Source organism: Variovorax sp. UC122_21, assembly GCF_044056785.1.
Taxonomy (GTDB): Bacteria; Pseudomonadota; Gammaproteobacteria; order Burkholderiales; family Burkholderiaceae_C; genus Variovorax.
Genome location: NZ_CP172004.1, coordinates 3,264,253 through 3,317,464 on the forward strand (window position 1 = coordinate 3,264,253; position 53,212 = coordinate 3,317,464).

At 69.9% G+C, this 53,212-nt stretch carries 53 protein-coding genes and 9 pseudogenes (1 of these 62 cut by a window edge); 21 read left to right on the forward strand and 41 right to left on the reverse strand.

Going from position 1 to position 53,212, the window contains the following annotated elements; all coding sequences use genetic code 11:
- The first annotated feature begins 174 nt into the window (after window positions 1-174).
- Window positions 175-519, forward strand: a complete 345-nt coding sequence (locus ACHMXE_RS27655; RefSeq protein WP_395352608.1) for a hypothetical protein — start codon at window positions 175-177, stop codon at window positions 517-519.
- A 41-nt stretch (window positions 520-560) separates the two neighbouring features.
- On the opposite strand, the gene ACHMXE_RS27660 is transcribed toward ACHMXE_RS27655, so the two are convergent.
- The gene (locus ACHMXE_RS27660; RefSeq protein ID WP_395352610.1) at window positions 561-1,319 is read right to left on the reverse strand and encodes a carboxymuconolactone decarboxylase family protein; all 759 of its coding nucleotides are present in this window, start codon (window positions 1,317-1,319) and stop codon (window positions 561-563) included.
- Complete coding sequence (locus ACHMXE_RS27665) at window positions 1,297-1,791, reverse strand: cupin domain-containing protein (protein WP_395352612.1); 495 nt, start codon at window positions 1,789-1,791, stop codon at window positions 1,297-1,299. The genes ACHMXE_RS27660 and ACHMXE_RS27665 overlap by 23 nt, the downstream gene beginning before the upstream one ends.
- A gap of 108 nt (window positions 1,792-1,899) precedes the next feature.
- Here ACHMXE_RS27665 and ACHMXE_RS27670 point away from each other — a divergent pair, with 108 nt between their 5' ends.
- Entirely contained in the window at window positions 1,900-2,805 is a 906-nt protein-coding gene (locus tag ACHMXE_RS27670) for a LysR family transcriptional regulator (RefSeq protein ID WP_395352614.1), read from the forward strand.
- 15 nt (window positions 2,806-2,820) lie between these two features.
- Here the strand turns inward: ACHMXE_RS27670 and ACHMXE_RS27675 are convergent, their stop codons facing one another.
- The 5 genes from ACHMXE_RS27675 to ACHMXE_RS27695 all read right to left on the reverse strand — a co-directional run bounded on the left by ACHMXE_RS27675 (window position 2,821) and on the right by ACHMXE_RS27695 (window position 8,179).
- A complete protein-coding gene (locus ACHMXE_RS27675) occupies window positions 2,821-3,177 on the reverse strand; it encodes a hypothetical protein (RefSeq protein ID WP_395352841.1) in 357 nt (118 codons plus the stop codon).
- A gap of 5 nt (window positions 3,178-3,182) precedes the next feature.
- A complete protein-coding gene (locus ACHMXE_RS27680; protein WP_395352616.1) occupies window positions 3,183-4,655 on the reverse strand; it encodes a DUF1501 domain-containing protein in 1,473 nt (490 codons plus the stop codon).
- A 43-nt stretch (window positions 4,656-4,698) separates the two neighbouring features.
- Complete coding sequence (locus tag ACHMXE_RS27685) at window positions 4,699-6,540, reverse strand: DUF1800 family protein (protein ID WP_395352618.1); 1,842 nt, start codon at window positions 6,538-6,540, stop codon at window positions 4,699-4,701.
- Window positions 6,541-6,749: 209 nt separating this feature from the next.
- A complete protein-coding gene (locus ACHMXE_RS27690) occupies window positions 6,750-7,097 on the reverse strand; it encodes a hypothetical protein (protein ID WP_209541627.1) in 348 nt (115 codons plus the stop codon).
- A gap of 137 nt (window positions 7,098-7,234) precedes the next feature.
- Window positions 7,235-8,179 carry an adenylate/guanylate cyclase domain-containing protein gene (locus tag ACHMXE_RS27695; protein ID WP_203206009.1) on the reverse strand — a complete coding sequence of 315 codons (945 nt, stop codon included), beginning with the start codon at window positions 8,177-8,179 and terminating at the stop codon, window positions 7,235-7,237.
- Window positions 8,180-8,526: 347 nt separating this feature from the next.
- Between ACHMXE_RS27695 and ACHMXE_RS27700 the strand changes: the two genes are divergently transcribed.
- The gene (locus tag ACHMXE_RS27700; protein WP_203206008.1) at window positions 8,527-8,862 is read left to right on the forward strand and encodes a hypothetical protein; all 336 of its coding nucleotides are present in this window, start codon (window positions 8,527-8,529) and stop codon (window positions 8,860-8,862) included.
- 86 nt (window positions 8,863-8,948) lie between these two features.
- Here ACHMXE_RS27700 and ACHMXE_RS27705 read toward each other — a convergent pair whose 3' ends face one another.
- The 7 genes and pseudogenes from ACHMXE_RS27705 to ACHMXE_RS27735 all read right to left on the reverse strand — a co-directional run bounded on the left by ACHMXE_RS27705 (window position 8,949) and on the right by ACHMXE_RS27735 (window position 14,913).
- Complete coding sequence (locus ACHMXE_RS27705; RefSeq protein WP_395352621.1) at window positions 8,949-9,962, reverse strand: LD-carboxypeptidase; 1,014 nt, start codon at window positions 9,960-9,962, stop codon at window positions 8,949-8,951.
- Window positions 9,959-11,053, reverse strand: coding sequence for a tRNA adenosine(34) deaminase TadA (tadA, locus tag ACHMXE_RS27710; protein WP_395352623.1), 1,095 nt, complete (start codon window positions 11,051-11,053; stop codon window positions 9,959-9,961). The genes ACHMXE_RS27705 and tadA overlap by 4 nt, the downstream gene beginning before the upstream one ends.
- Window positions 11,043-11,261, reverse strand: coding sequence for a hypothetical protein (locus ACHMXE_RS27715; RefSeq protein ID WP_395352625.1), 219 nt, complete (start codon window positions 11,259-11,261; stop codon window positions 11,043-11,045). The genes tadA and ACHMXE_RS27715 overlap by 11 nt, the downstream gene beginning before the upstream one ends.
- A 206-nt stretch (window positions 11,262-11,467) precedes the next feature.
- A complete protein-coding gene (locus tag ACHMXE_RS27720) occupies window positions 11,468-12,172 on the reverse strand; it encodes an ankyrin repeat domain-containing protein (RefSeq protein WP_395352627.1) in 705 nt (234 codons plus the stop codon).
- Complete coding sequence (locus ACHMXE_RS27725) at window positions 12,169-12,687, reverse strand: heme-binding protein (RefSeq protein ID WP_261205797.1); 519 nt, start codon at window positions 12,685-12,687, stop codon at window positions 12,169-12,171. Before ACHMXE_RS27725 ends, ACHMXE_RS27720 begins: the two co-directional genes overlap by 4 nt.
- Before the next feature lie 108 nt (window positions 12,688-12,795).
- Window positions 12,796-13,432, reverse strand: a pseudogene (locus tag ACHMXE_RS27730) (response regulator transcription factor).
- Window positions 13,429-14,913, reverse strand: coding sequence for a sensor histidine kinase (locus ACHMXE_RS27735; protein WP_395352629.1), 1,485 nt, complete (start codon window positions 14,911-14,913; stop codon window positions 13,429-13,431). The pseudogene ACHMXE_RS27730 and the gene ACHMXE_RS27735 overlap by 4 nt, the downstream one beginning before the upstream one ends.
- Before the next feature lie 205 nt (window positions 14,914-15,118).
- Here ACHMXE_RS27735 and ACHMXE_RS27740 point away from each other — a divergent pair, with 205 nt between their 5' ends.
- Window positions 15,119-16,186, forward strand: coding sequence for a DUF72 domain-containing protein (locus tag ACHMXE_RS27740; protein ID WP_395352631.1), 1,068 nt, complete (start codon window positions 15,119-15,121; stop codon window positions 16,184-16,186).
- A 1-nt stretch (window position 16,187) separates the two neighbouring features.
- Here ACHMXE_RS27740 and ACHMXE_RS27745 read toward each other — a convergent pair whose 3' ends face one another.
- A complete protein-coding gene (locus ACHMXE_RS27745; protein ID WP_395352633.1) occupies window positions 16,188-16,670 on the reverse strand; it encodes a RidA family protein in 483 nt (160 codons plus the stop codon).
- A 186-nt stretch (window positions 16,671-16,856) separates the two neighbouring features.
- Here ACHMXE_RS27745 and ACHMXE_RS27750 point away from each other — a divergent pair, with 186 nt between their 5' ends.
- Window positions 16,857-17,474 carry a DUF2726 domain-containing protein gene (locus tag ACHMXE_RS27750; RefSeq protein WP_395352635.1) on the forward strand — a complete coding sequence of 206 codons (618 nt, stop codon included), beginning with the start codon at window positions 16,857-16,859 and terminating at the stop codon, window positions 17,472-17,474.
- Here ACHMXE_RS27750 and ACHMXE_RS27755 read toward each other — a convergent pair.
- From ACHMXE_RS27755 to ACHMXE_RS27780, 6 genes and pseudogenes are all read right to left on the reverse strand, one after another.
- Window positions 17,453-17,774: pseudogene (locus ACHMXE_RS27755) on the reverse strand (non-heme iron oxygenase ferredoxin subunit). The gene ACHMXE_RS27750 and the pseudogene ACHMXE_RS27755 overlap by 22 nt on opposite strands.
- Window positions 17,775-17,926: 152 nt before the next feature.
- On the reverse strand, window positions 17,927-18,886 hold the full coding sequence (locus tag ACHMXE_RS27760; RefSeq protein WP_395352636.1) for a Bug family tripartite tricarboxylate transporter substrate binding protein: 960 nt from the start codon (window positions 18,884-18,886) through the stop codon (window positions 17,927-17,929).
- Window positions 18,883-19,251 (reverse strand): chorismate mutase, encoded by a 369-nt coding sequence (locus ACHMXE_RS27765; protein ID WP_395352638.1) that lies wholly within the window; start codon window positions 19,249-19,251, stop codon window positions 18,883-18,885. Before ACHMXE_RS27765 ends, ACHMXE_RS27760 begins: the two co-directional genes overlap by 4 nt.
- A gap of 3 nt (window positions 19,252-19,254) precedes the next feature.
- Entirely contained in the window at window positions 19,255-19,737 is a 483-nt protein-coding gene (locus ACHMXE_RS27770) for an aromatic-ring-hydroxylating dioxygenase subunit beta (RefSeq protein WP_395352640.1), read from the reverse strand.
- The gene (locus ACHMXE_RS27775; protein ID WP_395352642.1) at window positions 19,734-20,993 is read right to left on the reverse strand and encodes an aromatic ring-hydroxylating dioxygenase subunit alpha; all 1,260 of its coding nucleotides are present in this window, start codon (window positions 20,991-20,993) and stop codon (window positions 19,734-19,736) included. Before ACHMXE_RS27775 ends, ACHMXE_RS27770 begins: the two co-directional genes overlap by 4 nt.
- A 30-nt stretch (window positions 20,994-21,023) precedes the next feature.
- A pseudogene (locus tag ACHMXE_RS27780) lies at window positions 21,024-22,015 on the reverse strand (2Fe-2S iron-sulfur cluster-binding protein).
- A gap of 128 nt (window positions 22,016-22,143) precedes the next feature.
- On the opposite strand from ACHMXE_RS27780, the pseudogene ACHMXE_RS27785 reads away from it, so the two are divergent.
- Together ACHMXE_RS27785 and ACHMXE_RS27790 are read left to right on the forward strand one after the other, a co-directional pair.
- Window positions 22,144-23,057 (forward strand): annotated as a pseudogene (locus ACHMXE_RS27785) (LysR family transcriptional regulator).
- 109 nt (window positions 23,058-23,166) lie between these two features.
- Window positions 23,167-23,928: pseudogene (locus ACHMXE_RS27790) on the forward strand (AraC family ligand binding domain-containing protein); the annotation flags it as partial.
- On the opposite strand, the pseudogene ACHMXE_RS27795 reads toward ACHMXE_RS27790, so the two are convergent.
- A pseudogene (locus tag ACHMXE_RS27795) lies at window positions 23,929-24,781 on the reverse strand (NAD(P)-dependent oxidoreductase).
- 260 nt (window positions 24,782-25,041) lie between these two features.
- Here ACHMXE_RS27795 and ACHMXE_RS27800 point away from each other — a divergent pair.
- On the forward strand, window positions 25,042-25,701 hold the full coding sequence (locus tag ACHMXE_RS27800; RefSeq protein ID WP_395352644.1) for an outer membrane beta-barrel protein: 660 nt from the start codon (window positions 25,042-25,044) through the stop codon (window positions 25,699-25,701).
- Between the two features lie 14 nt (window positions 25,702-25,715).
- Here the strand turns inward: ACHMXE_RS27800 and ACHMXE_RS27805 are convergent, their stop codons facing one another.
- From ACHMXE_RS27805 to ACHMXE_RS27840, 8 genes and pseudogenes are all read right to left on the reverse strand, one after another.
- Entirely contained in the window at window positions 25,716-25,907 is a 192-nt protein-coding gene (locus tag ACHMXE_RS27805; RefSeq protein ID WP_395352646.1) for a hypothetical protein, read from the reverse strand.
- Window positions 25,908-26,046: 139 nt separating this feature from the next.
- Window positions 26,047-26,484: pseudogene (locus ACHMXE_RS27810) on the reverse strand (2'-5' RNA ligase family protein); the annotation flags it as partial.
- A 63-nt stretch (window positions 26,485-26,547) separates the two neighbouring features.
- Complete coding sequence (locus ACHMXE_RS27815) at window positions 26,548-26,928, reverse strand: nitroreductase family protein (protein ID WP_395352648.1); 381 nt, start codon at window positions 26,926-26,928, stop codon at window positions 26,548-26,550.
- Between the two features lie 468 nt (window positions 26,929-27,396).
- On the reverse strand, window positions 27,397-27,756 hold the full coding sequence (locus ACHMXE_RS27820) for a hypothetical protein (RefSeq protein WP_203205987.1): 360 nt from the start codon (window positions 27,754-27,756) through the stop codon (window positions 27,397-27,399).
- 93 nt (window positions 27,757-27,849) lie between these two features.
- Entirely contained in the window at window positions 27,850-28,233 is a 384-nt protein-coding gene (locus tag ACHMXE_RS27825) for a roadblock/LC7 domain-containing protein (RefSeq protein ID WP_395352650.1), read from the reverse strand.
- Window positions 28,230-28,772: a GTP-binding protein gene (locus ACHMXE_RS27830; protein ID WP_395352652.1), complete on the reverse strand. Its 543-nt coding sequence runs from the start codon at window positions 28,770-28,772 to the stop codon at window positions 28,230-28,232. The genes ACHMXE_RS27825 and ACHMXE_RS27830 overlap by 4 nt, the downstream gene beginning before the upstream one ends.
- A 13-nt stretch (window positions 28,773-28,785) precedes the next feature.
- Complete coding sequence (locus tag ACHMXE_RS27835; RefSeq protein WP_395352654.1) at window positions 28,786-29,406, reverse strand: hypothetical protein; 621 nt, start codon at window positions 29,404-29,406, stop codon at window positions 28,786-28,788.
- Window positions 29,407-29,605: 199 nt separating this feature from the next.
- Entirely contained in the window at window positions 29,606-30,508 is a 903-nt protein-coding gene (locus tag ACHMXE_RS27840; protein ID WP_395352656.1) for a LysR family transcriptional regulator, read from the reverse strand.
- A 131-nt stretch (window positions 30,509-30,639) separates the two neighbouring features.
- Here ACHMXE_RS27840 and ACHMXE_RS27845 point away from each other — a divergent pair, with 131 nt between their 5' ends.
- Complete coding sequence (locus ACHMXE_RS27845) at window positions 30,640-31,506, forward strand: pirin family protein (protein ID WP_395352658.1); 867 nt, start codon at window positions 30,640-30,642, stop codon at window positions 31,504-31,506.
- A gap of 45 nt (window positions 31,507-31,551) precedes the next feature.
- On the opposite strand, the gene ACHMXE_RS27850 is transcribed toward ACHMXE_RS27845, so the two are convergent.
- Window positions 31,552-32,490, reverse strand: coding sequence for a LysR family transcriptional regulator (locus tag ACHMXE_RS27850; protein WP_395352660.1), 939 nt, complete (start codon window positions 32,488-32,490; stop codon window positions 31,552-31,554).
- A gap of 123 nt (window positions 32,491-32,613) precedes the next feature.
- Between ACHMXE_RS27850 and ACHMXE_RS27855 the strand changes: the two genes are divergently transcribed.
- From ACHMXE_RS27855 to ACHMXE_RS27890, 8 genes and pseudogenes are all read left to right on the forward strand, one after another.
- Window positions 32,614-34,095 carry a short-chain fatty acid transporter gene (locus tag ACHMXE_RS27855; RefSeq protein WP_395352662.1) on the forward strand — a complete coding sequence of 494 codons (1,482 nt, stop codon included), beginning with the start codon at window positions 32,614-32,616 and terminating at the stop codon, window positions 34,093-34,095.
- A gap of 105 nt (window positions 34,096-34,200) precedes the next feature.
- Window positions 34,201-34,695: pseudogene (locus ACHMXE_RS27860) on the forward strand (molybdopterin-dependent oxidoreductase); the annotation flags it as partial.
- A gap of 79 nt (window positions 34,696-34,774) precedes the next feature.
- Window positions 34,775-37,573: a molybdopterin dinucleotide binding domain-containing protein gene (locus tag ACHMXE_RS27865; protein WP_395352665.1), complete on the forward strand. Its 2,799-nt coding sequence runs from the start codon at window positions 34,775-34,777 to the stop codon at window positions 37,571-37,573.
- A gap of 31 nt (window positions 37,574-37,604) precedes the next feature.
- A complete protein-coding gene (locus ACHMXE_RS27870) occupies window positions 37,605-38,549 on the forward strand; it encodes an ornithine cyclodeaminase family protein (protein ID WP_395352667.1) in 945 nt (314 codons plus the stop codon).
- Between the two features lie 197 nt (window positions 38,550-38,746).
- Complete coding sequence (locus ACHMXE_RS27875; RefSeq protein WP_395352669.1) at window positions 38,747-39,337, forward strand: TetR/AcrR family transcriptional regulator; 591 nt, start codon at window positions 38,747-38,749, stop codon at window positions 39,335-39,337.
- Window positions 39,338-39,372: 35 nt separating this feature from the next.
- Window positions 39,373-40,410: an MBL fold metallo-hydrolase gene (locus ACHMXE_RS27880; protein ID WP_395352671.1), complete on the forward strand. Its 1,038-nt coding sequence runs from the start codon at window positions 39,373-39,375 to the stop codon at window positions 40,408-40,410.
- A gap of 54 nt (window positions 40,411-40,464) precedes the next feature.
- Window positions 40,465-40,767: an ArsR/SmtB family transcription factor gene (locus ACHMXE_RS27885; protein ID WP_395352673.1), complete on the forward strand. Its 303-nt coding sequence runs from the start codon at window positions 40,465-40,467 to the stop codon at window positions 40,765-40,767.
- Window positions 40,768-40,833: 66 nt separating this feature from the next.
- Complete coding sequence (locus ACHMXE_RS27890; protein ID WP_395352676.1) at window positions 40,834-41,805, forward strand: zinc-dependent alcohol dehydrogenase family protein; 972 nt, start codon at window positions 40,834-40,836, stop codon at window positions 41,803-41,805.
- Between the two features lie 49 nt (window positions 41,806-41,854).
- Here the strand turns inward: ACHMXE_RS27890 and guaA are convergent, their stop codons facing one another.
- The 4 genes from guaA to guaB all read right to left on the reverse strand — a co-directional run bounded on the left by guaA (window position 41,855) and on the right by guaB (window position 45,723).
- Window positions 41,855-43,474 (reverse strand): glutamine-hydrolyzing GMP synthase, encoded by a 1,620-nt coding sequence (guaA, locus tag ACHMXE_RS27895; RefSeq protein ID WP_209545026.1) that lies wholly within the window; start codon window positions 43,472-43,474, stop codon window positions 41,855-41,857.
- 10 nt (window positions 43,475-43,484) lie between these two features.
- Complete coding sequence (locus ACHMXE_RS27900) at window positions 43,485-43,919, reverse strand: type II toxin-antitoxin system VapC family toxin (RefSeq protein ID WP_057591696.1); 435 nt, start codon at window positions 43,917-43,919, stop codon at window positions 43,485-43,487.
- On the reverse strand, window positions 43,916-44,164 hold the full coding sequence (locus tag ACHMXE_RS27905) for a type II toxin-antitoxin system Phd/YefM family antitoxin (RefSeq protein WP_209545025.1): 249 nt from the start codon (window positions 44,162-44,164) through the stop codon (window positions 43,916-43,918). The genes ACHMXE_RS27900 and ACHMXE_RS27905 overlap by 4 nt, the downstream gene beginning before the upstream one ends.
- A gap of 89 nt (window positions 44,165-44,253) precedes the next feature.
- Entirely contained in the window at window positions 44,254-45,723 is a 1,470-nt protein-coding gene (gene guaB, locus ACHMXE_RS27910; RefSeq protein ID WP_203205972.1) for an IMP dehydrogenase, read from the reverse strand.
- Window positions 45,724-45,925: 202 nt separating this feature from the next.
- Here guaB and ACHMXE_RS27915 point away from each other — a divergent pair, with 202 nt between their 5' ends.
- On the forward strand, window positions 45,926-46,444 hold the full coding sequence (locus tag ACHMXE_RS27915) for a DUF4124 domain-containing protein (protein WP_395347480.1): 519 nt from the start codon (window positions 45,926-45,928) through the stop codon (window positions 46,442-46,444).
- A 15-nt stretch (window positions 46,445-46,459) separates the two neighbouring features.
- Here the strand turns inward: ACHMXE_RS27915 and ACHMXE_RS27920 are convergent, their stop codons facing one another.
- The 6 genes and pseudogenes from ACHMXE_RS27920 to ACHMXE_RS27945 form a co-directional block, all read right to left on the reverse strand.
- Window positions 46,460-46,795: an RnfH family protein gene (locus ACHMXE_RS27920; protein ID WP_395347481.1), complete on the reverse strand. Its 336-nt coding sequence runs from the start codon at window positions 46,793-46,795 to the stop codon at window positions 46,460-46,462.
- Window positions 46,796-46,802: 7 nt separating this feature from the next.
- Window positions 46,803-47,249, reverse strand: coding sequence for a type II toxin-antitoxin system RatA family toxin (locus ACHMXE_RS27925; protein WP_203205969.1), 447 nt, complete (start codon window positions 47,247-47,249; stop codon window positions 46,803-46,805).
- Between the two features lie 73 nt (window positions 47,250-47,322).
- On the reverse strand, window positions 47,323-48,561 hold the full coding sequence (locus tag ACHMXE_RS27930; RefSeq protein ID WP_395347483.1) for a dienelactone hydrolase family protein: 1,239 nt from the start codon (window positions 48,559-48,561) through the stop codon (window positions 47,323-47,325).
- 51 nt (window positions 48,562-48,612) lie between these two features.
- Window positions 48,613-49,155: a flavin reductase family protein gene (locus tag ACHMXE_RS27935; protein ID WP_395347484.1), complete on the reverse strand. Its 543-nt coding sequence runs from the start codon at window positions 49,153-49,155 to the stop codon at window positions 48,613-48,615.
- Between the two features lie 2 nt (window positions 49,156-49,157).
- Window positions 49,158-50,433 (reverse strand): annotated as a pseudogene (locus ACHMXE_RS27940) (styrene monooxygenase/indole monooxygenase family protein).
- A gap of 52 nt (window positions 50,434-50,485) precedes the next feature.
- Entirely contained in the window at window positions 50,486-51,274 is a 789-nt protein-coding gene (locus tag ACHMXE_RS27945; protein WP_395347485.1) for an SDR family oxidoreductase, read from the reverse strand.
- 132 nt (window positions 51,275-51,406) lie between these two features.
- Here ACHMXE_RS27945 and ACHMXE_RS27950 point away from each other — a divergent pair, with 132 nt between their 5' ends.
- The 3 genes from ACHMXE_RS27950 to ACHMXE_RS27960 form a co-directional block, all read left to right on the forward strand.
- Window positions 51,407-52,405 carry an AraC family transcriptional regulator gene (locus ACHMXE_RS27950; protein ID WP_395347486.1) on the forward strand — a complete coding sequence of 333 codons (999 nt, stop codon included), beginning with the start codon at window positions 51,407-51,409 and terminating at the stop codon, window positions 52,403-52,405.
- A gap of 85 nt (window positions 52,406-52,490) precedes the next feature.
- Window positions 52,491-52,967, forward strand: a complete 477-nt coding sequence (gene smpB / locus ACHMXE_RS27955) for an SsrA-binding protein SmpB (RefSeq protein ID WP_057591776.1) — start codon at window positions 52,491-52,493, stop codon at window positions 52,965-52,967.
- Between the two features lie 108 nt (window positions 52,968-53,075).
- Window positions 53,076-53,212: the 5' end (the start) of a hypothetical protein gene (locus tag ACHMXE_RS27960; RefSeq protein ID WP_093341776.1), read on the forward strand. Its footprint extends 247 nt past the window's final position; only the first 137 of its 384 coding nucleotides appear in the window; its start codon is at window positions 53,076-53,078; its stop codon lies off the right edge, out of view.

A 53,212-nucleotide genomic window follows, 5' to 3' on the forward strand; every position in this document is an offset into this window, starting at 1 on the left:
GGCGATGGGCGCGGCCGTCCGCCTCGCGGCCTGGATCGATGTTCGCGGCCTGAGGCTATTCGGCTGACATGACCGACCCATGACAGGCACCGCGCACCCGGGTTCGCGACATCGCGGCGACTTGTGGGCGGTCTAGTCTGGCGGGTTCATCTTCTCGGGAAAGCGGAGACCTCGATGCGCGCAGCCTGCTTCTGGATCGCGATGCTGGTCGGCTCAGGTGCCATGGCGCAGGAAGCCGCGCCGGCCAATCCGTGCGTCGAGGTCACGGTGAACGGCGAACGCGCGCCCTCCTACGACTGCCTGACGCAGAAGATGCGCCCGCCGGCGTCGGCGCCGCGCGACGCCGACGGCGTGCCGCAGCTGGCCTCGGAAGCGATCGCCAACCGGCCCTCGAACCAGCTCGGCCTGTTCAACCGCGCGGCCACCAGCACCCGCATGGGCAATACCTTCGGCACCTCGGTGTATCCGCAGCGGCCGCCGCCGGTGGCGCCGGTGTCGCCGTTGGTGCCGGGGCGTTGACGGAACGAGGCTGCGCGGTGGTGCCGACCGCCGCCGCGACTTCAATCGCCCGCACGCGCGGCGGCGAACTGGCGTTTCAAGGCTTCGCGGGCCCTGCGCGCCGCCTCGGCATCGACCTGTGCCTCGAGCACCTCGCACAGCGCTTCGAGCTGCGCCGCGCCGAGCCCGACATTCATCGCGATGCGCATGTGGGCCTGCAGCTGCGACTCGACGCCCGCGAGCGCCGCCAGCATGCCGACGGTGGCGAGCTCGCGGCTTTGCCAGTCGAGGTTGTCGCGCTCGAACAGATCGCCGAACAGGTGGGTCTTGAGGAACTCGTCGATCGCCGGGGCGAAGTCGAACAGCGGGCCCCGGACCGGCGCGCCCGAGAGCTTCGTCTGGTTGGCCGTGCCGGCCGCGAGCAAGGCGTCGCCCTGCGCAGCGGGCCGCGACGGCAGCGGCCCTTCGCGGTCCCGCACGCCGCGCTGCCGGCGCGCCTCGAGCACCTTCATCAACTCGCCCAGTGCATTGAGGCTGCGCGGAAAGCCCGCATAGGCGTAGACCTGCACCAGGATCTCCTTGAGCTCGTTGACGCTCAGGTCGGCATCGAGACCCCGCTGCAGCGCGGCATGAAGGCGCCCGATGTCGCCGCTCGCGGCGAAGGCCGCGATGGGAACGATCGCCTGCTGGCGCGCTGACAGGGATTCGGTTGCGACGGGCGCGGCGTTCGTGGGCGCGGCCTGGCAGGCGGCGGCGGCGAGGCCCAGCACGGACGCGAGTGCGGTCCTGCGGGACCGGTCAACGCTGGGGGTACTGCGCATCGGACACCTTCTCGAGCCATTCGACGTTCCTGCCGTCGACCGTGCCGGTGACGGCCAGATGCGTCATCGCGGTGCCCGGCGCCGCGCCGTGCCAGTGCTTGACGCCTGGCGGGCACCAGACGACGTCGCCGGGCCGGATCTCCTGCACCGGCTTGCCCCACTCCTGGGTCAGGCCGACACCCGAGGTCACGACCAGACGCTGCCCGGCCGGGTGCGTGTGCCAGGCCGAGCGCGCGCCGGGCTCGAAGGTGACGAGCCCGCCGGATGCGTTGAGGCTGTCGCTGGCCGGCCAGACCGGATCGATGCGCACGCGGCCGGTGAAGTACTCGGCGGGACCGGCGACCGAGGCCTGGCTGCCGGCGCGCGCGATCTGCTGAGCCTGGGCACCGGCCGGAGCGTTCTCGACGGCGCCGGCGCTCAGGCCGTGGAGTGCCGCCAGGCAGAAGGCGGCTCGGAGGGGACGATGACACATGGGGAGTTCCTGGAAATGGACCGATGCCCGAACTCTAGGAAGCGAGCCATTGGTTGAGAAGACTGCAAAATCGGGATGCACTTGTGAACTCAGCTCACCAATTCGTCCGTGACCATCGAGAACCTCAACGACCTCCAGGCCTTCGTCGTCGTCGCGCGCGAACGCAGCTTCACGCGCGCGGCCGCGCAGATGGGCGTCTCGCGCTCGGCGCTCAGCCATTCGATGCTGGCACTCGAGTCCCGGCTCGGCGTGCGCCTGCTGACGCGCACCACGCGCAGCGTCTCGGTGACCGATGCCGGCGCGCGGCTGCTGGACACGCTGGCGCCGCGGCTGCGGGAGATCGCGCAGGAACTCGATTCGCTGAGCGCGATGCGCGACAAGCCGGCCGGCACGGTGCGCATCACGGCGCACGACCATGCCATTGCCACGGCCCTGTGGCCGCGGCTGCTGCCGCTGCTCCAGGCGCATCCCGACATCGAGATCGAGTTCAGTGTGGACTACGCGATGACCGACATCGCGGCCCAGCGCTTCGATGCGGGCGTGCGCCTGGGCAGCAGCGTCGACAAGGACATGGTGGCCGTGGCGATCGCACCGCCGCTGCGCATGGCGGTGGCCGCCTCCCCCGGCTACCTGGCCGGGAAGTCGCTGCCGCTGGTGCCCGGCGACCTCACGGGGCACCGCTGCGTGAACCTGCGGCTGGCCACGCATGGCGGTCTGTACGCGTGGGATTTCGAGAAGGACGGCGAGGCGCTCAGCGTCCGGGTGCGCGGACAGGCGACCTTCAACAACACCTACTTGATGCTGCAGGCGGCGCTGGACGGCATGGGCTTCGCCTGCGTGCCCTTCGACCTCATGGCGCCCCACATCGCGCAGGGAACGCTGGTGCCGGTGCTGCAGGACTGGTGGCCGACCTTTCCCGGCTATCACCTCTACCACGCCAACCGCCGCCAGCTGTCGCCGGCGCTGGCACTGGTGATCGAAGCCCTGCGCTACCGGGCGCCGCGCGCGGACTGATGCCGCGCGAGCGCTTCAGCCCAGCCTGCGCCGGCCGCGCAGGCGCTCGTAGCGATAGACCCGAAAGCCCTCGTCCTGCACGAAGCCCACGGGCTCCCAGCCGCGCGTCAGCGCGCAGTCGGTGATCTGCGCCATCTGCACGCCGAGGTAGTCCTGCAGCGCGTCGTCGACCGCGAGCTCGAACTTGCGCAGCTCGCGGTCCAGCGCCTCGATGGCCGCGATCGCGGCCTCGACGCTGGCGAACGGGCGGCGCCGCGCCAGGCCGAGGCCGGGCATCGGCGGCGGTGCCTCGCGCCGCGGCTTGGGACCGAAGTCCACGCTGATGCCGCCCTCGACGCTGTCGAGGCTGCCCATCAGCGTCACGTGGCCCATGATGTTCACGCCATGAATCCCACGTCGCGCGGGTACGCGATGCCGTTGGCCGTGCGCCCGAAATTCTTGAGGTTCGGCAGGATCCCGTCGAGCTGGCTGTCGGGCACGCCGAACCAGCGCGCGAGCGTGGCGGCGTACTGGTCGACCGAGGTGGTGGGCAGCAGCCGGCCCTGGCCCACGTGCCACTGGTCGGCATCGGCCGTGCTGTCGCCGATGCTCACGGGCGGCGGGGTGCCGTAGATCGCCCTGCCCTTGACCGCGCCGCCGACCATGAAGTGGTGGCCGCCCCAGCCGTGGTCGGAGCCGTCGCTGTTGTACGAGAGCGTGCGGCCGAAGTCCGAGGCGGTGAAGGCCGTGACCTGGTTGGCCAGGCCCAGCGTCGCCATCTGCCGGTGGAAGGCGGTCATCGCGTCGGACAGCCGCTGCATCAGGCCGGGCTGGTTGGCGATCAGGCTGTCGTGCAGGTCGAAGCCGCCCATCGAGACGAAGAAGACCTGGCGCTTCACGCCCAGCGAGGCGCGGCCGCGGATCAGGCGCGCGACCATCCTGAGCTGGCTCGCGAGGCCGTTGTTGGCCGGGAAGGCGCCGGCCGGAAAGTCGCTCTGGATGGCGGTCGTGACCTGGCCCTCGGCCTTGACCGCGCGCCGGATCACCTTGCTGTATTCCTCCTCGAGCGTGTGGCCGCGCGACTGCTGCGCGAGCTGCTGCATCGCGGCCTTGACGGTGTCGGAGCCGAACAGGTTGCCGGTGTTGTTGCCCACGCTGTAGATGCGCACCGCGCCGCCGGTGCCGACCTGGTACTGCAGCGCCTGGTCGCCCGAGAGGAACACCGCGTTGCCCGCGACCGACATGCAGGTGAACAGCGAGCCGGTGTTGCCCGAGAGCACGAGGTCGCCGATGTTGCCGCCCCAGCCCACGGTCGAGCCCTCGGGCGAGGACGACTGCCAGACCGACTGCTGGTCGTTGTGCGAGAACAGCTTGGGCGGCACCGGCCAGGCCTTGCGGTTGCCGCTGTCGTACTGGGCGCGCGTGATCGGCGCGATCAGCGGGCCGACGTTGAGCTGCACCGCGACCTTGCCCTCGTTGTGGAACAGGTCGGCCAGGGCGGTCATCGACGGATGCAGCGCGTACTGGCGTCCGCCCGGCAATGCCTGCGTGGGCGCGAGCAAGGTGGGCAGCAGTTGGGCGCGCGCGATCGCGATGCCGCCGCCGGCGTCGCCGTTGCCGCCGCGGATCTGGCTGTACTTGCCGTAGCTGTCGGTGTCGTAGGTGACGACCGTGTTGGCGTAGTCGTTGCCGCCGTAGAGGAAGACGCAGACCAGCGCCTTGTAGTCGTCGCCGGGCGCGGCCTGGGCCGCGGCCTCGCCCATGGTCGCGAGGTTGAGCGCGAACGGCAGCGCGGTGCCGGCCATCGCGAGCTGGCCCGAGCGGCGCAGGAAGGCGCGCCGGGTGTGGCGCGCGGGATCGATCAGATGCATGGGCGCCGCTCCTGGCTGGTCTTCGTCATCGGGGTCGTGGATTTCATTTCTGCACCAGGTATTCGGGCGCGCCCATCACCAGCATCACGGCCGCGTAGACGCGGTTGAGCCGCGCGGCCTCGTTGCTGTTGGCGTTGAGCGCGGGCGTGGCGAGCGCGTTGACGATCAGGTTCACGGTGGCGCTCGAGAGCTGGTTGCCGGTCAAGAGCAGGTTGAGCCGCTTCACCAGCGCCGCGGGATCGAGCGCCAGCGCCTTCTCGGCCGTGTAGGCGGCACGCACGTCGCCGTTGTCGATGCCGTAGGGCAGCGCGTTCTGCAGGAAGTTGAGGTAGCCGCCCACGCTGGACTCGTTGACGATCTGGAACTCGGGCGCCACCAGCTTGCGCTCGGCGATGGCGGTGGCCGGCGGCACGTAGCCTGGCCGGAAGTAGTTGAAGACCGAGGGCGAGCGCAGCGGGCTCTGGCCCAGGCCGTAGCTGGCATTGCTCTGGTCGCCGATGCGCCAGGTGCCTTTAGTGGAACTCACGCCGAAGCTGCGGCCCCATTGCGCCAGCCGCAGCATCGGCTCGCGCAGGCGGCCGAAGTCGGGGTCGGCGAGGCCGGCCGGCGCGCGCGCCTCGTCGTCGATCAGCACGGCGGCGAACACCGCCTTCATGTCGCCGCGCACGCCCGCGCCGTTGTTGGCGAAGGCCGCGGCCACGCGCTTCACGTAGGCCGGGCTCGGGTTGCTCGTGACCAGCCGCTGGATCAGCTGCCGGCCGATGAAGGGGCCGACGTTGGGATGGTTGAACAGCGTGTCGAGCGCGATCTTGAGCGCGGCGGCGCCGGGCGTGTTGGCGGGCACGGAGGCGCCGAGGAACTTCGCCTCGAGCATCGAGTGGCGGCTCGCGATCAGCACCATCGGCCGCGTGGTCCAGTCCCGGGTCTCGACGGTGTAGCTGGCGCCGGGCGGGCGAAAGCCGTTCTCCTCGGCGGGCTTGATGTCGAGGTCGTAGCCGGTGAAGACGCGCGCGAGCTGGGTCACGTCGTTCTGCGTGTAGCTGTCGAGCGGCTGGCCGTCGGCACCGGTCTTCGGCGTGCCGTCGGCCTCGAGCTGCTGCAGGCCGATGCTCATGAGCTGCATGACCTCGCGCGCGTAGTTCTCGTCGGGCTGGCGGCCGCGGTTGTTCTCCTTCTGGTTGCCGCGCGTGTTGAGGTAGAAGCCCATCGCGGGATTGAGCGTCACGGCCTCGAGCAGCTGGCGGAAGTTGCCGGTGGCGCCGGCGGCCAGCGTGTCCCAGTACTGGGCCATCATGTGCGTCGGCCAGCTCGAGCCGATGTCGTTGGCCGAGACCACGAAGATCTCGCTGAGCGCGAGCGCCATGCGCTTGCGCACCGCGTCGCCCGACAGCATGAGCTGGCGCCAGACGGTGGCGTCGACGTCGGTGCCGTTGTAGGGCTGGCTCTCGACCCATTCCCAGGCAGTCTGCGTGCGCGGCGCGCTGAACTGCTGTTCGAGCCAGGGCAGGTAGCCGAGGCTGCGCACCGCGGCGATCTCGGGCTCGGAGGCCGAGAACTGCGCCTGCAGCAGGAAGCGCGCGGCTTCGGCGTCGCTCTTGGCCTGCAGGTAGTGGTAGGGGCCGGTGTCGGCCGGCGTGGCCGGATCGGGCTGCGGGTTGCCGCCGCCCGCGCCGGGGAAGATGCCGCCACCCGCGCCACCGCCGCCGCCTCCTCCGCCGCCGCCACAGGCCGCGATCAGCGCCGGCATGGCGAACAGCGCCAGGCCCTTCAGCGCCTTGGCCGATCCCTCGTGGGCGGGCGTGCCGCCGCTTTCCTTCGGCCGCGCCAGCGGCGCATCCATCTCATGAGCCGCTGCCTGCTGGGCGGCTTCTTCCGTATCGAACATGACCCTCGCTCCTGCGGCGCCCGCGCGCCGATGCGAGTCAGGAGGCAAGGGTCATGCCCTACTGTTTTCCGTGGAATGAAGGCCCGGGAACGACGGACTTTCGACTAGAACTGTGAACTTGTGTGACTTTTTCGTCGTCCAAGAAACACAATTTGACAATTCCTGTCGTGAATTGTCTTCAGTGCGCGACCCGGCGGACACCGAGCGCGTCAGTCGTCGTCGCCGTCGTCGTTCGGCGCGCGGTACGGGTAGCCCGGGCCGTAATAGGGCCGGCCCGGCGGCGGCGCGATCAGCGGTGCCGGCCGGTAGTACACGGGCGGCGGCGGGCGGTAATACACCGGCGGGGGCGGCGCGTAATAGATCGGTGCCGGCTCGTAGTAGACCGGCGGCGGCGCGTAGTAAGGCGGCGGATAGCCCGCGCCGGGCGTGCCGATCTCGATCGACCAGTGGCCGCGCGCGTTCGCGGCACCGGCGGCGAACAGCGAGCCGAACGCCACGGCGGCGAGCGCGGCGAGGTGCAGGCCGCGCGACGAGGAAGAAGAAGGCTTGAGGTTCACTGGGGGCTCCCGGTCCAGGCTGGCTGGCTGGCAACGACCGCGACGGCGGTCCGATGCACGAGCAACGCCCTGCCCCCGCGCGCCGTGCACGCCCGGCCACGGCTTCTGGTAGCCAAACGTGACGGCGCCGGCGCCGCTCAGCCGACCGCGCGGCGCGACAGCAGCACGTCGCCGCCCATGGTGTTGAAGGCGATGGTCGGCGCGCTGAAATCGCTGAGCGGCGCACCGAGCCCGATCTCGCCGCTGCCGTGCAGTACGCATTCCTCGCGCCGCAGCGCGATCTCGCTGCTGGGCCCGGCATTGCCGTGGAAGCGCACCCAGGTGCCGTAGGTGCTGAGGTCGATCAGCACGCAGCTGCCGTGCCGCAGCTCGATGCGCGCATGCAGGCGCGACACACGCGGGTCGTTGACCACAAACTGCGCGTCGTCGACGCGGCCCAGGTGGATCGGCAACTGCTCGGTGCGGAACATCGAGCGCACGTCGAGCCAGCTCAGCTCGATCTGGCCGAAGTTCGAATCGGCATGGCGCCCCGCCATCAGCGCGGCCGGCACGGTCAGCGAGGCACTGAGGTCTTCCTGCCAGTCGATGCGGTGCACCACCGAGAGCTCGCTGCGGCCGCGGATGTTGATCGGGCCGAGGTCGCGGTGATGGACCGCGCCCTCGCGCAACTGGACGATCACCGACTCGGTGGCCCAGATCTGGCTCGGCCCCGCGAGGTCGCTGAGCCGCGACGCCAGGTTGACCGCGTCGCCGAAGCAGTCGCCGTCGACCTCGAGCACCTCGCCGCTGGCCACGCCGATCTGCAGTTCCATGCGCAGCGGCGCGGGCCACGCCAGCAGGCGCTTCTGGTGCTGGCGCTGCAGCTCGATCACCGACTGGATCGCGCCCGCGCCCTCGGCGAACAGCGCGAACACGCCATCGCCCAGCGACTTGACCACCCGCCCGCCATGCTTCTCGCAGACCGCCCCGATCCATTGGGTCAGGCGCGTCACCGTCTCGGTGGCCCGGGCATTGCCCATGGCCTCGAAGACCCGGGTACTGCCGGTCAGGTCCGCGAACACCACCGTGGAGTTGACAACCATGTTCTGAATCCGGCCTCACCGCCGTTGTTTTGTGTTTCTCTATCTCTGCCCGGACACGGAGAACGCCGAAATCCAGTCATCCCTGGACGGGTTTGTACCGTCAAATCCTTCACCCAGTCGCACTATTCTGAAGAGGAAGCGTAAGGCGTCGGACAAATACTGTGAGCTCTGTAGGAATAATCCTGCATTTGAATTAATACTTAAGAAAAACACTCTTCAGTTTTTGCTCGAACTGCGACGTAAAGTGTGTTGTTTTCGAACAAGAAACACTGTTCCACAACTTGTGTCTTGCTCAGCGCCCGATTAAGGTAACCGTCAATCCTGTTCTCGGTGTTACGTAACTCGCCATGACGATCATCCGCCGCCTGCTTCGTCTGCTGCACCTGTCGGGTGCCGGCAACGCACGCACCAAGGATCAGCAGCTCGGCCGCATCCGCAGCGCGATGCTGTCGCTGCTGCCCTCGCAAGGTGGCCACTCGGTGCAGCGCGTGAGCCAGCGCGTGCGCTTCGCGGCCGATGTCGAAACCCTCTGGTACCTGCGTCAGGACGTGATGACCGCGCTGAGCGCGATCGACGGCGAGACCGCCGCGCGCCGCAAGATGAAGGGCATCAACAGCATGTTCGAAGGCGGACTGCCGGGATCGATGGGACCGCGCGCGCACCAGCGCATTCCCCACCACTGATGTAACGGACGGCAGGCGGTCGCGAGCTGCCTGGCGTTCGCTTCGAGGCGGCCTCCGGGCCGCCTTTTTTTTGGCGCGCGCGGCGCCTAGTGCGCGTGGCCGTGGTGCGAGTGAGCGCCGTGCGCGTCGCCGTGATCGTGATCGTGGCCCTGCGCGTGCGGCCTGGCGCCGCCGTGCGGGTGATGGCCCCACACCATGAACACGTCGCGCCCGTCGGCCGCGAGTTCGACCTTCGCGCCCACCGGCAGCAGCACCTTGGTCGGCACGTGGCCGAACGGCAGGCCCGCGATCACCTGCACCTTGCGCAGCTGCGCGCGCAGCCGGTCGATCACGGTGTCGAGGCCGAAGCCGCGGTCGTAGCCCGGCACCTTGCGCATGCCGGTGAACTGGCCGAAGACGATGGCGCGCTGGCGGCCGAGCACGCCGGCCATGCGCAGCTGCTCGAGCATGCGCTCGATGCGGTACGGGTGCTCGTTGGTGTCCTCGATGAACAGCACGCCCTGGTCGACCGCCGGGAAGTACGGCGTGCCGAGCAGGCTGGTCAGCACGCAGAGGTTGCCGCCCCACAGCACGGCGTCGTGCACGGGCTTGAACTTGAGCGCCGCGTCGCGCACCGGCATGCGCCAGCCCGTGCCCTCGCCCTGCCCGCTCGCGAGGTCGTCGAAGCAGGCTTCCATGATGTCGTCGGGCCCGGCCTCGGCGCCGAAGTCCTCGCCCACCGCGGGGCCGGCCCAGGTCACGGCGCCGGTCTTCGCGAGCAGCGCGTTCTGCAGCGCGGTGAAGTCGCTGAGGCCGACGAATTCGGTGCCGCGCTCGATGGCCTTGGCCAACTTCTTGAACGGCACGCCGTCGAGGATGCGCGTGAGCCCGTAGCCGCCGCGCGCGATCAGCGCGATGTCGGCCCCGCTCGCGGCCGCGCGGCCGATGGCCGCGAGGCGGGTCGCGTCGTCGCCGGCGAAGCGCTGGTGGAAGGACAGCGCGGCCTCGTCGACCTCGACCTCGTGGCCCAGGGCCTTGAGGCGCGCCACGCCGCGCCGGAACGCGGCCTTGTCGCGCACCGCGCTGGAGGGGGAATAGATGTAGATGTGCTTGTTGCTCACGGCGTCGAGTATCCCATCGCGGCCCGCGCCGCCTCGGCCAATGCCAGCGCCTGCGCGCGGTCCGGGCCCGAGGACCGGGCCAACGGGCCGAGCGCGCGCAGCGCGGCTTCGAAGCCGCGGTCGGGGAACGGCGCGCGCCAGGCCTCGCGCACGCGCTCGCCGCCTTCGGGCGCGGCCAGCAGCGCCGCGAAGCGGCCCGTGGGCGCGGCCGCATGCAGCGCCGCCGCCAGGTCCGCGCCGGCCTGCGAATGCACGAGCACCATCGGCGCGGGCGGCAACCGGTCCAGCCATTCGAGCAGCAGGTCGCGATGCCATTCGAGGCTGTGCGCGGCCTCGCGCTTGGGCTTGTCGCTCTTGCCGAAGCCGATCAGGTCGGGAATCAGCACGCGCAGCCCGGGCAGGCCCGCGAGATGGCGCAAGGCATAGCCCCATTCGCCAGGACCGTGCAGGCACAGGCAGGCCACGCCGTCGGCCGGCCCTTCGTCGACGTAGTGCAGCCGCCAGCCGCGCTGCGACGACAGGTCCTGCACGTGGTGCGGCGCGAAGGCGTAGTCGGCCAGCGCGGCGAAGCGCTCGGGCGGCGTGCGCAGCGCATCGTCGCGCAGCGGCTGCGCCTGCTCGCGCGCGGCCGTGCGCCGGCGCTGGAAGAAGTCCTGCAGCAGCGCCGCGCAATCGGCCGCCAGCACGCCGCCCTGCACCTGCGTGCGGTGGTTGAGCTGGGGCAGCGCGAACAGGTCGAGCACCGAGCCGGCCGCGCCGGTCTTGGGATCGGCGGCGCCATAGACCACGCGCGCGAGCCGCGCATGCAGCATCGCGCCCGCGCACATCGCGCAGGGCTCGAGCGTGACGAACAGCTCGCAGCCCTCGAGCCGGTAGTTGCGCAGCGCCTCGGCGCCGGCACGCAGCGCGTTGATCTCGGCATGGCCGCTGGGGTCGTGCCCGCCCACGGGCGTGTTGCGGCCGGTGGCGATCACGCGGCCGTCCTTCACCAGCACCGCGCCCACGGGCACCTCGCCGGCCTCGGCCGCGCGCCGCGCCTCGGCCAGCGCGAGCGCCATGAAGCCGTCGTCGGTCAAGGGCTCACTCGTCATCGGGCATCTTGCGTTGCGACTGCTGCATCGCGGCGTCGAGGGCCTGCTTGTACTGGTCCTGCACCTGGCGCGCCTGGTCGCGCACGGGGGCCGACGCCGTCGATCCGTCGGCGGAGACGGGCACCGCCGTGCCGGTGAACTGCTTCTTCGCGACCAGCGCGACGATCGCGAGCGCGATCACGAGGCCGATCAGTCCGAGGCCGCGCATCTCAGCGGCCTTTCGCGCGGGCGGTGGTGTCGACGGAAAGCGGCATGGGCGGAGTCTCGGACGTCAAAAGCCCGATTCTCCCTCGCAACCAGAGCCTGCCCCTCAGCGTTGCGCTCCTAGCGTGTGCGGACGCACACGCGTCGTCGCGCGCCTTTATGGGCAGGCTCTGGCGAGCTTCGCGACCCCTTGAATAGGGTGAACAGGCCCTACCGCGCGCCCGCCGCCTTCAATTGATCGGCCATCGCCGTGTAGCCGCGCGCCACCGCGAGCTGCAGCGGCGTACGCCCCTGCCGGTCGGCCAGCGAGAGATTGGCGCCCGCGCCGATCAGCGCGGCCAGCGTGCGCTGGTGCCGTTCGCCGCCGTCGCCCAGCACCACGGCCTCGATGGTGGCGGTCCAGTGCAGGTTGTTGACGTGGTCGAGCGGCGCGCCGGCGGCGATCAGCTGCCGCACCACCTCGTCGTGGCCCAGGTGCGCGGCCGCGATCAGCGCGGTGCCGTCGTAGCGGCTCGTGACCTGCTTCGCGCTCGCGCCCAGCGACAGCAGCAGCACCAGCGTGGCCGGGTCGTCGGCCACCGCGGCGATGGTCACGGCGTCGTAGCGGTCGTCCTCGAGCACATCGAGCGAGGCGCCGGCCTGCGCCAGCAGGCGGATCGCCTCGCGCTGGCGCGCATGCGTGGCCACCTGCAACGCCGTGCGCCCGCGCGCATCGCGCGCGTCGAGCCGCGCACCGCCCGCGACCAGCGTGCGCAGCCTCGGCAGGTCGCCCTGCCAGGCCGCGCGGTGCAGGCCCTCGTAGGCCTTGGCCTCGGCCACGCTGGGCGCGACCTGGGCCAGGGCCGCGCCCGGCACGCCCGCGGCCAGCGCGAGCGCCAGGCCGGCGGCGAGCCGAAGCGCGCGCGGCGTTCTCATCCCAGCAGGCCCTTGACCTTCTCGAGCGCGGCGTTCGCGCACTGTTCGTCGAGGTGGCCGCCGGGCGCGCCACCCACGCCCACGGCGCCGATCACCTCGTTGCCCGACTTCACTGGCACGCCGCCGCCCAGCAGCAGGAAGCCCGGCAGGTAGACCAGGTTCGCGGCGCCGGGGTTCTTCTGCGCGTTCTCCATCATGGCCTGCGTGGGGCTCTTGGCCGAGGCCGAGGTCCAGGCCTTGCGCTCGCTCGAGGCCAGCGTGTGCGGGCCGGCATTGTCGGCGCGCTGCACGGCGCGCACGGTGCCGGCGCGGTCGACCACGGTGGCGGCCACGTTGTAGCCGTTGGCGGCGCAGGCGGCGACGGCCTCGGCGGCGATCTGGTTGGCCAGCGCGAGCGAGATGTTGCGCTCGGTGCGCACCGCGGCGGGCGCGGCGGTCTGGGCCTGGGCCAGGGTGGAAGCGGCCAGGCCGACGACGGCGGCGGCGAGGGTGGCGAGGCGAAGCGACGAATGCATGAAGGGGTCTCCAGTGAGTGGCGCCGGCCCGTTGCCGGCGGCTGCGCCACTGTAGGAAAGCCGCGCCGGCGCGGCCATTCGTACGGCTGCGGGCCGCGCTCCGTAGTTCTACGGAGCGCTGCTATCGACCAGCAGCGCGTAGCGCCGGATCAGCTGCGCCAGCGAATCGCTCTCGAGCTTGGCGAACAGGTTCGCGCGGTGCGTCTCCACCGTGCGTGGCGACAGCGCGAGCTCGCGCGCGATCTCCTTGTTGGTGAGGCCCGCGACGATGAAGGCCAGCACTTCGCGCTCGCGCTCCGACAGCTGCGCCACCCGCTCGCGCGCGGCCTGGTCGGCCTGCGAACGCTCGCGCGAGCGCACGTGCTGGCGCACCGCCTGCTGCAGCGCCTCGAGCAGTTGCTCGTCGTCGACCGGCTTCTCGAGGAACTCGGCCGCGCCGGCCTTGAAGGCGCGGCGGCACATCTCGACCGTGCCATGGCCGGTCAGCATGATCACGGGCTGGTCCACGCCCTGCGCCACCAGCCGGTCGAGCACCGTGAGCCCGCCGATGCCGGGCATGCGCACGTCGAGCACGATCGCGCCGATGCCGCTGCGGTCGAAGCCCGCGAGGAAGGCCTGCGGATCGGCCCAGGTCTGCACGCGCAGACCCGACGGTGCCGATCAGCAGCGCGAGGCTCTCGCGCACCGCCTGGTCGTCGTCGATCAGGTGCACCAGCGGGGATTGGGGCTGTACGTTCGTCGTCATGGGTTCTGCGCCAGCCGCAGCCGCAAGGTGAAGCGCGCGCCGCGCGGCAATGCATGCGCGGCCTCGAGGCTGCCGCCCATGCCGCTGGCCAGCGTCTCGCTGAGGCTCAGGCCCAGTCCCAGACCGCCTTCGCGCGTGCTGAAGAAGGGTTCGAACAGGCGCTGCAGGGCCTCGGGCGCGATGCCGCGTCCGCTGTCGACGATGGCCAGCATGCCCTCCTCGCCTTGGCGCGCAAGCTCGACCTCGATGCGCCGTTCGCCCGCGGGCACGCCTTCGAGCGCCTGCAGCGCGTTCATCAGCAGGTTGTGCACGATCTGCTCGAGCGCCACCGGCTCGCCGAGCACGCGCAGCGGCGGCTGGGCCGCGGCATCGAAGCGCACCGCGACGCCGCGCTGCTCGAACTCGGGCGCCAGCAGGTGCATCGCATCGCGCACCACCTCGTGCAGCGCCAGCGGGCGCAACTCCCCGCCGGCCTCGGGCCGCTCGATCACGCGCCGCAGCCGCCCCACCACGCCGGCCGCGCGCCGCGCCTGTTCGACTGCCTGGCCCATGGCGCCGCGCGCGGTGGCGATGTCGGGCGGCTCCTCGTCGAGCAGCCGGCGCGCGGCCTGCGCATTCGCGAGCACGGCCGTCAGCGGCTGGTTGAGTTCGTGCGCGAGGCCGGCCGACAGCTCGCCGAGCGCATTGAGCCGCGCGACCTGGCCGAGCCGCAGCAGTTCTTCCGCGCGGCGGCGCGCCACGCGCTGGCGCCGCGCGGTCCACAGGCCCGCGACCAGCAGCGCCATCGCCAGCGTCCACAGCGCGATCGCGCGCCAGGGCAGTTCGGACCAGCCCACCTGGCGCTGCGCGACGAGGTCGAAGGGCTGGCTCGGCGAGGCCAGCACCTTGGTGAAGTCGAAGCGCCAGCCGCCCTCGCCGATGCGCCCCGGCTGCAGCACCAGCTGCTGGCCATCGCGCTGCAGGCTCAGCCGCACCGGACTTTGCTGCGGGTTCATCGGCCAGTCGCGCCAGGGCACGGTGCCCGCGAGGTCGATGGCCAGCGCATAGCTGACCGGGTCGGCGCCGATCGCCAGCAGGTAGCGCCCGTGCGGCAGGTCGAGCGCCGCGTATTCGGCGCGGCGCAGCTCGCGCGAACGCGCCTCGGCCCGCGCCAGCGCCTCGGCCTGCGGCCCCGGCGGCCAGGCCTCGCCGCGCGCGCGCCGCTGCACGCCGAGGATCGACGAATACACCGCGGGGAGCCGCTGCTCGGGCCGGTCGGCCGCGCCGCCGCCACCCGCGGGTTCGAGCAGCGCAAGCGTGGCCAGCACCGCGTCGTACTGCACCACCTGCTGGCTCATCAGGCGGTGCGCGATGCGCGCGTCGGTGTCGAAGGCCTGGTGCAGTCGCTCGATCTCGGCGCGCGCGAGCCAGACCGCGCCCAGGGCCGACAGCGCCAGCCAGGCCAGCCACCATCCGCCGCGGGTGCGCAACCACTGTTTCATGGCGCGGATTGTGCCGGGGAGCGGGAGCGGACAGCCGAACGCAGAGGGCGCGAAGGTTTCGCGAAGGTCGCAGAAGGGACATCCCAAAGAATGGAAATCCTTCTGCGACCTCTGCGCGCTTTTGTATTTCTTCTGCGTTCGGATGTCCGTGTTCGACAGCCTCTCCTGGGCCCGGGCGAGAATGCGCGCCCGAGGCCCCAGTGCAATGCAGGACACCCTTTTCCCCCACCTCCCCGGATCTCCCCCTTCGGCGCCTGCCCCTTCCGCGCCTCCCGCGGCCGATGCTCCGACCCCGAAGAAATCGCGCGGTGGCACCGTGCTGCCGGCGCCGGCCGATCCGGCGCTGGTCGACCTCGCGCTGCAGCTGCCGCCGCAGTTGCGCTTCGGCGGCTCGTCGTGGAACTACCCGGGCTGGGCCGGCCTCGTGTGGGACGGCGAATACGCCGAGGCCGTGCTGTCGAAGAACGGGCTCGCGGCCTATGGCCAGCATCCGCTGTTCCGCAGCGTGAGCCTGGACCGCAACTTCTATCGCGCGCTCACCGCGAGCCAGTACGCGCGCTACGCGGCGATGGTGCCCGACGACTTCCGCTTCGTGGTGAAGGCGCCGAGCGTGGTGACCGATGCCACGGTGCGCGACGAGAGCGGCCGCGGCACGCAGATCAATCCGGCCTTCCTCAGCGCCGACCTCGCGGTGCGCGAGTTCGCCGAGCCCGCGCTGCAGGGCCTGGGCCATCGCATCGGCGCGCTGGTGTTCCAGATGAGCCCGCTGCCGCGGCCGGTGCTGGCCGATGTGCCGCTGCTGCTCGAGCGCATCGCCGCGATGATCGCCGCGCTGCCGGCGCTCGCACCGACCGCGCCCGACGCGGTGGTCGCGGTCGAGGTGCGGGATCCGCAGCTCATGACGCCCGAGTTCGCCGCCATGCTGCGCAGCGTGGGCGCCACCTGGTGCCTGGGGCTGCACGCGAAGATGCCGCCGATCGAGGAGCAGTTGCCGATGCTGCGCGCGCTCTGGCCGCGCCCGCTGGTGTGCCGCTGGAACCTGCACCGGCGCCACGGCCGCTACGGCTACGAGGACGCCGAGAAGCTCTACGGCCCGTTCGACAAGATCGTCGATCCCGATCCCGAGACGCGCCAGGCGCTGGCGCGCGTGATCGCGGGCACCGTGAAGGCCGGGCAGAACGCCTTCGTCACCGTGAGCAACAACGCCGAGGGCTGCGCGCCGCGCACGGTGGCGACGCTGGCGCAGGAAGTGGCCGACCTGCTGCTGCGCTGAATCAGTCGACCGCGACGGTCATCTCGACCTCGACCGTCGCGTTCTTCGGCAGCGCATAGACGCCGACCGCCGTGCGCACATGCACGCCCGCGTCGCCGAACACCTCGTGCAGCAGGTCCGAGGCCGCGTCGGCCACCTCGCTGTGCTGCGTGAAGTCGGCGCTGCACTGCACGAACACGCCCACGCGCAGCACCTGGCGCACCGCGTCGAGCGAGCCGAGCTCGCGGCGCAGGATCGCGAGCGCGCGCAGTGCGCAGATCCGCGCGCCCTCGCGCGCCTGCTCGAGCGACACCGTGTCGCCCGCGCGGCCCGTGACCATCACCGTGGTGCCCACGCGCGGCACCTGGCCGCTGATGTAGAGGGTATGGCCGTCGCGCACGGCCGACGCGTAGTGGCCGCCGACGCGGATCTCGCCCTCGAAGCTGTGGCCGAGCTCGGCGGCGATGCGGTCGGCGGTCTGTTGGCGAAGGGCGGAGGCGGTCATGGGCGGAATTCCAGCGGAGAGAAAAGGCGTCATCTTCGCCGCACCGGCGCGCGGCGAACAGATACAGAGCGCGCGAAAAGAAGCCGCAACAGAGGCCGCGCGCAGGCCCCGGTCCCGGGCCTCGAGGGGCTTGTCGAAGCGCTCGCTTTCACTCGTGCGAGACTCGCCGCTGAAGGAGAGTTACAGATGAATACATTTATATTCGTGATCGTCCTGGCGACCCTCGCCCTGCTCCTGGTCGTGCTGATCGCGCAGAAACGCAACGACAGCCGCAGCGGCTTCGTCGAACGCCCGCGTCCGCGCGCGCCGCTCAACGAACGCCAGCAGGCCATGTACCACCGCCTGGTGCAGACGCTGCCCGACCTCGTGGTGCTGCCGCAGGTGAGCTTCGGCGCCCTGCTCACCGCGCGCACCCGCGCCGCGCGCAGTGGCTTCGGCCGCAAGATCGCCGACTTCGTCATCTGCGACCGCAACTTCGAGGTGGTGGCCGTGGTCGGCCTCGACGAGAAGGCCGGCCGCAAGGAGCGCGCGCTGCGCGAGGCCCACGACGCACTGCTCGTCGATGCCGGCTACCGCGTGCTGCGCTATGCGCGCGTGCCCGACGTGGGCCGCGTCGAGGCCGACTTCGATCCCTCGCTGGCCACGCCACGGCTGCAGATCGGCCCGCGCTTCCTCGAGGCGATGGCGCTCGAGCGGCCGGCCTTCAAGGCCTCGACGCACCAGTGGCATCCGTCGAAGGCCAAGCGCCGGCGCCGCGAGCGAGCGCGCGAGCTGCCCGCCGATCAGCTCTCGAACGCGAGGTAGACCCGGCCGTCCTCGATCTTCACCGGGTAGCTGCGCAGGTCCTCGGTGAGCGGCGCGCACATCGCCTTGCCGCTGCGCACGTCGAAGCGGCCCTGGTGCAGCGGGCACTCGATCTCGTGGCCCTCGAGGAAGCCGTCGCACAGCCGCGCATGGCCGTGGGTGCAGATGTTGTCGGTGGCATGGATGCCGTCCTCGGTGCCGTAGAGCGCGATGTCGCGGCCCTGCACGTCGATGCCGATCACGTCGTCGGCGGGGGACGTCGTCCACCGCCGCGGCGTCGATCCAGGTGATCGTGGTCATGTCGTTCTTCTTTTCTGTCCTGAATGGGTGGTGAGCCCCATCCGTTCGGGCCTAGCTTGGCCTGTCCTGAGCTTGTCGAAGGGCGAAGCCTTGCGCGCCGCTTCGACAAGCTCAGCGCGAACGGTTGGGGGTTTCGCGGCGGGCCTTCCGCGTCAGTCGGGCTTGAGGCCCGTGCGCTCGATCACCGGCTTCCAGCGCCGCAGTTCCTCGCCCATGAACTTCGCCAGCGCCTCGGGCGTGCTGCCCACGGGATCGAAGTAGGCGGTCTGCAGGCGCTTCTGCACCTCGGGGTCCTTGAGCACCGCGGCGATCTCGCGGCTCATGCGCTGCACGATCGCATCGGGCGTGCCCTTGGGCGCCATGTAGGCGAACCACGGCACGGCCTGGATGTCGGGCAGGCCCGATTCGCGCAGGGTCGGCAGCTCGGGCAGCAGCGCAGAGCGCTCGGCCGAGGTCACGGCGATGGCCTTGAGCCGGCCAGCCTTGGCCTGCGGCATCACCGACACCGGCGGCAGGCAGGCGAACTGCACGTCGCCCTGGATGATCGCGGTGACGGCCTGGCCCGACGACGCATAAGGGATATGGACCGCGAAGGACCGGGTCTTGAGCTTGACCAGCTCCACGCCCAGGTGCGAGATCGAGCCGTTGCCGGTCGAGGCGAAGTTGAACTGGCCGGGGTTGCGCTTCAGCGCGTCGAGCCAGCCCTTGACCGCGTCGACGTTCATGCCGTTGGACACCGCGCACACATTGGGCGTGGTGGCCGCGAGCGACACCGGCACCAGGTCCTTGAACGGGTCGTACGGCAGGTTCCTGTAGAGGATGGTGTTGTAGACCAGCGGCGCGTTGACCGAGAGCAGGAAGGTGTAGCCGTCGGGCGCGGCCTTCGAGGCCTGGTCGGTGCCGCTGTTGCCACCCGCGCCGGGCTTGTTCTCCACGATCAGCGGCTGGCCGATGCGCGCGGCGAGCTTGTCGTTGACGATGCGCGCGAGGATGTCGGGCGAGGCGCCCGCGGCGAAGGGCACGATCACGCGCACGGGGCGCTGCGGCCAGTCCTGGGCCTGGGCCGTCATGGCGATGGCGGCCGTGGCCGCGAGCACGAACAGCGTCTTCATGGCCGCGCCTCCACGTCCACCATGCCCAGGTGGTCCTGCTGCTCGCGCGCGATGAAGCCCGCGATCAATGCGCGGTAGGCGGCTTCCACCACCTCGGGATAGGCGCCCTCCTGCTCGGCCAGCGCCCTCACCTTGTCGATCACCTCCTGCTGGCGCCGCGGCGCCGAGACCTGGAAGGCATCGCGCTTGAAGCGCGCCGCGTCCTTCACGTAGCGGCCGCGCTCGGCCAGCAGCGTGACGATCCGGCGGTCGAGCGCGTCGATGTTCTCGCGCACCTCGGCGAGGTTGGCGCACAGCGGCCGGTAGGCCGGGTCGGTGAAGCGGCGCAGCGGCGCGCCGTGGGTCTCGGGTTCTTTGTCCTGCATGGCTCAGATCGGATAGATGATGGAATTCGGGATCATTTCGCTGTCGAACACGCACAGGCGCGACGCGAACTTCAGGCCTTCGGGCGTGGACACCACGCGGTCGATGTAGCGGCCCACGTTGAACACGGTCGAGGGCCCGTCGAGCTTGGTGCGGAACACCGCGTAGTTGGCCTCGCTGCGGATGGCGCCGTCGTCGTCGACACCGTGCACCACCGGCAAGCCGACCACGTGGCGCTGGTAGTACGGGTCGTGGAACAGCGTCTCCTGGATGCCGTAGACGCGGTCTTCCAGCATGCCGCGGCTCTCGAAGGACAGCGTGGCCAGCGGCAGGCCGCGCTCGTGGTTCTCGCGCGGCTGCAGCCGGTAGCTGCACTGCTCGGTGAAGAAGGCCGGCCACAGGCTCCACTGGCCCGAATCGACCGCGTGGGCGTAGGCCGCGTAGAGCCGCGCCAGCTCGAGGTAGGCGGCGGGGTCGAGCTGCTTCATGCGGCCTCCATCACTTCGCGCCAGTAGCGGTACATGCCGCGGATCAGCGTCTCGGTCACCATGTGGTCGGTGTTCTCGACCTCGCGCCCACCGAGCTCGGCCAGCGTGCGGTGGTAGGGCTTCTGCTCGAAGCCCTGCTGCGAGAACTCGATCACCTCGCCGTCGTCGGCCGACACGAAGCCCGCCGGCCCGAACAGGTTGGCCTGCCGCAGGCGGCGCTGCGTCATCTCGGCGCTGTCGTCCTCGAAGCCGAAATGGGTCCAGACGAAATCGAAGGCATCGTGGCCCACGGGCTGGATGTGGCGCGTCGACACGCTGTTGACCTGCTGCTGCAGGATCAGGCTCGGGAACAGCGTCATCATCACCGCGGTCGGCCCGCCCCACCAGGGCTCGGGCACGATGTCGAGGAAGCGCGGGTCCTTGAGCTGCATGCTCTCCTTGAAGCTGGAGACCTGCGTCACCTGCGCGGCCTTGCCCGCGCTGCCGCGCGTGGAGATCATCGCGGCGTGGCGCCCGCGCGCATCCATCTTGAGCTCCGACTTGTTGTCGGCGCGCCAGAGTCCGAAGGTCACGAACCAGGTGTGCAGCAGGCCCGGGTGGTACGGGTCCTTGATGTTCTCCTGCATCAGCTTCCAGTTGCCCGGGATGCGCTGGCGGCTGTAGCCGAGGATGGTGAGCTTGCGGCCGTCGAACAGCCGGTCGAAGTAGCGCAGGATCTCGGGGCCGAGAAAGTCCTCGAAGGATTCGATGTCGTGGTCGAAGGCGGCGAACACCACGCCGCCGCGCCGCGCCACCTTGAGCTTGTTGAGGCCGTTCTCCTCGAGCTTGAAATCCCCCGGCATGCCGCCGTTGACCTTGCCGTCCTGCTTCACGCCGCGGCGGAACGGCACGCCCTGCAGGTCGCCCTTGAGCGAGTAGTTCCATTGGTGGTAGGGGCAGACGAAGTCCTTGCGGTTGCCCTGGCGCTCGCGGCAGAACTGCATGCCGCGGTGCGCGCAGACGTTCTCCACCACGTGGATCTCGCCTTCCATGTCGCGCACCAGGATCACCGAGCGCTCGCCGACGGCGGTGCGCTTGAAGTCGCCGGGGTTCGGGATCTCGGCCTCGAGGCCGACATAGCACCAGTGCTTCTCGTAGAAGAAGCGCTGCAGCTCCTTCCGGTGCAGTTCCTCGTCGGTGTAGGCCTTGAACGGGATGCGGCTGGTCTGCTCGTTCTCCCAGCGCAGCTCGATGGGGAACACGGCTTGCGTTGTCATCGCGGGTCTCCTTGTCTTTCCGGCAATTCTTCAGGTGCCTTGCAGGTAGAAGGCATCGGCATGGATCTGCTCGGGCGCGAGGCCGCGGCCGCGCACCAGTTGCGTCACGGCCTCGACCATCGGCGGCGAGCCGCAGAGGTAGGCGCGCCAGCCCTCGAGGCTGCCGGGCCAGTCGGCGCGGATCGCGTCGGTGATCAGGCCCAGGCGCTGGCCGGCCTCGACCGGGCCGGCGACCACCACCACCTGCACCGTCAGCGCGGATGCAGCGCCTGCAGTTCGCGCAGCTCGGCGAGGCCGTAGACGTCGGCGCCCGAGCGCACGCCGAGATAGAGGTGGATCGACTGCTGCGTGAGCCCGGCCTCGATGGCGCCGCGCACGATCGACAGGATCGGCGCCAGCCCGGTGCCGCCGGCCGCGCAGAGCATCGGCCCGCGGTGCTTCGTGCGCAGGTAGGCGGTGCCCAGCGGCCCGCTGACGCGCACCGCGTCGCCCACGCGCAGCTGCTCGAACACATGCGCGGTGACGCGCCCACCGGGCACGCGGCGCACGTGGAACTCGAGTTCGTCGTCGCGGCCGAGGCCCGCCATCGAGTACGGCCGCGCGAGTCCCGGCGCGAACTGCAGTTGCGCGTACTGGCCCGGCGAGAACTCGAGCGGCTTGTTGGGTTTCAGGCGCAGGCGGCGGATGTCGTGGGTCAGCGTCTCGATGCCGGTGACCGTGGCCTTGAGCACCCGCGCCGGATGCACCACCACCTCGTCGGGCTCGGGGATCTCGATCGCGCAGCTCTCGGTCAGCGTGGCCTGGCAGGCCAGCACGTAGCGCTCGCCCTGGCCGTCGGGGCGGATGGCATCCTGGCCCGCGTCGAGCACCTGGCCCGACACCAGCTTGCAGCGGCAGGTGCCGCAGCGCCCGGCCATGCAGCTGTACGACACCGGCACATGGTGCTCGCGCAGCACCTCGAGCAGGTTCGCGCCGGGGCGGACCTCGAGCGTGCGGGCCAGGGGGTGGATGTGCAGGTCCATCGGATGTTCTTCTCGTGGGCGGGCGCGCTGCGCCGGTTGTCTCGGGGACCGATGATGCGCGGCCGTCGCCGATTGACCAATAGAATTCCGTGAATCCTCTTCATCACCGAAATGAATAAAGGTCCGGCATGCAGCTCAAGGACATCGACCTCAACCTGTTGCTGGTGTTCGACCGCATGCTGGCCGAGAAACGCGTGTCGGCCGTGGCCGCGTCGCTGGGCCTGTCGCAGCCCGCGATCAGCAACGCGCTCGCGCGGCTGCGCAAGCTGCTGGGCGACGAGCTGTTCCTGCGCACCGCGCGCGGCATGGAGCCCACGCCCTTCGCGCTGCAACTGGCCGAGCCGGTGGCCTATGCGATGGGCGCGCTGCATACCGCGCTCAACCAGCAGGTGGTGTTCGACCCGGCCACCAGCACGCGCGCCTTCGCGCTCGCGATGACCGACATCGGCGAGATCTACTTCACGCCGAAGCTGATGGCCGCGCTGTCGGCGGTTGCGCCGGGCGTGACCATCAGCACCGTGCGCAACAACACCGCGACCAACCTGCGCGAGGAGCTCGAGGCCGGCCATGTCGACCTGGCGATCGGGCTGCTGCCGCAGCTCAAGTCGGGCGTGTTCCAGCGCCGGCTGTTCCGCCAGCGCTATGTGTGCCTGTTCGCCGGCAGCCATCCGCTCGCGAAGAAGCGCAGCGTGTCGCTCAAGGATTTCGTCGCGGCCGACCACGTGCTGGTGCAGGCCGCGGGCACCGGCCACGGCAAGGCCGACGACGTGATGGCCGCGCAGGGCATCCAGCGGCGCATCCGGCTGCGCGTGCCGCACTTCGTGGCCATCGGCCACATCCTGCGTTCGGGCGACATATCGCCACCGTGCCCGAGCGGCTCGCGCAGAGCATCGCCGAGCCCTTCGGGCTGGTGTGGCGCGCGCACCCGGTGGCGCTGCCGCAGATCGCGATCAACCTGTTCTGGCATGCCAAGCTGCACCGCGATCCGGGCAACCAGTGGCTGCGCGGCCTGCTGTTCGACCAGTTCGCCGATGGCGACTGAGCACGGTCTTCGGGTTCGGCGTACAAACACGGCCGTCCCTCCTTTCCGCATCACGATGGCGCCCTCCCCCCGCATCCGGATCGCTCCCGGCACCGAAGGCATCGAACGCCTCGAGGCCCACCTGCACGGCCAGGCCTTCTCGCCGCACCGCCACGACACCTATGCGATCGGCATCACGCTCGCGGGCGTGCAGCGCTTTCGCTACCGCGGCACGCAGCAGCAATGCCTGCCGGGCCAGTGCCACGTGCTGCATCCCGACGAGCTGCACGACGGCGGCGCGGGCACCGACGATGGCTTCGGCTACCGCATCCTCTACGTCGATCCGGCGCTGGTGCAGTGCGCGCTGCAGGGACGGCCGCTGCCCTTCGTGACGCAGCCGGTGCTCGATGCGGCGCGGCTGCGGGCCCTCGGCACGGGCCTCGCCACCGCGCGCGAGCTCTGGGACTTCGACGCCGCGATCGACGACGAGGTGCTGCGCACCGAGTTCGCGGTCGCGGTGGCGCAACTGCTGGCCAACGCGGCCACGGGGCGCGCGGCCGCGACCGGCCCGCTCGAGCTCGCGGGCCTCGCGCGCGTGCGCGAGCACATCGCGGCCACGCCGACCGAGCGCCCGAGATGGCCACGCTCGAGCGCCTGGCCGGCCTCGACCGATGGTCGCTCGCGCGCCAGTTCCGCGCGGCCTTCGGCACCAGCCCGAGCCGCTTCCCGCACCTTGCGCCAGCTCGACGCGGTGCGCCGGCTGCTGCGGCGCGGCAGTTCGCTGGCCGATGCGGCCGACGCGGCCGGCTTCGCCGACCAGAGCCACATGTCGCGCCAGTTCAAGCAGGCCTACGGCCTCACGCCCGCGCGCTGGAGCGCGGCGCTGGGCTGATCAGCGCACGCCGGTATCGGTGCGCACCTCGATCGCGCGCACCACGGCCGCCATGTCGAGCGCGCCCAGGCCCAGCGCCTGCGTCTCGCCATAGAGCGCGTGGCAGGCATCGAGCAGCGGCGAGGCCACGCCGGCCGCGCGCGCCGCCTCGGCCACCAGCCGGTTGTTCTTGAGCACGTCGGTGATCGAGGCCTGCACCTCGAAGTCCTGCGCGAGCAGCTTCTGCGCCTTCATGCGCGACACGGCGCTGGCCATCGGCCCGGCCTCGAGCACCGACACCAGCTTGCGCGTGTCGAGCCCGTGGCGGTCGGCGAAATGGAAGGCCTCCGCGAGGCCCGTGACCATGGTGATCAGGAACAGGTTGACCGACAGCTTCATCAGCAGCGCCTGCGGCACCGGGCCGCAGACCACGGTCTCGTGGCACATGGGCTTGAGCAGCGGCCGCAGCGCATCCACCGCGTCGGCGTCGCCGGCGAGCATCGCCACCAGTTGCCCGGCCTCGGCCGGCTTGCGCGAGCCCGAGACCGGCGCCTCGACATAGCGCCCGCCCGCGGCGCGGACCGCGTCGGCCAGCGCTTGCGAATACGCGGCCGAGGTCGTGCCCATGTGGACGATGGTGCGCCCCGCGACGTTGTCCGCGAAGGCCGGCGTGCCGCGGCCCAGCGCCTCGTCGATCGCCTCGCCGTGGGCCAGCATCAGGATCGCGATGCGCGTGCGGCGCAGCACCTGCGCGGGTGTGTCCGCAACCTGCGCACCGGCTTCGCGCAAGGGCTCGGCGCCGCGCGGGCGAGCGGTTCCATACGACCAGCGGCGTGCCAGCGCGCGCCAGATTGAGCGCCATGGGCTGGCCCATGACGCCGAGGCCGATGAATCCGAGGGGTTCGATGTCAGTCAACCGTGTCTCCGTGAATGAATGAGGAAGGGATGGCGCGGCACCTTAGCCCTCGGCGAAGGCCATGTCTTGAAGCTTTGTGCGGCGGCCCGCTTCACGAAGCCTTCAGGGGAGGCGCAGCCTTTCTTCAGGCTCGCTTTCGAGAATGAATGCAACCACCGACGCACCACGCGGCGCCTGTGGCTCCCTTCCCTTTCATCTCATCTTTCCCCAAGCATTCCATGCCTTCCCACCAAGCCTCGCTGCCCAAGACTTCGCCGCTGCGCACTGCGCTCCTTCTGTCCGCCCTGCTGCTGGCCGCCGCCGCGTCCATGCGTGCCAGCGCGGCCGACCACGGCAAGGACACCACGCGCCTGTACGTCGGCGGCGCCATCGGCCGCTCGAGCTACAGCCTGCCCTCGTCCTCGCGCGTGCCCGTGCCCTGGGGCGGCGAGAAGAACAGCAAGAGCGGCACCGCGTTCAAGGTCTATGGCGGCTACCGCTTCACCGACACCTTCGGCGTGGAAGGCGGCTATGCGCGGCTGGGCCGCGTGAAGCAGTGGAACACCAGCTACAGCGGATTCGGCGCGCACTCGGTGCTCGAGAACGGCACCGGCCAGGTGTTCTACGCGGCCGCCACCGCGCGGCTGCCGCTGGGCGAGTCGTTCGCGCTCAACGGCCGGCTCGGCGTGGCGCATGGCCGGGTCTCGGCCGGCAACAACCACCGCCTGTTCGGCGGCGACAGCATCGGCGGCAACGGCACGGGCCTCATGGCCGGCTTCGGCGCGGAATACGCCGTGACGCGCAATCTCTCGATCACCGCCGACTACGACTACTTCGGCAAGGTCTCGAAGCACGCCAAGACCGGCCTGCTGACCGTGGGCGTGCGCGCGAACTTCTGACGGCCCCGGGGCCTTCAGCCCGGCAGCGCCCAGCGGCCCAGCACCTCGTGCACGCCCTCGGCGCGCCGGCTGTCGATCAGCGCGAAGCTCGCGGCGGTCCAGCGCACCGGCTCGACCGTGGCGGGCTCCATCGCGCCGCGCATGTACGACAGCGTGAGGTGGGGCGTGAAGACGCGCCTGGGCGCGAAGCCCGCATCGGCCAGCACCTCGCCCAGGCGCTGCCGGAAGGCCGCGAGCGCGGCCAGCTTCGCCGTGGTCGCCGCCGAGCAGCACGCAGGCGCCCTTGGCGAAGCGCGCCACGCCGTCGAATGCCACCTCGAAGCGCGGCAGGTGCAGCCGCGAGGCGGCCGCGATCGCGAGCTCGACCTTGTCGCGCGGCAACTCTTCGTGCTCGCCCAGCTCATGCAGCGTGACGTGCAACCGGTCGGGCTCGACGTGCATGGCCCGCAGGTCCCGTTCCGCATGCCATTGCGCGCTCCAGGCCGCGATGCGCGCGGCATCTTCCTCGCCGGGATGGATCGCGAAGAACAACACATGCGCCGGCGGTGGCTTGCGCGGCGCGCGTTCGCCGGGCGTGGCGCGCGCACGGGTGCGCAGCGGTGGCGGCGGTGCGTCGATGCCGGGCAGCAGCAGTTGTTCGGGCGCGGGGGCGGTGCGGCGGGACTTCATGCGCGTCGGCCCTCGTGCGGGGACGGGGGCGCGCGGCGGCGGGTGTGGCGGATGGCGGCAGTCAAGCGTGGGGGCGCGTGCGGTGGCGGTCGAGGACCGCACGGCGGAAGGCATTCGTTGGGGGGCTGAATGGTGCAGGATGCCCGGCGCGATCCGGGACCGCCGCGCGAAGAAATTTCAGCGCGCCGCGCCGGACCATTCGCGCACGAAGGACTCGGGTGCGCGACGCTCGGGCGCGCGAGTCGCCTCCTTCGGCGTGCCGACGTAGAGGAAGCCCAGCAGCCGGTCCGCTTCGCCCAGGCCCAGCGCGCGCTGCACCCGCGGGTCGTAGCTGTTGAGCCCCGTGGCCCAGAAGCCGCCGTAGCCCAGCAGGTGCAGCGCGTTGAGCATGTTCATCGCGGCGGCGCCGACCGCCAGCACCTGTTCGGACTCGGGGATCTTGTGCGGCGCCAGCACGCGCGCGCAGATGGCGATCAGCAGCGGCGCGGCCATCGCCTTGTTGCGGAAGCGCTCGCCGTCTTCCTCGGGATCACGCTGGCGCGCGGCCTGCGCGAACACCTCGCCGAGCGCGAGGCGGGCCTCGCCGCGGATGATGATGAAGCGCCAGGTTGGAGCTGGCCGTGGTCGGGGGCGCGCAGCGAGGCCTGGAAGACGAGGTCGAGGTCCTGCGCCGAGGGTGCGGGGTCGGTCAGTGGCCAGGGGGAATGGCGTTGCAGCAGCAGGTCGAGCGCTTCGCGCCGGACGGAACGGGAGATGGAGGTGTCGGCGTGCATGTCGGCGTCCTTCGAAACGAAACGAGGAAGCCGCCCCGCGGGAATGACAGGTGCTGCAAGGGTTCAGTGGCGGGCTGTCCCGCCGCGTCGGGCGAGATGGCTGGCATCCGGGTCCTCGTCCGCGACGAAGACAGCGGTCACCAATGTTCGACGGGGCGGCGAACGAAAGGGCGTCGTATTCGGCGCCGCATTGCCCATGCACCGGGTGCGTCTAAGGCACCCGGTGCGTCTAAGGCACCCGGTGCGCGGACGCTCAGAAGTTCATGTCCTTCTCGACCTCCTGCAGCTTGCGCCGCGCCAGCGCCAGGTTCGACTTCGACTTGTCGAGCACGAAGTAGATGAACACCCCCTCCTTCTGCGCCATCGGGCGCAGCAGGTGGTACTGCTTGCCGAGCGTGATCAGGATGTCCTCGATGCTGTCGTTGAGACCAAGGGCGCGCATCGTCTTGAGCTTGGCGCGCATCACTTCGGTATTGCCGGCGGCCGCCACCTCGAGGTCGACGCCAGAGCCGATGGCGCCCAGCATCATGCCGCTGGTGGAGTCGACCACGGCGGCGCACAGTGCGCCGTCGGCGGTCAGGAGGTTGTCGAGGCTGTTCTGGATCGAGGCCATGTGTTCTTTTCCCTGTGAATGATCATGCGAATGAAAGGATGAAGCGGAGGCGTCGCATGCACCCCGTCTCCGCCGGCAATGGCGATCAGCGCGTCACGGCGCCTCGAGCGCCCGCACGCATGCGGCGGTCCGGTACCTCGCCTGCGCGAGCACCGCGTCGGCATTGGCGATGACGTTCACCACCAGTTCCGTCTCGCCGTTGCGCACCGGGCTGACGAGCGCGAAGCCCTTGTCGGTGGCCACGGTGATGCAGGTGCAACGACCGAGGCGCGCCTCCTGCGAGGCCACGGCGCCGATGGCGGCCATCGAACTGGCCATCGCGGCGATGCGCGAGGGGTCGAAGTCGCGCAGGCTGGCATGAGCGATCTCGAAGCCGTCGGGCGTGGCGACCACCACGGAGACGACGCCGCTCGTTTCGTCGAGCACGCCGCGGGCCTCGGCCGCGGCGCGCAGCTCGAGCGCGTGGGGAATCTTCATGGTGCGATCTCCTCGTCGATCACCTCGATCTGCATGAGCAGCGTTTCGATCAGGGCAACGACGTCGTCCTTGCGACGCGGGTCCATGGCGAGCACCGGCAGCACCAGGCCGCGGGCCGCGAGCGCGCCGGCGTAATCGTCGAGCGTGGGCGAAGGATGCGTGGGCAGCCGCGTGATGCCGAGCGCGCAAGGCATCTTCTCGAGCGCACCCGCGAAGCCATCGAGATAGGCCGCGAGGTCCGCCAGCGGATCGGGCCGGCTGTTGTCGATCAGGATCGCGAGGCCGAGCGCATCGCGCACCAGGATCTTCCACATGAAGTCGAAGCGGGCCTGTCCCGGCGTGCCGTACAGGCGCAGCCGGTCGCCGTTGTCCAGCGTCAGCTGGCCGAAATCGAGTCCCACCGTCGTGGTGGCCTTGGCCACCGAGCTGTCGGCATTGGCGACCTCGGTCCCGATGGGCTTGATGTCGCTGATGGCGGCGATGGCCGTGGTCTTGCCCACGCCCATCGGGCCCGTGAAGACGAGCTTGAAATCCCTCATGGCGCGCCGTCGCTCAGGACAGGCCCAGACGCCGGCGGATGCGCGAAAGCAGCCCCCGCTTCCGCTGCCGCGCATCGGCGGTCGTGGCCGCGCGAGGCACGCCGGGCAGTTCCGTGGCCCAGGCCAGGGCCCCTTCTTCCGCCAGCAGACGCAGGAAGGCGCGACATACCTCGACATCGACCTGGCCCAATGCGCCGAGGCTCTCGGCCGACTGCGCGCTCCTGGAGAGCGCCGCCGCCAGCCTGACATGGGCCGGGTGCCGCTGCAGCGTCGCCTGCGACGGCCAGCGGATCAGCGAGGCGCGCGCGCCGGCCTGCGTCGCGTCGTCGGGCAAGGCGTTGGGCGCGACCCGGTTGAGCAGTTCCACCACTTCTTCGGCATAGATGGGGCGCGCGAGCGAAGGGCTGGCCGGCACGGCGGCATCGCCGCGGCGAGCCACCATCGGCACCACGAAACGTGCCGGTGGCGCCTGCCGCTCGGCGGCAGGCCCGTCGCCATCGATCAGCAGCAGATCACAGGATTGCGATTCACTGACCGTCCAGCGCGAACGGAGATTGGAGCTGAGGCGGACGATGATTCTCAGGAGCTCGACCTCAACCGGAGGGAGCCCCATCACGCCCAGAACGAGTGGCATACCTTCTTCCCTGACTGTTTTTTTTGAATGGTTGCATATTGTTGTAGCCGTTAACCAAATGATGTACGTGTGTACAAATGATTCCGGAGATTCGGGCGAACACCGCGAATAAATCCACAACATTTGTTGCCGACGGGGCGACTTCAATGAGCGATCAGGAGAAACGTCACGGACCGCGCACGGCGAATGGAACGCGAATTCAGTCCTCGTCCAGCGCCCCAAAACGCTCCGCCAGAAAGTCCACCAGCGCCCGCACTGCCGGCAGCAGCCCGCGCCGCGAAGCGAACACCGCGTGGATGATCTCGCGCCGCGGCGCCCAGCCCTGGATCACGTGGATCAGCTCGCCGCGCGCGATCTGCTCGCGCACCATCATCGACGGCAGTTGCACCACACCCACGCCCGCCAGGGCCGCGGCGCGCAGCGCGAGCATGCCGCGGGTGACGAGGCGCGGCTGGTGGCGGATGGCCGCCTGCGCGCCGTCGGGGCCGATCAGGGTCCACACATGCTCGTGCTGCGGCAGGCCCAGGTCCATGCTCGGCAGGCCCGCGAGGTCGGCGGGCACGCGCGGGATGCCGCCCGACAGCAGTTGCGGATGCGCCACCAGGCACTGCCCGCGCTCGGCGAGCACGCGCATCACGAGTTCGCTGTCCTCGATCGGCGGCGGCCGCACGCGAATGGCGACGTCGACGCCCTCGCCCACCACGTCCACGCGGCGGTTGGTTTCCTCGAGATGGATCTGCACGCGCGGGTGCGCGACCATGAAGGCCGCCACCATGTCGCCGACATGCGTGTCGAGCAGCGCCACCGGACAGGTCATGCGCACCACGCCGCGCGGCTCGGCCTGGGTCAGCGCGATGGCCTCGTCGGCCGCGTCGGCCTCGACCAGCATCGCCTTGCAGTGGCCGTAGTAGGTCTGGCCCGGCTCGGTGACGGCGAAGCGCCGCGTCGAGCGCTGGATCAGGCGCGTGCCCAGGCGCTCCTCGAGCAGCGCGATGCGCCGGCTGAGCTTGGACTTGGGCATGCCCAGCGCGCGGCCCGCGGGCGCGAAACCGCCGTGGTCCACCACCTGCACGTAGTAGTAGAGGTCGTTCAGGTCCTTCATCGCTTGCACCCCTCATCGTTCACCGAATAGAACGCTGATGGCAAATATTGCCATCTACTGCATCCATCGTTCAACTCATATTCTCTATCTATCGGCCAGGACCCTCGTCCTGGCGACGCAAGGAGATGAAGATGAAGAAGGTTCTCGGTGTCTACAGCGCCCCTCGCACGCACTGGGTGGGCGACGGTTTTCCGGTGCGCTCGCTGTTCGGCTACGACGGCCTGGGCAAGCACCTGAGCCCGTTCCTGCTGCTCGACCATGCGGCGCCGACGTCCTTCGAACCGGCCGTCCGCCCGCGCGGCGTGGGCCAGCATCCGCACCGCGGTTTCGAGACCGTGACCATCGTCTACCAGGGCGAGGTCGAGCATCGCGACTCCACCGGCGCGGGCGGCCTGATCGGCCCGGGCGACGTGCAATGGATGACCGCCGGCGGCGGCATCCTGCACGAGGAGTTCCACTCGCGCGGCTTCACAGAGCGCGGCGGCACGATGGAGATGGTGCAGCTCTGGGTCAACCTGCCCGCGAAGGACAAGATGGCCGAGCCCGGCTACCAGACCCTGCTCGACGCGCAGATCCCGTCGGTGGACCTGCCCGAGGGCGCGGGCCGGTTGCGCGTGATCGCCGGCGAGTTCGACGGCCAGCGCGGCCCGGCACGGACCTTCACGCCGATGGACGTGTGGGACCTTCGCATCGCGCAGGGCCGCACCGGGCGCTTCGAGGCGAAGGAAGGCCACACGCTGGCGCTGGTGGTGCTGCGCGGCACGGTGCTGGTCAACGGCGAGACGATCGCGCGTGAAGGGCAACTGGTGCACCTGGACACCGCCGGCAGCGGCGTGGAGATCGAGGCCAACAGCGACGCGACGGTGCTGTGGCTGTCGGGCGAACCGATCGACGAGCCCGTGGTGGGCTACGGTCCGTTCGTGATGAACAGCGAGGCCGAGATCCGCCAGGCCATGGCCGACTTCAACGGCGGCCGCTTCGGGCGCATGCCGGCCTGAGCGATCGAGCCCCCGCGTTTCGAGAAGACGCGGGGGCTTTTCCATTCAGGGGCCGTCGCCGGCCCGCAGGTCCGATTCGCGCGTCACCGTCTTGGCCAGCAGCCGCAAGGTGCCCGCGCAGGCGGCGACCGCTTCGGACAGCACGCCGCTGCGCCGGTAGGCCAGCCCCAGGTCCATCGACGGCACCGCGCCCGCCATCGCCGTGCGGCGAATGCGGCCGCCGTCGTGCGACCACGGGCGGAACACCAGGTCCGACAGGATCGTGACGCCGACGTTCTGCGCGACCAGGCTGCGCACCGCCTCGATCGATTTGGTCCGGAACACGACCTTGGGCTCGAGCTTCGCCGCGCCCCAGTAGCGGCCCACGGTCTCCACGTGCTCGTCCATGTCGAGCAGCACGAACGGAAGCTCCGCAATCTCCTTCAATGACACCGACTGCCCGGTCGCCAACGGATGGTCGAGCGAGGTCCACAGGCGGCGCTGCGACTTCAGCAGGTTCTCGCGCCGGATGTCGGGCGCCTGCGAGAGGTTCGAGACCAGCACCACGGCGAGGTCGAACTCGCCGCTGCGCAGGCCCGCCTCGATTTCCTCGCGGTTGCGCTCGACCGGTTCGAACTCGATCAGCGGAAGTTGCCGGCGCATGGCGCCGATGATCTTCGGCAGCATGTATTCGGACACCGTGTCCGTGATGGCGATGCGCACGCGCCCTTCGACCGAGGACGCCGAGCCGTGGGTCTCTTCCACCGCCACTTCGAGCGTGCGCAGGATGTGCTGCGCATGGCGCAGGAAGCCTTCGCCATGCACCGTGAGCCGCAGCCCGTCGGAATGCCGCGTGAAGAGCTGGACCTTCAGCGCGGTCTCGAGATTGCGCAGCGAGGTCGTCAACGAGGGCTGGCTCACATAGCAGCGCTGCGCCGCGCGCGAGACCTGGCCGGTGTGGGCCGTGGCGACGAAGTGCTGCAGCTGCTTGATCGTGATCGACATAGAGCGATCCTATATCACTCTATTGATATTCAATATTTGAATTGACGCTGGCATTCGCCCATAGTCGCCCCGCACGACATTCCGGGCGCGAACGACGCCCCAGGCCCCGCCACTGGAGACACCATGCCCTCGACACCAAGAACAGCCCCCGGGCAAGACGCCCTGCTCCCTTCCGCCGCGCAACCGGGCCATGCGGGTCCCGGCCTGCTGAGCCGACTGGGCCTGCGCTTCACCGCCTGGGCCGAGCGCTGGTTCCCCGATGCCTACGTGTTCGCGGCCATCGCGGCGGCGGTGGTGGCGGTCGCGGCGCTGCTCAATGGATCGAGCCCGCTGGTCGTGGCCAAGTCCTTCGGCGACGGCTTCTGGAGCCTGATCGTCTTCACGATGCAGATGGCGCTGGTCGCGATCGGCGGCTACGTGGTCGCGACCTCGCCGCCGGCCGCGCGCTTCATCGGCCGCCTGGCCGCGGTGCCCGTGTCGGGGCGCCAGGCCATCGCCTACGTGGCGGCGATCAGCATGATCCTGTCGCTGTTCAACTGGGGCATCTCGCTGATCTTCAGCGCGCTCTACGTACGCGCCCTGGCGCGCCGGACCGAACTGCGCATGGACTACCGCGCCGCCGGCGCGGCCGCCTATCTCGGGCTGGGCGCGACCTGGGCGCTCGGCCTCAGTTCCTCGGCCGCGCAACTGCAGGCGAACGCCGCCAGCCTGCCCAAGAGCATCCTCGACATCACTGGCGTGATCCCGTTCAGCCAGACCATCTTCCTGTGGCAGTCGATGGTGATGGCGCTGGTGCTGATCACCGTCTCGGTCGCGATCGCGCTGTGGTCCGCGCCCACGGTCGAGAGCGCGGTCACGGCGCAGGACCTGGGCATCGACCTGACCGAGGCCAAGCCGGCAACGGACGCGACCGCCGCGCGGCGCCCCGGCGAATGGCTCGAGCGCAGCCCGTTGCTCACGCTGCTGCTGTGCGCGCTCGGCTTCGGCTGGCTCGCGCAGGAGTTCATGGCCAAGAGCCCGCTGATCGCGATCGCGGGGCTCAACACCTACAACCTGCTGTTCCTGATGATCGGCATGCTGCTGCACTGGCGCCCGCGCAGCTTTCTCGACGCCGTGTCGCGCTCGGTGCCCTCGACCGCGGGCGTGATCATCCAGTTTCCGCTCTACGGCGCCATCGCGGCCATGCTGACCGCCGCCAAGGGCGACGGCGGCCACACGCTGTCGGACCGCATCGCGCACCTGTTCGTGAGCATCTCCAGCGTCGACAGCTTCGCGGTGGTGATGGGCGCCTATTCCGCCATCCTGGGCTTCTTCATTCCCTCGGGCGGCGGCAAGTGGATCATCGAGGCGCCCTACGTCATGCAGGCGGCCAACGAGCTCAAGGTCCACCTCGGATGGGCGGTGCAGGTCTACAACGCGGCCGAGGCGCTGCCCAACCTGATCAACCCCTTCTGGATGCTGCCGCTGCTGGGCGTGCTCTCGCTGAAGGCGCGCGACATCGTCGGCTTCACCTTCCTGCAGCTGCTGGTGCATGCGCCGCTGGTGCTCTTCATGCTGTGGTTCCTGGGTCGCACGCTGAGCTACGTGGCACCCGTGATGCCTTGAACGCAGCGGGCACTCGAATGGACGCGGCCACGACGCAAACCAAGCCCCGGCTACTGCACGCTCTGCCGCTCGCGCTGCGGCACGCTCAACGAGGTGCGCGGCGACATGCTGGTGTCGGTGCGGCCCGACACGACACACCCGACCGGCCAGGCGATGTGCATGAAGGGCAAGGCCGCGCCCGAGCTCGTGCACAGTCCGCATCGCGTGCTGCATCCCATGCGCCGCACGCGGCCCAAGGGCGATCCGGATCCGGGCTGGGTGCGCATCGGCTGGGAAGAGGCGCTGGCCGAGACCGCCCAACGCCTGGGCGCCATCAAGGCCGAGAGCGGCGCCGAATCGGTGGTATTCGCGGTCACCACGCCGAGCGGCACGCCCCTGAGCGACAGCATCGACTGGATCGAGCGCTTCGTGCGCCTCTTCGGCAGCCCCAACATCTGCTACGCGACCGAGGTCTGCAACTGGCACAAGGACTTCGCCCATGCCTTCACCTTCGGCGGCGGCATGCCACCGGCCGACTATGCGCAGGCCGAGCTGATCGTGCTGTGGGGCCACAACCCCACCAACACCTGGCTGGCGCAGGCCAATGCCATCGCGAAGGGCCGAGCGAAAGGCGCGCGGATGATCGTGGTCGATCCGCGTCCCACGGCGCTGGCGCGCCAGGCCGACGTGCTGGCTGCCGGTGCGGCCCGGCACCGACGCGGCGCTCGCGCTCGGGCTGATCCGCCTGTTGATCGAGGACGAGCGCTTCGACGCAGACTTCGTGCGCGACTGGACCAATGCGCCGCTGCTGGTGCGCGACGACGACGGGCATCTGCTGCGCGAGCGCGACCTGCGGCCCGATGCCGAGGGCGACCGCTTCATGGTCTGGAGCGATGCGGACCAGGGGGCCGTGCCCTACGACACCGCTCGGGCCGCACGAGCTCGAGGCTCGGCCCACTTCCGCCTGCGCGGTGCTGTCACGCTGACGGCGAAGAACGGCCAGCGCATCGCGTGTCGCCCGGCCTTCGATCTGCTGGCGCAGGCCTGCGCCGCCTGGACACCGCAGGAGGTGGAACGCATCACCGGCGTGCCCGAAGCCCCGCTGCGCGCCGCGGCCGAACTGTTCGGCGGCGGGCACCGCACGGCCTATCACGCCTGGACCGGCATCGGCCAGCACACCAACGCGACCCAGTCGGAACGCGCGGTCGCCACCCTGTACGCGCTGTGCGGCAGCTTCGATCGCATCGGCGGCAACCGCGTGCGCACCGGTCCGCGCGTCAACACGGTCAATGCGCTCTCGCTGCTGCCCGATGCGCAGCGCGCCAAAGCGCTCGGCCTGAAGGAACGGCCGATCGGCCCGCCCGCCCATGGCTGGGTGACCGCGCGCGACACCTATCGCGCGATCGTCGAGGGCGAGCCCTACAAGGTGCGCGCGATGATGGCCTTCGGCACCAACCTGCCGGTCTCGCAGGCCGACACCGCGCTCGCGCAGCAGGCGCTGTCGCAGCTCGAGTTCCACGTGCACTGCGACCTGTTCGAGACGCCGGCCGCGCGCCATGCCGACATCCTGCTGCCGATCGACACGCCCTGGGAGCGCGAGGGCCTGCGCATCGGCTTCGAGATCGACGACCGCGCGGCCGGCTGGGTGCAACTGCGCCAGCGCATGGTGGCACCGCGCGGGGAATCGCGTTCCGACAACGAGGTGCTGTTCGATCTCGCGCAACGCCTCGGCATGGGCGAGGCATTCTTCGGCGGCCGCCTGGAGGCCGGATGGAACCACATCCTCGAGCCGCTGGGTCTCACGGTGGCGCAGTTGCGCGAGCGGCCCGAAGGCGTGGCCTGCGACATCGACGCGGCTGAACGGAAGTACGCGCGCGAAACGCCCACCGGCGTGCGAGGCTTCGACACGCCCACGCGCCGCGTCGAGCTCTATTCCGAAACCCTGCTGCGCCACGGCCAGCCGCCCGTGGCGCGCTTCGTCGAGCCCGCCGACACGCCGCGCGACACCAGGGCGACCGGACAGGGCCGCTTTCCCTATGTGCTGAGCTCGGCCAAGAACGGCCTCTACTGCCACAGCCAGCATCGCAGCCTGCCCTCGCTGCGCAGGCGCGCGCCCGAGCCGGTGGCCGAGCTGAGTCCCGCGCTCGCGAAGGGCAAGCACATCGTCGACGGGGACTGGGTGCGCATCCGCACGCGCGTGGGCGAGGCCCGCTTCGTCGCGCGCCTCGCGCCCGGCCTGGCCGACGATGTCGTCGTGGCCGAGTTCGGCTGGTGGCAAGGCTGCAGCGAACTGGACCGCGAGGGCCTGCCGGTCGATGGTGCGTCGAGCAGCAATTTCAATGCGCTGATCTCGGCCGACCATTGCGATCCGGTCAGCGGCTCGGTGCCGCACCGCTCCTTTCTCTGCGACATCGAACGCGATCCCGCCACGGCGTTGCGACAGCGCGCATGGACCGGCATGCGCCGCTTTCGCATCGACGCACTGCGGCCCGAGGCCGAAGGCGTGCTGGGCATCCACTTCGCGCCCGTCGACGGTGGCGCCCTGCCCGACTACCGGCCCGGCCAGCATGTGGAACTCAAGCTCGATCCCGGCGATGGCACGCCGGTCTCGCGTGCCTATTCGCTCACCGGTGCGGCCGAGCAAGAGGATCGGCGCGGCTACAGCATCGCGGTGCGGCACCAGCGCGGCCGCGCGGCCGACGGCACGCCGTACCAGGGGCGCATGTCGGGCCACCTGCATCGCGAGTTGAAGCTCGGCGACACCGTCGAGCTGCGGGCACCGTCGGGTGGCTTCGTGATTCCGCGCCGTTCGTCCCAGCCGCTGGTGCTGTTCGCGGGCGGCATCGGCATCACGCCGTTCATCAGCCTGCTCGAGTCGCTGCCCGATGGCGCCGAAGGCCCCACGATCGAGCTCTATTACGCCAACCAGAACAGCGCGACGCATGCCTTCCGCGAACGCATCGCGCAGCACCGCGCGCGCCTGCCCCGGCTGCGGGTGATCGACCACTACAACGCGCCGCTGCCCGAGGACCGCCCCGGCATCGACTACCAGTCGGACCGCTTCATCGATGCCGGCGTGGTGGACGACGCGCTGATCGCGCAACGCGCACGCTTCTACCTGTGCGGCCCGCCCGCCATGATGGACAGCGTCATCGCGGGCCTGGTGGCGCGCGGCGTACCGCGCTTCGACATCTTCAGCGAGGTGTTCCGCTCGCCCGCGACGCCGCCGACCGATGGCCCCCAGCAGTTCGAGGTCCGCTTCGCGCGCTCGGGCCGCGGGCCGGCCACCTGGACGCCCCGGCAAGGCACCTTGCTGAGCTTCGGCGAATCGCTGGGTCTGCCACTGCCCAGCGGCTGCCGCGTGGGGCAATGCGAAAGCTGCGCCGTGCGCCTGATCGCCGGCAAGGTCGCGCACCTGCATGGCCGCGAACCCGAAGACCCGGCCGTGTGCCTGACATGCCAGGCCGTGCCGCTCGAAGACCTCGTGCTCGATGCATGAGCCCCGACCTCCGTTTAGCCGCCACAGTCCCATGAGAACCATCGATACCGAAACCACCCGCCGCGCCCTGCGCTTCGAGCGCCTGATCCCCGCGCTGCGCGACATGTTCGTCGCCGGCTGCGAAGTGCCATTGCGGCATGTGCATGCGCTTGCGGGCCAGGCCGAGCAACCGGGCGGGACCGTGCTGATCATGCCGGCGTGGCAGGAGGGTCGCTACCTGGGTATCAAGACGGTGAACATCTTCCCGGGCAATGCCGAGCGCGGCCTGCCCGGGCTGTTCTCGACCTACACGCTCTACGACGCGCGCACGGGCGAGCCGCTGGCGCAGATCGATGGCAACGAGATCACCTCGCGCCGCACGGCCGCCGCATCGGCCCTCGCGGCCTCCTACCTCGCACCCGTGGAAGCGCGCAGCCTGCTCGTCGTCGGTTGCGGCCGTGTCGGTGGCCTCGTCCCCGAGGCGTTTCGCACCGTGCGGCCGATCGAGCGCATCGCAGTCTGGGATCGCAACGAAGTGGCGGCGAAGGAACTCGCCGCGCGCCTCCACGCGCAAGATATCGATGCGTTCGTCGCCGCCGACCTCGCCCAGGCCGCGAGCGAGGCCGACATCGTGAGCTGCGCCACGCTCGCGACGCAGCCGGTGATCGAGGGCGCCTGGCTGCGGCCGCACGGCCACCTCGACCTGATCGGCAGCTTCACGCCGCAGATGCGCGAGGCCGACGACGCCGCGTTCGCCGGCGCGAAGCTCTTCATCGACACGCGGGAGGCGCTGCAGAAGAGCGGCGAACTGCTCGGGCCGATGTCGCGCGGCGTGTTCGCGGCGGCGGACGTGGCGGGAGAGCTGGCCGACCTCGCCGCCGGCCGGGTCCAGGGACGAACCGAGTCCGATGGACGGACCGTCTTCAAGGCCGTGGGCACGGCGCTCGAGGACCTCGCGGCGGCGATCCTCGTCTACGAGAGCGTTGAAACCGCGTGAGGAGCGGGGTCTCGATCTCCAGACCAAATTGACAAAATAGATCAATACTGTAAAGCTCGACGCCTGTCCTTGCGGGACGGCGGCCGGGCTTCGTGGTGCGTCGATCGGCGGGGGCCTTGAACACCACCCTCACCGTCGAACTCGCCCATGCCTTCGCTGTCCCCGATCTCCTTCGGCCTCGCCGGAGTTTCCCGCTGATGGCCCCGCCCCCGGACCGGCGCGTCGCGATCATGGAGGCCGCGATCGGCGTCTTCCTGCGCTGCGGGTATCGCAAGACCTCGATGGACGACCTTGCGCGCGCCGCCGGCATCTCGCGCCAGGGCCTCTACCTGCACTTCAGCGCGAAGGACGAACTCTTCAAGCAGGCCGTCACCTGGTTCGCCGAACGCGGCCTCGCGGCCATGCGCGCCGCGCTGGCGCGCGAGGAGTTGCCGATCGAGGAGCGGCTGGTCGGCGCCTTCGCGGCGCTGCATGCGCAGAACGACGGTTCGCAGATGTCGCTCGAGCACATGAACGAGATCGTCGCGACCGCGCGCGAGCTGGTCGGCCCGGTGCTCGAGGAGTTCGACCAGGCCGTTCCCAAGGAACTGGCACGCGCCATCCAGTCCGCCGGCGACGCCGTGCCCTGGCGCGGCGCCGGCCTCACGGCCAAGGCGCTCGCGCAGCACCTGTATGCCGCATCGCACGGCCTCAAGCACTACGCCCGCACGCCGGCCGAGTACCAGGCCGGCATCCGCACCGCCGTGCGCCTCGTCTGCGGCCGTCCCGGCCCGGCGGCCGGCGCCTGAGCCCCTTCCACCTGTTCACGAACGGAGTCCTCGCCATGTCCACCTTCTCGCTTTGCGCCTGCGGTTCGCGACCCACGGCCCATCCCCAGTCGCCGCAGCAGCGCAACGGCGTCTATCGCAACGTCGTGCCGCGCACGCCGATGGGTTTTCTGAAGACCGTGGCGATCGGCTGGCGGGTCCTGACCGGCAAGAGCGACACCACCGTGCCGAGCACGCCGATTCCGGTGCGGCCGCAGACGACCGCGGCGCTGCTGGAAGCGCCCGATCGCAGCCTCTACCGCCTCGGCCATTCGACCCTGCTGCTCAAGCTCGACGGCGAGTTCTGGCTCACCGACCCCGTGTTCTCCGAGCGCGCTTCGCCGGTGCAATGGGCCGGCCCCAAGCGCTTCCATGCGCCGCCGATCGATATCGACGAGTTGCCCCCGATCAAGGGCGTGATCCTCTCGCACGACCACTTCGACCACCTGGACCGCGCCGCCATCGCGCGGCTCGCGCCCAAGGTCGAGGTGTTCGTCACCCCGCTCGGCGTGGGCGACCGCCTGATCGGCTGGGGCGTCGACCCGGCGCGGGTGCGGCAGCTCGACTGGTGGGACGAGACCACCGTCGGCGGCATCCGCCTCGCGGCCGTGCCCGCGCAGCATTTCTCGGGCCGCACCCTGCTCGACGAGGACCGCACCCTCTGGGCCTCGTGGGTGATCCTGTCCGGCGACCTGCGGCTCTTCTTCAGCGGCGACACCGGCTACCACGCCGACTTCAAGACCATCGGCGACCGCTACGGCCCCTTCGACGTGACCATGCTCGAGACCGGTGCCTACGACAGGCAATGGGCCGAGGTCCACATGCAGCCCGAACAGACGCTGCAGGCCCACCTCGACCTGCGCGGGCACTGGCTGCTGCCGGTGCACAACGGCACCTTCGACCTGGCGATGCATGCATGGAACGAACCCTTCGAGCGCATCCAGGCGCTGGCACAGGCGAGCGATGTGAAGCTGGCCACGCCGGTGATGGGGGAACGGGTGGCGTTGGAGGCGCCGCGCACGGGGCATGCGTGGTGGGCGACCGGAGGGAACTGAGGGGCATCGCAGCGTCGGCATTGGGATATCGGTAAATTCCGATATGATCGACGCATGGAACTGCTCGAAGTCTTCAAGGCCCTCTCGAACCGGACGCGCCTCGACATCCTCAAGGGCTTGAAGGACCCCGCGAAGAACTTCCCTCCGCAGGACGAAGGCGACGTCCTGACGGTGGGCGTCTGCGTCAGCAGCATCCAGGAAGGCGTCGGGTTGTCGCAGTCGACGGTGTCGGACTACCTGGCGACCCTGCAGCGAGCGGGCCTGGTCGAAGTCCGGCGCATCGGCCAGTGGACCTACTACAAGCGCAACGAGGCAACCATCAGCGCCCTTGCCGAGCTCATCGGCAAGGAGCTTTGACCTTTTTTTTACCCTGAAACATCGGAAATTCCCGATATCCCTTTTTATAGAAATGAAGGACATACCATGAAAGCACTGCAACTCACATCGTTCGGTGGCCCCGAATCGTTCGAACTGTGCGACCTGCCCCTCCCTGTGCCCCAGGCGGGACAGATCCTGGTCCGGGTCCACGCGACCTCCATCAATCCGCTCGATTACCAGGTCCGACGCGGTGACTATCCCGATCTGGTGCCACTGCCGGCCATCACCGGCCACGACGTATCGGGTGTTGTGGAAGAAGTCGGGCCGGGCGTGACGGCCTTCTCTCCCGGAGACGAGGTCTGGTACACGCCGCAGATCTTCGACGGGCCGGGCAGCTATGCCGAGTACCACGTGGCCGCCCAAGGCATCGTCGGAAAGAAGCCCTCCTCGCTGAGCCATCTCGAGGCGGCCAGCCTGACCCTGGTGGGCGGCACGGCATGGGAAGCGCTGGTCGTGCGCGCGGCGCTAAGGGTTGGCGAAAGCATCCTCGTGCACGGCGGCGCGGGAGGCGTCGGCCATGTGGCGATCCAGCTCGCCAGGGCCATGGGAGCGCGGGTGTTCACGACCGTGCGCGAAGCCAACTTCGAGTTCGCACGCAGCCTGGGCGCCGACGCGCTCATCGACTACGAGAAGGAGGACTACGTCGACGCCGTCCTGCGCGAAACCGGTGGCCGCGGCGTCGATGTCGTGTTCGACACCATCGGCGGCGACACCCTGTCGCGCAGCCCCGACGCGCTGGCCCAACTGGGCCGCGTCGTCAGCATCGTGGACATCGCCCGGCCGCAGAACCTCGTCCAGGCCTGGGGCAAGAACGCGAGCTACCACTTCGTCTTCACCAGGCAGAACCGCGGCAAGCTCGATGAGTTGAGCGCCCTGATCGAGCGCGGGCAGCTACGGCCGCATGTGGGCGCCGTCTATTCGCTGGCAGATATTCCGCTTGCCCATGCGCGGCTGGAAAGTCCCAACAACGGGGTGCGGGGAAAGATCGCGATCGAGGTCGTGCCCGCGGCCTCTTGAAGGCCGATGGGGTTTTCTTCGCGGACGACAGTCCGCGAAGTACCCGACCTCACTCCCACTCGATCGTCGCCGGCGGCTTGCTCGACACGTCGTAGGTCACCCGATTGATGCCCCGCACCTCGTTGATGATCCGCCCCGACACCTTCTTGAGCAGCGCATACGGCAGCTCGGCCCAGTCGGCGGTCATGAAGTCGCTGGTCTGCACGGCGCGCAAGGCGACGACGTAGTCGTAGGTGCGGCCGTCGCCCATCACGCCGACGCTCTTCACGGGCAGGAACACGGTGAAGGCCTGGCTCGTGAGGTCGTACCAGGTCTTGCCGGTTTCGGCGTCGGTGAAGTTGCGCAGTTCCTCGATGAAGATGGCGTCGGCGCGGCGCAGCAGGTCGGCGTATTCCTTCTTCACTTCGCCGAGGATGCGCACGCCCAGGCCCGGGCCGGGGAACGGGTGGCGGTAGACCATCTCGGGCGGCAGGCCGAGCGCGACGCCGAGTTCGCGCACCTCGTCCTTGAACAGGTCGCGCAGGGGCTCGAGCAGCTTCAGGCCGAGTTGCTCGGGCAGGCCGCCGACGTTGTGGTGGCTCTTGATGGTGACGGCCTTCTTGCTCTTGGCGCCGCCGCTCTCGATGACGTCGGGATAGATGGTGCCCTGGGCGAGGAAGGTGGCGCCCTTGTGGCCGCCGTCGCCGGCCTTGAGCTTGGCGGCTTCCTGCTTGAACACGGTGACGAACTCGCCACCGATGATCTTGCGCTTGGCTTCGGGGTCGCTGACGCCCGCGAGCTTGCCGAGGAACAGCTCGCTGGCATCGACGCGGATGACCTTGGCGTGCAGCTTGCCCTCGAACATCTCCATGACCATGTCGCCCTCGTTGAGGCGCAGCAGGCCGTGGTCGACGAAGACGCAGGTGAGCTGGTCGCCGATGGCGCGGTGGATCAGCGCGGCGGCCACGCTCGAATCGACGCCGCCCGACAGGCCGAGGATGACCTCCTCGTCGCCCACCTGCTCGCGGATCTTCTGCACGGCCTCGGCGATGTGGTCGCGCATGACCCAGTCGGGCTTGGCCTCGCAGATGCCGAGCACGAAGCGCTCGAGGATGGCCTTGCCCTGCACGGTGTGGGTGACCTCGGGATGGAACTGCACGGCGTAGTAGCGGCGCGCCTCGTCGGCCATGCCGGCGATGGGGCAGCTGTCGGTGCTGGCCATGAGCTTGAAGCCCGGCGGCAGCTCGGTGACCTTGTCGCCGTGGCTCATCCACACGTTGAGCATGCCGTGGCCTTCGGGCGTGGCGAAGTCGGCGATCTCCTTGAGCAGCGCGGTGTGGCCGTGGGCACGCACGGCGGCGAAGCCGAACTCGCGCTTGTGGCCGCCCTCGACCTTGCCGCCGAGCTGGTGCGCCATGGTCTGCATGCCGTAGCAGATGCCGAGCACGGGAATGCCGAGATCGAACACGGCCTGCGGGCACTTGTCGGTGGTCTCCTCGTACACGCTGGCATGGCTGCCCGAGAGGATCACGCCCTTGAGGTGGCCGTCGGCCGCGTACTCGCGCACCCACTCGTCGCTGACGTCGCAGGGATGCACTTCGCTGAGCACATGGGCCTCGCGCACGCGGCGCGCGATGAGCTGGGTGACCTGCGAGCCGAAATCGAGGATGAGGATCTTGTCGTGTTGCATGGGCTGGGACTCAGAGCGTTGAAATGTCGAACAGCCGGACGCCCGCTTGCGGCGCGGCCTGGATGAGTTGCTCGTCGAAGGTGGCGAGCGGAAGACCGAGCGAGCGCGCGAGCCAGAGATAGCCCGCGGCATAGAGCGACACGCCGGCATCGATGGCGACGGCGAGCACGGCCTTGTGCTGGGCCGGCGCGAGTTCGTGCAGCTCGACGCGATGGCGGATGGCATCGAGCACGCTCCACAGGCCCTCGACGGCTGAGGACGGAATACGCCCGCTGCGCACGCCGTTGGCGATGACGTTGGCGCACTCCCATTGCCAGGCATTGGGCGCCTGCGGCTCGACCTCGTCGCGGCGGATGGCGGCGTAGAGCCTGCGCGTGTGTTCGTTGGCGTGGTCGGGCAGCAGCCAGGCGGCGGTGACCGAGGCGTCCATGACGAAGGCGGTCATGGCTGACGGCCCTGGTTCAGCAGCGCGCCGGCCGGGGTGCCCGGCAGGATGGCGGCATGGAGCGCGTCGATCTGGCCCAGTTCGCGCGCGATCTGCTCGTCGGTGATGACCGGCTTGCGCCGCACCGGCAGCATGCGCACCACCTCCTTGCCGTGGCGGGTGATGCGCACCTCCTCGCCCTTCTCGACCGAGTCGATCAGGGCCGAGAAGTTGTTCTTGGCTTCAGCGATGCCGATGGATTGCATTGGGGCCAGAAAATTTGAATCTGGCCCGAATTCTAAACCTGATCTGGCCCGACTTTCAAGGTCTGGCCAGAATCAGGTTCAGCCACCGCTTACTCGGCGCGGTAGTTCGGCGCTTCCTTCGTGATCTGCACGTCGTGGACGTGGCTCTCGCGGATGCCGGCGGTGGTGATCTCGACGAACTCGGCCTTGTTCTTCATCTCTTCGATGGTGCCGCAGCCGCAGTAGCCCATGCTGGCGCGAACGCCGCCGGCCATCTGGTAGATGATCGAGACGATCGAGCCCTTGTAGGGCACGCGGCCCTCGATGCCCTCGGGCACGAGCTTGTCGGTGTTGGGGTTACCGGTGGTCGATTCCTGGAAGTACCGGTCGGCACTGCCCTGCTGCATCGCGCCGATGGAGCCCATGCCGCGATAGCTCTTGTAGCTGCGGCCCTGGTACAGCACGATCTCGCCGGGCGCCTCTTCGGTGCCGGCGAACATGCTGCCCATCATCACGGTGCTGGCGCCCGCCGCGATGGCCTTGGCGATGTCGCCCGAGTAGCGCACGCCGCCGTCGGAGATCAGCGGCACGCCGCTGCCCTGCAGCGCGGTGGCGACGCTGTCGACCGCCATGATCTGCGGCACGCCCACGCCGGCCACGATGCGGGTGGTGCAGATGGAGCCCGGGCCGATGCCGACCTTGACCGCATCGGCACCGGCCTCGGCCAGCGCGCGCGCGGCGTCGCCGGTGGCGATGTTGCCGCCGATCACGTCGATCTGCGGATAGTTCTGCTTGACCCAGCGCACGCGCTCGATCACGCCCTTGCTGTGGCCGTGCGCGGTGTCGACCACGATGGCATCGACGCCGGCCTTGACCAGTGCCTCGACGCGCTCCTCGGTGCCCTCGCCCACGCCGACCGCCGCGCCCACGCGCAGGCGGCCCGAGGCATCGCGCGCGGCGTTGGGGAAGGTGGTCTGCTTGGTGATGTCCTTGACGGTGATCAGGCCCTTGAGCTCCCAGTCGCTGTTGATCACGAGCAGGCGTTCGAGCTTGTGCTTGTTGAGCAGCGCCTTGGCCTCGGCCAGCGTGGTGCCGTCGGGCACGGTGATCAGCCGGTCGCGCTGCGTCATGATCTCGCTCACGGGCACGTCGTAGCGGTTCTCGAAGCGCAGGTCGCGCCCGGTCACGATGCCGACGACGCGGCCGGCGTCGACCACCGGGAAGCCCGAGATGCCGAGCTGGTCCGACAGCGCCATCACCTGCCGCACCGAGTGCGTGGGCGTGATCACCACCGGATCGCGCAGCACGCCCGATTCGTAGCGCTTGACCTTGGCCACTTCGGCGGCCTGCTGCTGCGCGGTGAGGTTCTTGTGCACGATCCCGATGCCGCCTTCCTGCGCGATGGCGATCGCGAGGCGGGCTTCGGTCACGGTGTCCATCGCCGCCGAGACGAGCGGGATGTTCAGCGTGATGTTTCGGGAGAATTTGGTGGCGAGGGAGGTGTCCTTGGGCAGGACCTGGGAGAACGCTGGCACCAGCAACACATCGTCGAAGGTGAGCGCTTTGCCGAGAAGGCGCATGGGTGAGGCTCCAAAAGACGGATTGTAACGAGGCCGCGGGGTATGCTGGCGGGCTCACCGCAGCTCGGCCCCGCGCGGTGCGGGCCTATCGCCCGCCCGTCGCCTCCCGCGTCGCCATTTGCCCACTGCCCGGTCCCCGGACCGCGGCGAAAACCAATCACTGCCTGTTGCAAAACGTAAGGCATCGCTAGACTTGCGCCCCATGAAGTTCCTGCTCAGCCTCCTGCTCGGATCGATCTGCCTGCTGCCCCTGGCCGCGGACGCTCAATGGCAATGGATCGACAAGAACGGCAAGAAGGTCTTCAGCGACCAGCCGCCGCCGACCGACATTCCCGAGAAGAACATCGTGCGTCGCGCCGGCCCGCCGGCGCGCACCGGCTCGGGCGTGGCGGCGCCCGAGGGCACGGCCACCACCGACAAGGGCGCCGAGGCACCGGCTGCACCAGCCGCGCCGAAGGCGCCGACGGTCGACAAGGACCTCGAGGAAAAGACAAAGAAGGCCGAGGCCGACGAGAAGGCCAAGCAGGCCGCCGAGGCAGCGAAGCTCGCCAAGGCCAAGGCCGAGAACTGCAGCCGCGCCCGCGAAAGCAAGGCCACCATGGACAGCGGCATGCGCATCGCGCGCGTCAACGCCAAGGGCGAGCGCGAGATCCTCGACGACAACCAGCGCGTGGCCGAGCAGCGCCGGCTGCAGTCGGTGATCGACAGCGACTGCAAGTAAGCCGCGCCGAGGGGTTCAGTACCCCGCCTTGCCGCCCTGGCGCCGGTTCGCGAACAGCCCGGTGCCGCGCGCGCCCTGCCGCTGGAAGCGCTCGCGCCGCGCCACCTTCGGATCGACCTCGAGCGCGCGGCACAGCTCGACGCGATCGCCGTCTTCGAGTGCGTCGTCCCAATCGGCGGTCCGGCCCCAGATGCCGGGCGTCATCGTCTGGCGCCAATCGAGCGCGGGAAAGCGCTTCGCCAGGGTGCTGGCGCGGATCGCGTCGCTCACGGTGGCGCCGGCGGCCAGGCGCAGCGGCTCCTCGAACACCTCGCGCGGTGCCGGCGAGCAGCTCAGGGTCACCTCGATCATCGGTGCTTCAGGCTGCGCCGTAGACCTGCTCGGCGCGCTTGACGAAGGCCTCGACCAGGCTCGAGGCGATGGTGTCGAACACCGGGCCCACGAGGGCCTGCAGCGCGAAGTTGCTGAAGCCGTAGCTCAGGTGCAGCTCGACGCGGCAGGCGCGCTCGCCGCCCTCGCCCACCGGCACGAATTTCCAGTGGCCGTCGAGGTTGGAGAACGGCCCGTCGACCAGCTTGAGCTGCACCTCGCGGCCGGGCACATGGGTGTTGCGCGTGGTGAAGCTCTGGTGCAGGCCCGCGAAGGCCAGGCCGACCTCGGCGGTCATGCCGGCCTCGTCCTGCTCGATGACGCGCGCCTTGTCGCACCAGGGCAGGAACTGGGGGTACTTCGCCACATCGGTGACCAGCGCGTACATCTCTTCGGCGCTGTACCAGATGAGAACGGACTTGTTGACTGTTTTCATTGAATCGGATCGAGAGACCGATTCATTGTAGGGAGCCCGCGCGGCTCCCTCTCTCGCGGGACGAGAGGCCGCCTCAACCCGAGCGCGACCAGGCCGCCATCAGCGTGTTCGAGGGCTGCGTCTCGTTGAGCAGCTTGCGCGCCGTCTCGACGCCAGCCACCGGCAGGCCCTTCGGATCGAGCAGCCCCACCTGCACCAGCACGCTGGCCTGGTCCCAGTAGATGTGCTCGTGGTAGAGCCTGTCGCCGCGGAACTTCACGATCGCCACCAGCGGAATCTCCACCGGCCTGCCCGTGGGCGCCACGCCGGGCAGCAGCCAGTCGATCTCGCAGCTGTGGGTGAAGCAGAACAGCATCTCGTCGACGATCTGCGTCGCGCCCACCGTGCGCGAGATCGGCACCAGCCGCGTGTCGGGCGGATTGCTGTTCACGAAATGGTGCTGGTAGAAGCGGCTCAGCATCGCGTGCCCCACGCCGCCGGTCATGGTCGGGATGTGGTTGACGTAGGGCTCGGCCACCATGGTGGCCATGGTGTCGGCCACGTTGCGCGTGCCGAACTCGTACTCGCAGTGCTTGTCCCACAGCGCCGAGAAGTCGTAGTGCGGACCCATCTCGCGCCGGAACGCGGCCACGCTGCGCTCGTGCGCCATCAGCGCCGAAGGCTTGTGGTAGTGGTCGCCGCCCAGGCGCGCAAAGGCGTGGTCGACGCCCGGATAGACGTAGAGCTCGCACCCGGGCCGCGCTCCAAGCGTCTCGACGATGCGCGCCCGAGCCTCGGGCGGGCAGAAGCCGTCGAGCTCGGGGATGTGCAGCACCAGCCGGCCCTGGATGCGGTCGGCCTCCTCGAGCCGCTGCTCGATGCCCACGCCGTAGTAGCCCACGCAGACGTCGGCATCGGTGCGGCAGGCCGCGAGGTAGGCGAGCTTGCCGCCCATGCAGAAGCCCAGCACGCCGGCCTTGCCCTGCTGCTCGGGCAGCGAGCGCAGCAGCGCCAGCGAAGCGGCCACGTCCTCGGTGCCCTTGTCCTCGTCGAAGCCCTTGTAGAGCGCGAAAGCCTTCTGCCAGTCGTCGGGCGCATAGCCGAGTTCGACCTCGGGCTGCTGGCGCCAGAACAGGTCGGGCGCGAGCACCACGTAGCCTTCTTCCGCGTAGTAGTCGGCCACCTGCCGCATGGTGGCGTTGACGCCGAAGATCTCCTGCGCCAGCACGATGCCGGGGCCCTTGCCCGAGGCGGGGGTGGCGAGGTAGGCGCGGAAGCTGCCGCTGCCGTCGATGGCCGGCACCCGCAGCCAGCGGCCCTTCTGAGCTGTCATGTCTTTCTCCTTGTTCCGAATCTCTGGATCGTGGGGTGGTTCGGCCGGCGCTCAGGCCGGCACGCACTCGTCGCGCAGGGTGGTGAACTGGCCGCAGGCATAGAGCAGCGGCAGCCCCTGCGCATCGGTGATGCGCGCGGCCTTGACCTCGCCGATCAGCATCGCGTGGCTGTGCGCCACCATCATCTCGTCGACCACGCAGTCGAACACCGCGAGCGCGCCGCGCAGCACGGGCGCGCCGGTCACCAGCGTCTCCCAGTGCGCGGGATCGAAGCGCTCGCCGGCCTCGCCCTGGCGCGAGAAGGCCAGCGCCAGCGCCGACTGGTCGAGCGCGAGCAGGTTGACCGCCATGCGGCGGCTCTGCGCGATGGTGCGGAAGCTGCTGCCCTGCAGGTTGACGCAGGCCAGGATGCGCGCGGGCTCGGCCGAGAACGAGGTCACGGCCGTGGCCGTGAGGCCCACGGGCGTGTGCCCATCGGTGCTCGTGACCACGGTCACGGCGCCGACCAGGCAGCGCATGGCGCGCCGGAAGTCGCCCGCGCCCACGTTGGGTTCGCAGCGTAGCGACTCGATGGCCCGGAACTCGCCGCGCATGGTCAGGCCGCCTCCGGTTGCGGCGCCAGCGAGCGCAGGTAGGCGCTGCTCGCGTCGGGCGTCATGAAGAACTCGGCGTAGTCGCGCGGATCGTTGAAGCCGTTGACGAAGCGCCGCGCCACGGCCGGATTGCCCTGGGCCGCGCCCAGCACCTCGAGCACGTGCGGGGGCGGCGGCTGCAGCATCGCGTTGGTCCATTCGACGACGTGGCGCGCATAGCGCCAGTAGCCGTCGAAGGCCGACTGCATGAAGTCCGCGTCGAAGGCGCCCTCGCCCTGCGCCAGGATGGCGCGCAGGTAGGCATCGGCGCACTTGGCGGCGTTGTTCGAGCCCTGGCCGGTGATCGGATCGTTGAGGCACACCACGTCGCCCATGCCGAGCACGGCGCGGCCCGAGGGCAACCGCCCGACCGGCTTGCGCACCGTGGGCGCGAAGCGGCCGGCCAGGATGCCGTTGTCGTCGGTCAGTCGCACGTCGCGGCAGCGTTCGGCCTCCCAGGGCGTGAAGGTGTCGAGGATCGACAGCGAGCGCTCGAGGGTGCTGCGCGGGCGTCTTCACGTCGGCCCAGCAGTCCATCGGGCCGCCGGGCACGCCCTCGAACACCATGATCTCGCACGGCCCCGTCACGGTCAGCGCGGGGAACACGAAGTACTCGCCGACGCCGGGGATCAGGTTGAAGTTGACGGCCGAGTATTCGGGGCGCGGCGTCATGCCGTGCACGTAGGTCAGGGCCAGCGCGCGCTGCGGTTTGTCATAGGGCGAGCGCTGAGCGTCGCGTTCGAACATCTGCGCGATCTCGCCCTTGCCGGCCGCCACGATCACCAGGTCGTGCGACTGGGTCCAGCGCTCGAGGTCCTCGATGCCCGCGTCCTGGAACAGGATCTGCCCGCCGCGTTCCTCGAAGGTCTTCATCCAGGCCGGCACCTTCACGCGCTGGTCGACCGAGCGCGCGGGCGCGTCGAGGCGGTGCGACCAGCCGAGCAGCTTCTCGCCGGGCTTCTCGGGATGCGGCACGGCGAAGCCGATGCCCTCGACCGGCGGGCAGCTGTCGGCCCACTGGTCGATGCCGAGGTCGCGCTCGACCCGCAGGCTGGCGTCGAACATGCACTGGCTCGACATCACGCGGCCGGTGGCGATGTCCTCGGCGCTGCGGTTCGAGACCACGGTCACCTCGTGGCCCTCGCGCTGGAGGCCCAGCGCCAGTTGCAGGCCCGACTGGCCCGCGCCGACGATCATGAAACGGCGCGGCTTGGCGCCCTGCGATGCGATGTTGCTCATGGGTATGCCTCGTTCGTGGGTGGGGGTGATGAAAGGGATGCGCCGGCCGCCTTCAGGCCGCGAGCTTGGGAATGGCCGGTTCGCCCTGCTCCGGGCCCAGGGCAGAGTAGCCGCCGTCCACGGCCCAGTCGGCGCCGGTGACGAACGAGGCCTTGTGCGAGCACAGGAAGGCCACCACGTGGCCGACCTCGACCGGCTCGCCGACGCGGCCGAGCATGTGGAAGGGCCTGGCCACCGCATCGGTCTTGGCACGATCGCCGCCGGTGAGCTGGTCCATCACGGCCGACCAGGTCCAGCCCGGCGACACCGAATTGACGCGCACCTTCATCGGCGCCAGGTCCAGCGCCATGTTGCGCGTGAGCTGCACGAGCGCGGCCTTGCTCACCGGATAGAGCCAGCGGCCGGTCTGGGCCACGCCCGAGGAGATCGAGGTGAAGTTGACGATGGCGCCGCCGCCCGCGGCCTGCATGAAGGGCAGCGTGGCGCGCGCCATCATCACGGCCGAGACCAGGTTGACGTCGAGCGCGGCCTGCCATTCGCCGCGCGGCGAGGCCAGGCCGTTGTCGAGGTAGCTGCAGGCCAGGTTCACGAGCGCATGGATGCGGCCCTCGGCATCGGCCGCCTGCTCGACGCAGGCCTGCACGGCGGCGTCGTCGGTGATGTCGGTGGCGATGAACTGCGCACCGATCTCGCGCGCCACCGCCTCGCCGCGCGCCACGTCGATGTCGGCCAGCACCACGCGTGCACCGGCATCGCGCAGGCAACGGGCCACGCCCGCACCGATGAGGGTCGCGCCACCGGTGACGAGCACCGTCCTGTCCTGCAAGTCCTTGTCGCTCATGCCTTTTCTCCTGGTTGGTCCCGTTGTCAATTGCTTGCAGTTACTTTAGATTTGAAGGATTCAGAGCCCAATCCGGATTGCGCAGGCGCTGTCCGCAAAACGCATTTATTCGCTGCCCCCACGCCGCCCCGCATGGAACACGCTGTCGCTGCATCGGCCTCGCTTCCCCTGTCGCGCTACGCCGTCATCGCCACGCCCGACCTAGACGAGGCGCGCGACGAGGTGGCGCGCATCTTCTGTCCGCACCGGCTGCACCTCGGGCACGGCAGCTCGCGCTTCGACGCGCGCCACCACGTCGCGCCGCTGGGCGACATCTCGCTGAACTACGTGCAGTACGGCGCCGAGGTCGAGATCGATCCCGGCTGCCTCGGCGACTTCTATCTGCTGCAGATTCCGCTCAGGGGCAATGCCCGCATCGAGTGGGCCGGCCAGAGCTTCACCTCCGATGCGCACCGCGCCTCACTGGCCTCGCCGAGCCAGCCGCTGCGCATGCGCTGGGGCGACGACACGCCGCACCTGATCGTGAAGATCGGCAAGGCGGTGGTGCAGCGCCACTGGGAATCGCTGTGCGGCGAGGCGGCCGGCGCGCGGCCGCTGGAGTTCGAGCCCGAGATCGCGCTCGACGAAGGCGCGGGCGCGAGCGTGAAGCACCTGGTCGAGTTCCTCGCGCAGGAGCTCTCGTGCGGCCGCACGCCGCTGACCACGCCCTTCCTGGCCCAGGCCGAATCGGGCCTGATCCACACCCTGCTGGGCCAGTTGCCGCACAACCAGAGCGCGCGCCTGGGCGCCGAGCGCGGCGACGTCTCGCCGCGCGCGCTGCGCCGGGCCCGCGAGTACATCGAGGCGCACCTGCCCGATGCGCTCACGGTCGACGAGATCGCCTCGGCCAGCGGGCTGTGCGTGCGCAGCCTGCAGGTGGCGTTCCGCCAGCACGCGGGCCAGACGCCGATGGCCTACCTGCGCGAGCGGCGCCTGCTCGCGGTGCACGAGCGCCTGAGCGAGCCGGGCGCCGACACCACCGTGACCTCGGTCGCGCTGCAGTTCGGCTTCGCCCACCTCGGGCGCTTCGCGCAGGACTACGCGCGGCGCTTCGGCGAATCGCCCCATCGCACGCTGCAGCGGCAGCGCTGAAGGCACCTGCTGCCACTTTCATAGAATCCACGCCCTGTGCATGCCGGGCGGTTGTCCGGGCGCCATGCGCCCCCAAATGACAACGATGGCCACCAAGAAACAAGACACCTCCTCCCGCATCGCCGACAACAAGAAGGCGGCGTACAACTATTTCTTCGAAGAACGCTTCGAGGCCGGCATGGTGCTGGAAGGCTGGGAAGTGAAGGCGCTGCGCGAAGGCAAGGTGCAGCTCACCGACGGCTACGTGGTGATCCGCGACGGCGAGATGTTCGTGCTCGGCTGCCAGATCAACCCGCTCAAGAGCGCCTCGACCCACGTGACGCCCGACTCGGTGCGCACCAAGAAGCTGCTGCTGCACAAGGAAGAGATCCGCCGCCTGACCGGCAAGGTCGAGCAGAAGGGCTACACCCTGGTGCCGCTGAACCTGCACTGGAAGGCCGGCAAGGTGAAGTGCGAGATCGCGCTGGCCAAGGGCAAGGCCGAGCACGACAAGCGCGACACCATCAAGGACCGCGAAGGCAAGCGCGAAGTCGAGCGCGCGATGAAGAGCCGCAGCCGCTGAGCCGCGGCGTTCGCGCTTTTTTTTGCGCGGCCCTGGAATAAACGCGGCGCCGCGGGCGTTCATGCAGGTGTCGCCGGATCGTCCGGCGCCACAACCAGGAGCTCTTCCATGCCGCTGACCTCGCGCCGCCTTCCCTTCCTCGCCGCCACGCTGCTGGCCGCCGGTTTCCTCTCGCTGCCCGCCGCGGCCCAGCCCAAGGCCGCCGATGGCGCCCTGGTCGGCCCCAACGGCATGACCCTCTACAC

Excerpts from the sequence above, each read along its gene's own strand:
- ACHMXE_RS27700 (WP_203206008.1), top strand. The coding sequence starts at position 8,527 with ATGACGATCATCCGCCGCCTGCTTCGTCTGCTGCACCTGTCGGGTGCC.
- ACHMXE_RS27725 (WP_261205797.1), bottom strand. The coding sequence starts at position 12,687 with ATGCATTCGTCGCTTCGCCTCGCCACCCTCGCCGCCGCCGTCGTCGGC.
- ACHMXE_RS27715 (WP_395352625.1), bottom strand. The coding sequence starts at position 11,261 with ATGCGCGGCCTCGGACTGATCGGCCTCGTGATCGCGCTCGCGATCGTC.
- tadA (WP_395352623.1), bottom strand. The coding sequence starts at position 11,053 with ATGACGAGTGAGCCCTTGACCGACGACGGCTTCATGGCGCTCGCGCTG.
- ACHMXE_RS27950 (WP_395347486.1), top strand. The coding sequence starts at position 51,407 with ATGGAACACGCTGTCGCTGCATCGGCCTCGCTTCCCCTGTCGCGCTAC.
- ACHMXE_RS27685 (WP_395352618.1), bottom strand. The coding sequence starts at position 6,540 with ATGTTCGATACGGAAGAAGCCGCCCAGCAGGCAGCGGCTCATGAGATG.
- ACHMXE_RS27770 (WP_395352640.1), bottom strand. The coding sequence starts at position 19,737 with ATGAAGCAGCTCGACCCCGCCGCCTACCTCGAGCTGGCGCGGCTCTAC.
- ACHMXE_RS27855 (WP_395352662.1), top strand. The coding sequence starts at position 32,614 with ATGCCCTCGACACCAAGAACAGCCCCCGGGCAAGACGCCCTGCTCCCT.
- ACHMXE_RS27845 (WP_395352658.1), top strand. The coding sequence starts at position 30,640 with ATGAAGAAGGTTCTCGGTGTCTACAGCGCCCCTCGCACGCACTGGGTG.
- ACHMXE_RS27945 (WP_395347485.1), bottom strand. The coding sequence starts at position 51,274 with ATGAGCGACAAGGACTTGCAGGACAGGACGGTGCTCGTCACCGGTGGC.
- ACHMXE_RS27935 (WP_395347484.1), bottom strand. The coding sequence starts at position 49,155 with ATGCGCGGCGAGTTCCGGGCCATCGAGTCGCTACGCTGCGAACCCAAC.
- ACHMXE_RS27835 (WP_395352654.1), bottom strand. The coding sequence starts at position 29,406 with ATGCCACTCGTTCTGGGCGTGATGGGGCTCCCTCCGGTTGAGGTCGAG.
- ACHMXE_RS27675 (WP_395352841.1), bottom strand. The coding sequence starts at position 3,177 with ATGGGCCACGTGACGCTGATGGGCAGCCTCGACAGCGTCGAGGGCGGC.
- guaA (WP_209545026.1), bottom strand. The coding sequence starts at position 43,474 with ATGCAACACGACAAGATCCTCATCCTCGATTTCGGCTCGCAGGTCACC.
- ACHMXE_RS27655 (WP_395352608.1), top strand. The coding sequence starts at position 175 with ATGCGCGCAGCCTGCTTCTGGATCGCGATGCTGGTCGGCTCAGGTGCC.
- ACHMXE_RS27830 (WP_395352652.1), bottom strand. The coding sequence starts at position 28,772 with ATGAGGGATTTCAAGCTCGTCTTCACGGGCCCGATGGGCGTGGGCAAG.
- ACHMXE_RS27735 (WP_395352629.1), bottom strand. The coding sequence starts at position 14,913 with ATGAAACAGTGGTTGCGCACCCGCGGCGGATGGTGGCTGGCCTGGCTG.
- ACHMXE_RS27930 (WP_395347483.1), bottom strand. The coding sequence starts at position 48,561 with ATGACAGCTCAGAAGGGCCGCTGGCTGCGGGTGCCGGCCATCGACGGC.
- ACHMXE_RS27720 (WP_395352627.1), bottom strand. The coding sequence starts at position 12,172 with ATGAGAACGCCGCGCGCGCTTCGGCTCGCCGCCGGCCTGGCGCTCGCG.
- ACHMXE_RS27820 (WP_203205987.1), bottom strand. The coding sequence starts at position 27,756 with ATGGCCTCGATCCAGAACAGCCTCGACAACCTCCTGACCGCCGACGGC.
- ACHMXE_RS27800 (WP_395352644.1), top strand. The coding sequence starts at position 25,042 with ATGCCTTCCCACCAAGCCTCGCTGCCCAAGACTTCGCCGCTGCGCACT.
- guaB (WP_203205972.1), bottom strand. The coding sequence starts at position 45,723 with ATGCGCCTTCTCGGCAAAGCGCTCACCTTCGACGATGTGTTGCTGGTG.
- ACHMXE_RS27890 (WP_395352676.1), top strand. The coding sequence starts at position 40,834 with ATGAAAGCACTGCAACTCACATCGTTCGGTGGCCCCGAATCGTTCGAA.
- ACHMXE_RS27740 (WP_395352631.1), top strand. The coding sequence starts at position 15,119 with ATGCAGGACACCCTTTTCCCCCACCTCCCCGGATCTCCCCCTTCGGCG.
- ACHMXE_RS27695 (WP_203206009.1), bottom strand. The coding sequence starts at position 8,179 with ATGGTTGTCAACTCCACGGTGGTGTTCGCGGACCTGACCGGCAGTACC.
- ACHMXE_RS27760 (WP_395352636.1), bottom strand. The coding sequence starts at position 18,886 with ATGAAGACGCTGTTCGTGCTCGCGGCCACGGCCGCCATCGCCATGACG.
- ACHMXE_RS27925 (WP_203205969.1), bottom strand. The coding sequence starts at position 47,249 with ATGAAAACAGTCAACAAGTCCGTTCTCATCTGGTACAGCGCCGAAGAG.
- ACHMXE_RS27660 (WP_395352610.1), bottom strand. The coding sequence starts at position 1,319 with ATGCGCAGTACCCCCAGCGTTGACCGGTCCCGCAGGACCGCACTCGCG.
- ACHMXE_RS27875 (WP_395352669.1), top strand. The coding sequence starts at position 38,747 with ATGGCCCCGCCCCCGGACCGGCGCGTCGCGATCATGGAGGCCGCGATC.
- ACHMXE_RS27870 (WP_395352667.1), top strand. The coding sequence starts at position 37,605 with ATGAGAACCATCGATACCGAAACCACCCGCCGCGCCCTGCGCTTCGAG.
- ACHMXE_RS27745 (WP_395352633.1), bottom strand. The coding sequence starts at position 16,670 with ATGACCGCCTCCGCCCTTCGCCAACAGACCGCCGACCGCATCGCCGCC.
- ACHMXE_RS27840 (WP_395352656.1), bottom strand. The coding sequence starts at position 30,508 with ATGAAGGACCTGAACGACCTCTACTACTACGTGCAGGTGGTGGACCAC.
- ACHMXE_RS27750 (WP_395352635.1), top strand. The coding sequence starts at position 16,857 with ATGAATACATTTATATTCGTGATCGTCCTGGCGACCCTCGCCCTGCTC.
- ACHMXE_RS27920 (WP_395347481.1), bottom strand. The coding sequence starts at position 46,795 with ATGATCGAGGTGACCCTGAGCTGCTCGCCGGCACCGCGCGAGGTGTTC.
- ACHMXE_RS27825 (WP_395352650.1), bottom strand. The coding sequence starts at position 28,233 with ATGAAGATTCCCCACGCGCTCGAGCTGCGCGCCGCGGCCGAGGCCCGC.
- ACHMXE_RS27680 (WP_395352616.1), bottom strand. The coding sequence starts at position 4,655 with ATGCATCTGATCGATCCCGCGCGCCACACCCGGCGCGCCTTCCTGCGC.
- ACHMXE_RS27850 (WP_395352660.1), bottom strand. The coding sequence starts at position 32,490 with ATGTCGATCACGATCAAGCAGCTGCAGCACTTCGTCGCCACGGCCCAC.
- ACHMXE_RS27765 (WP_395352638.1), bottom strand. The coding sequence starts at position 19,251 with ATGCAGGACAAAGAACCCGAGACCCACGGCGCGCCGCTGCGCCGCTTC.
- smpB (WP_057591776.1), top strand. The coding sequence starts at position 52,491 with ATGGCCACCAAGAAACAAGACACCTCCTCCCGCATCGCCGACAACAAG.
- ACHMXE_RS27665 (WP_395352612.1), bottom strand. The coding sequence starts at position 1,791 with ATGTGTCATCGTCCCCTCCGAGCCGCCTTCTGCCTGGCGGCACTCCAC.
- ACHMXE_RS27915 (WP_395347480.1), top strand. The coding sequence starts at position 45,926 with ATGAAGTTCCTGCTCAGCCTCCTGCTCGGATCGATCTGCCTGCTGCCC.
- ACHMXE_RS27775 (WP_395352642.1), bottom strand. The coding sequence starts at position 20,993 with ATGACAACGCAAGCCGTGTTCCCCATCGAGCTGCGCTGGGAGAACGAG.
- ACHMXE_RS27880 (WP_395352671.1), top strand. The coding sequence starts at position 39,373 with ATGTCCACCTTCTCGCTTTGCGCCTGCGGTTCGCGACCCACGGCCCAT.
- ACHMXE_RS27905 (WP_209545025.1), bottom strand. The coding sequence starts at position 44,164 with ATGCAATCCATCGGCATCGCTGAAGCCAAGAACAACTTCTCGGCCCTG.
- ACHMXE_RS27885 (WP_395352673.1), top strand. The coding sequence starts at position 40,465 with ATGGAACTGCTCGAAGTCTTCAAGGCCCTCTCGAACCGGACGCGCCTC.
- ACHMXE_RS27900 (WP_057591696.1), bottom strand. The coding sequence starts at position 43,919 with ATGACCGCCTTCGTCATGGACGCCTCGGTCACCGCCGCCTGGCTGCTG.